Origin of the sequence: Alteromonas australica (assembly GCF_000730385.1) — a bacterium.
GTDB classification, from domain to species: Bacteria; Pseudomonadota; Gammaproteobacteria; order Enterobacterales; family Alteromonadaceae; genus Alteromonas; species Alteromonas australica.
On the sequence record NZ_CP008849.1, the window covers coordinates 749,728 to 807,398 of the forward strand.

The following is a 57,671-nucleotide window of genomic DNA, read 5'->3' on the forward strand; positions in this document are numbered from 1 at the left end:
AACATTTTTTACAGGAATCTGCTCATTCATAAGGGGACCTTAGCCGACTTCACAATGCTGCTAGGAGGCAGTATAACAGCCAAAATAATTGACCGTTTTAATGTAGATCAATGATGGCATGAATGATCGCTTTTTTACATGTTTCAGTCAATACTGAAAGTTCAGAAATATTGTGTAATAGCAGTTCAGCGCTAAAACATGCCACGCATTTATCCTCGTATTTCCTTATACCTAGGTATATTTGAAGGTAGCTTGTCTAGGCATAAATCGAGATACACTAAGGTATTCTTTTCTATTATGGGCATTTTTAATGCGACGATTCATGGTGCTTTTAGCTGAGATTGGGTTAATTATACTGATTGTTCGTTCGCCTTTCGCGCAGCATTTTCTTAACGAAGTGCAATACAATCTTGCCGATACCTTTTACGCCTTAGAAAGGTTGCCGCAACAGCGCCTATTGCAAAATCTAAGAGAGGATATTGAAAATGAAATGCCTCATTTAAAACCCTACCAACGTGAATACCTACATAGCATCACACTAGATAGTGTGCACTTATCCCATTTTTATCGTGCGTATTGTGCGCATAACGAGATTAATCCGAATTTTTTCGGCCGAGACAGGGTCACCCTGTGTACCAAGGTGGCAGGAGCGGGTTTGGTATCAGGGACTTAGCGCATTTGCCTGCAAGCCATGGTAAAGGTGAGGTTTATACTGTTAGTTTCATTTTGTGTTTATTTTGTTCATTTATCATTCAGGTTAGTTTGCTATAGTGGCAAGGAAAGGTAAATATTTGAGGAGCAACAAGATGTCAGCGACAATTCGAAATGCCGTCACTAAAATGGGACTCGTTGTTACTGCTGCAACACTTTTCGCAGGGGCTGCAACGAGTCAAGCTGCTGAGGTGAAAGTAGAGTGGGTAGAGCCTACAAAATATGTAGATGTTAAGCCAAGTAACGAGCCTCGTAAGCGGTTTAGAGAGCGCACACTGGAGCAACTCGAAACCTTTATGCTTGAGCTGGGCGAAAAACTCCCAAGTGAACAAAGCCTAACGCTGAAAGTGACCAACCTGGATCTTGCTGGGCATGTTTGGCCTGCAAGTTTCGCCGGTTTTGGTAATAGTATGACTGACGTTCGTATTATTCGAAGTTTAGATATCCCGCGGATGACAGTGTCGTATACATTGACTGAAAATGATCGCATTGTTCAGCAAGGTGAAGACATTAAAATTAAAGACATGGCGTTTATGGATTCTCGGGTACGTCCGTTGAATCGTGACACGCTAGTGTATGAGAAAGCCATGATTGAAGATTGGTTTGACGATACATTCTCTAAAAGCTTCGCCAGCAACTAATGCTTTGTACACCGAATGTGAACGTTTAAAAAAATGCCGCTTTAATAAGCGGCATTTTGCTTTTGCACTTCGCAATTATAAATAATCGAATTCGCTGGCGGCTATCGCAAGGGTACTCTCTGCGCCCGCTGAATAGGCCACTTTATGGGCGTCTCTACGTGGCAAAATGCGATCAATATAGAAATCACGAGTTTTTTGCTTAGCGGTAGCTATTACCGTGTTATCCGATTGTGCGGCTGTGTCTGCCATACTGAACCAAAGCACGCCGATAAGTGAGTAGGCCGTATAGGCTAAATAATCACAGGCGGCAGAGGCCGCGGTTGTGGCATCCATACCTAGGCAGTCTGCTGATGAAGCACGCCAGTCGTCAAGTAGACCTTGAGCAAGGGCTTTATTGTCGTTATCTGTCATGGCCTCAACCAATTCATTAAACGCCTGATAGGTCGCGTTTAGCATATCGCCGCCATCACGGGTCAGTTTACGACCAATAAGATCTAACGCTTGGATACCATTGGTTCCTTCATACAACATAGCAATGCGCACATCGCGCATTAACTGTTCCATGCCCCACTCGCGAATGAAGCCATGGCCGCCGAAAACTTGCACGCCTAAGCTGGTGGTTTCCAGTCCCATGTCTGTCATATAGGCTTTGCAAATAGGTGTTAAAAACTGAAGCACTTTATCCGCATGTACTTTCTCTTCTTCTGTACCCAGTTTTTCGATGTCCATAAATTTGGCATAAAAAAGCGAAAGCGCGCGGGCACCTTCAATTTGTGACTTCTGGGTAAGCAGCATACGAGCTACATCAGGTTGAAACACAATAGGGTCAGCTTTACCGTCAGGGTTTTGAACCCCTTGCGGCGCACGGGACTGAACACGTTCTCTGGCATACGTCAGTGCGCCTTGGTATGAGGCTTCAGCGGCACCTAAACCTTGAAGTCCAACTTGGAATCTCGCATCGTTCATCATGGTGAACATGCATGCTAACCCCTTGTTTTCCTCACCAACTAACCAGCCTGTAGCTTCGTCAAAGTTCATAACACAGGTTGGACTGGCTTTAATACCCATCTTATGTTCAATACTGCCCACCGACACCTGATTTGCTTCGCCAGGTTCATTGTTGTCATCTAATAAGAACTTCGGCACCAAGAAAAGGCTGATACCTTTTACGCCTTTTGGTGCGTCAGGTAAACGTGCCAGGACTAAATGGACAATATTGCTACTCCAATCTTGATCACCAGCGGTAATAAAAATTTTATTGCCGGTTATTTTGTAGCTACCGTCATCTTGAGGTTCGGCTTTTGTATTGAGTAAGCTTAAGTCTGTCCCTGCATGAGGTTCAGTGAGGTTCATGGTACCTGTCCATTCACCACTGATCAGCTTCGCGAGATACTTGTTTTTCAGGTCGTCACTGGCATGCTTTGTAACGGCTAACACGGCGCTTTCCGTTAGCATGGTGGTAAGACGCCAGCTTAAATTGGCGGCATTAAGCATTTCATGTACGGGCACAGCCATGGTGTAGGGGAGGTCCTGACCATCGTAATCGGCACTGCCTAGCATGGCGTTCCAGCCATTTGCTACGTATTCTTGATAGGCATCAGCAAACCCTTTTGGTGTCGTCACACTGCCGTTTTCTAAGTGACAGCCTTCTTCATCGCCCTCGCGGTTTAAAGGGGCTACAACATCGAGGGCAAACTTAGCGCCTTGGGCAATAATTTCACTTGCCAATTCACTATCAAAATCTCCAATGCCGAGTTTCTGGTAGTGGGCATCTAGACCTAGCCAATCTTTTAATAGGAATTGAAAATCAGCGGTAGGGGCATGGTACAGAGGCATGTGTGACTCCTTTTTCAAACAGGTGTTTTAATTTTGCCTCATTATAGGCATAAAAAGCATAGTCAGAGTAGTCCGTTAAAGGAAAGTTAATAAAAAAATTATTCACAGACGAGAATATAAAGCCACATTTACACCCGAGATTGCATTGGCTTTTTCTGCCATGGCTGGCATCCTATGGGGTTAAACTAGGTATTTGCCTCTAGCCTAAGAAACAGCGAGACACACTTAATGAGCGAAACAGAAAACCGAAAGCCCCTTTGTATTGTAACAGGTGGCAGTTTAGGGATTGGTTATGCGGTTTGCCAAGCGTTTATTGAAGCAGGTTACCGTGTGCTCAATCTTGACGTTAGAGATTTTCATCGGCCTTTAAATCACGCTACTTGGATGTCTTGTGATGTTAGCCAGGTTGCTCAAGTGCAAACGGCAATAGATGACGCGGTCGCTCAGTATGGACAAATACATGCGCTGGTCTGTAACGCAGGTAAGCATATTTCGGCAACCATTGAAGAAACTGACGAAACCATGTTAGACAGCATCATCAGTTTAAATATTAAAGGGGCTTACGGGGCGATTAAAGCAAGTTTACCTGCAATGAAAAAGTACAAAGAAGGCGCTATTGTCGTCATGGGTTCAGACCAGTCCTTTGTAGGAAAACGCAATTCATTCGCGTATGGATTAACAAAAGCGGCGTTGGCCTCTATCGCCAAAACCACCGCGTTAGATTATGCTGAATTCGGTATCCGAGTTAATGCCGTTTGTCCAGGCACCATTGAAACACCGCTTTTCCATCATGCCATAGATAAATATGTTGCAAAAAGTGGCGCAGACAAAGGTGAGGTTGTGGCAGAAGAGGCCGCCGCTCAACCTTTAGGTCGGTTAGGGCAGCCTGAAGAGGTGGCTAATCTTGTCTGCTTTTTATGTAGTGATAAAGCGGCCTTTATCACCGGAAGTCTCTATGCCGTAGACGGCGGGTATACCGCCCAGTAACAAACCAGTGGGTGAATATAGTGGCTTTTCAGTGTGGATTAGCATCGATGTGGGAATACGACAACCCGAGGGTAAGTGATGACATGGTTTGATCCTCACCTTCACTTTTTCGCCCTGCAACAGGGAGATTATGATTGGCTGAAGCCAGACAATCCCCCCTTTTGGCCAGATAAACCACGAATTGCCTGCAACACCACAGAGCGTCATTTAATGACCCAAAGCCAAGGCAAGGTTGAGGGGTTTGTCCATATTGAAGCCGGCTATAACAATAGGTTGCCTTGGCGGGAAATTGAATATTTGGACAGGCACTGTTCTCTTCCGTTTAAGGCCGTGGCTTGCATCGATTTAACGGATCCTCAGGCGTGCTCGACAGTGGATAATTTACTCAGGTGGCGTTCTGTTACTGGGCTTCGCCATATTCTCGGTGATGAGGCCACCACACTGTTAACCACCCCGAGAGTAAAGCACTGCTTAGCGCATATCAGTCACCGCCAATTGTCTTTTGATGCGCAGCTTGATTTAACAGACAGCACAGCTGTAACAGCACTCCTTAATGTCATATCTGCACTGCCCCAGCTGAAGGTAATGATTAATCACACGGGGGCATCATTCTTAGCAGCACGCAGTGCGAAAAAAAAGCACCTCTGGCTAAGGCATATTCAGTTACTGAGTGAATGCCCAGGGGTTGCAATGAAAATGTCTGGGTGGGAAATGGCCTCTAGAGACTGGCGTTGGCAGGAGGTCGCTCGGGTATGTGATGCCCTTTTTGAAAGGGTGCCTTACCATCAATTGATGTTCGCGAGCAACTTTCCGTTATGTGGTTGGCGGCTACCTTATTTGGCGTTGTGGCAAGGATATGAAAAGCTTGTGGCTCAGCTACCTAAAAAGGTTCAACGGGGTTTGCTGCATGAAAATGCGACACAATGGTACCGCTTGAATGGCAAATAAAAAGGGGATGTCCTAAACCATCCCCTTAATTTTCTGTCATGCTGTAAATCGCCTGTTATTTTAGTTCGGTGACTGTCATATGTGGAGAGCGGTAAACCACTTCATCATTTAAATCTATGCCAATCCCCGGCGTATCAGGCGCCTCAATAAATCCATTCACGGGTTGAGGATCTTGAAGGCATAACTCTCTGTTCCACTCCTTAATGGCATAAGTATGATGCTCGTGGATTAAAAAGTTAGGAATAGCCGTTTCTAAGTGAAGGCTGGCAGCGGTTGCCACAGGGCCACCACAAACGTGAGCCTGAATGCGTACGTCATAGATATCAGCATAATCACAGACTTTTTTCGCTTCGGTGAAGCCTCCGCACAATCCCACGTCGGGTTGAAGTACGTCAATAGATTGATCTTCTAGGTAAGGTCGCACGTCCCATCTATGATAAAGGCGTTCGCCACCGGCAATGGGAACCTTAACGTTTTTCGCCACTTTATCGTGCAGTTTGGCATTGAGATAATTCACCGGTTCTTCGTAGTAAAGGCAACCCATTTCTTCCACAATATCGCCTAGCTGAATCGCCGTAGATGCGCCAAGTAAACTATGACATTCAAAGATAATGTCGCCATCTTCACCTAAGGTGTCGCGAATGGCTTGTAAACGTGCTTTAAACAGTTTCAGCTCTGGCTTGGTAAATAGCTTGGTTCTATCGAAGTGGGTATTACCCTCTTTATCATAAACAATAGGGTCAACCTTCACGGCGTCGTAACCGTCTTTCATGGCTTTTTCGGTAGCGCGAGCATAGTCTGCAGGGGCGTTTAATTTGGTGACTTCTTTGTCCCAATCAAACTGTAATTGGCTCGCGTAACTACGAAGTTTGCCATTGGTTTTACCCCCAAGCAATTCGTAAACAGGTAAACCTAACGCTTTACCTTTAATGTCCCATAATGCCGTGTCGATGGCACTCATTGCCGCATAGATGACAGGCCCACCGCCTAATCCCCAAAAACCTTCACGGAGCATACGAGACCACAATAACTCTGTGTTTAATGGGTTGAAGCCAATGAGCATGGCTTCAGAAATTTCTTTTATCATGTGAGCTGCAGCACTATGACCCCAGTCGTAAGCGAGTCCAGCCTCGCCAACACCTGTAATACCTTCATCAGTGTAGACCCTGACAAAAACAGGGTTCCACTGCGGGCGTTTAGGGCATTCGATGTCAAAGATTTCAACTTTTGTTACTTTCATTTATCTGTTCTCAATTGGTGTAACCGATGGGGGTAAACATGCCTATTACGCTTATTCACAAAAACCAGGATCAAGCTTGTAGGCCTTTCTTAACATGGCTGGCCACGCTTTTTGGCCGCCAGTTTGACCACTGTGTACAACATTGGCCTGGGCATAGATACCGTCAATAATGGATTGGGGAATTTCAATAACATCAGCGTTAGCCTGCATAAGAGCAAGCTGTATTTCACATGCACGCTGAAGATCGTAGAACCGCATGAAGGCATCGCCAACAGTCGGCCCTAACGTTAAGCCGCCATGGTTAGGAAGTAGCATATGATGAGTGTCACCCAAATCCTCTTGAAGGCGTTTCTTTTCATTTTCATCAACTGCCAACCCTTCGTACCCGTGATAGGACAAAGAAGGCAAAGAAAACATGGAATATTGGCTCCATGGTTTGAGTCCACCTTTCACTGAGGCGACAGAAATAGTCGCTAAGGTATGAAGATGAATGACACATTGTGCATCATGGCGAACTTCATGAATGGCACTGTGAATAGTAAAGCCGGCTGGGTTGATAGAATAGGGCGTGTCGCTAAGGATATTCCCTGCCAAATCCACTTTTATCAGGTTGGAGGCGGTCACTTCGTCAAATGTAAGGCCAAACGCATTCACGAGATAATGCTCGGTGCCAGGCACTTTCGCTGAAATATGGGTATATATTAAGTCGCCCCATCGCATGTCGGCAACCAATCGGTAACACGCGGCTAAATCTACCCGAGCTTGCCACTCTTCATCTGATACCTTGCCTTTCAGGCTATTGGTTTCAAGGCTAAACACGGTATTTTCTCCTTTCTCATTAATGCCACAAAACTAACAAAGCCAAAGCAAACCTACAATGCACTTTGTGTTATGGGTTATGCGCTTTAAACTGTGTTTCGTATTGGCTATAGGCTGCGAATGCATCTCGCAGCGGAATTAAATCGTCTGCAAAGCGCAATTGTGAATGGGTAAGGCTAAAGGGCGCTACCTTTTTTAGCCCCTTTACCTCTATCTTTGCCCAGGGTGGGGCGGCGAAGTTACTGGGCAATGTGTCAATACCCGCATTGGTGTGGCAAGCATACAGCGCCAATCCGTTGGTAGTCACACTAAGCTTTGGCCCTACTAGTACGTTGAACCCCGTTTCTTCCCATGTTTCTCTATGCGCTGTACAAGGTAGAGGCTCATTTGGCTGCTGGGTGCCGCCTGGAAAGTCTAGCTTTCCTGAACCGCGATGTTCAATTAATAGTAAGCTATCTTGCACCCGAATAATGCACGCCGCCGCTTGTGGCGAAGAAGCTGCTGTATTCTCGACATTCGATACTGGATTTAAGGTACGGCAGGCGGGCGCAGAGGGCGTTGAATCTGCGCAACTAAAAAGCGTTAAAATAACGAATATTGCTGATAAGCGAATTTTGATAGGCATTAGTTTCGGTAAAATAGAGACAATAAAAATAAATAACAATCATAATGTCGCGTTAAAACTACGCCAAAAGGCGATTTAACACGTCACTGCACCAGCGTGGTACTTTACCACGGAGTGCAGCATTACCAACAGGAAAGGTTATGTCGTCACGTATATCCATCTCCCCGCTTCTTTTCGGTGTCGTGTTACTCGCTGGAGTGGTTGTTTATCTCAACTTACCTGCTGATGAGTCAAGCAAGCAAAACGGCTCACGTGCAACTCCAGTAAGAGCCACAGTAGCCAGCATGCAAACCATGCCAATCACTATTGAGGCGTTGGGCACCGCCACGGCAAATGAGTCTGTCACCATTACTGCACAAGTGACTGACACGGTGCAGGCTGTGTATTTTGACGATGGTGAAGAGGTCGAGGCTGGTAAGGTATTGGTTCAGCTCAATAATCGAGAAGAGTACGCACGAATAGCAGAGTTAAAGGCAAATATCGATGAAGCCAAGCGTCAGTATGCGCGTATTGAAGATTTAAGGCAGTCAAGTGCGGCATCGGAGCAGCTTTTAGATGAACAGCAAGCGCGGGTGAAAGGATTAGAAGCACAGTTAGACATTGCCCGAGCTCAACTTAGCGACCTGCAGATTAGTGCGCCGTTCGCCGGTGTATTAGGGGTGCGGTCGGTCAGTAAAGGGGCATTAGTCCGTCCCGCCGATGTTATCACTACGTTAGATGATATTAGCGTAATTAAAGTGGACTTCAGTATTGCAGAGAACCACTTAGCCAGTCTTGCTGTCGGTCAAACAATCTCTGCCACCACAACTGCCTATCCTAACGAATCCTTTAGCGGCACAATTAGTCATATTGATACACGACTTGACCCCATTAGCCGGGCTATTAAGGTAAGAGCCAATATCGACAATAGTGATAAGCGACTTCGCCCCGGCATGTTGATGACAATCGTGGTAGAAAAGCGGGTATTAAACACCCTAGTTCTACCAGAAAAAACCTTAGTGCCTGTGCAAGATAAACAATTTGTTTACGTGGTTGAAAACGATATTGCCATTCAAAAAGAGGTGGCAATTGGTGAACGCCGTCCTGGCAAGGTGCAAATTCTTTCAGGCATTAGCGAAGGCGATGTCGTTATCACTGAAGGTACATTGCGAGTAAGAGATCAGTCTCCGGTCAACGTGCTCAATGCTGTAGGAAAGGAGTAAACAATGCTGCTTTCTGATGTGTCGGTAAAACGTCCTGTATTCGCTACCGTTATCAATTTGCTACTGATTATTTTCGGCATCGTGGCTATTTCAATGCTGTCGTTGCGAGAATACCCTGATATAGACCCGCCTATTGTATCGGTGAGCACCAATTATACGGGGGCATCGGCAAATATTGTTGAAACACGGATTACACAATTACTAGAAGACAGAATTTCAGGCATAGAAGGCATAAAAAATATTACCTCTACGTCGCGTAATGGCCGTTCTGATATCACAATTGAATTCAAATTGTCACGGGACATAGACGCCGCAGCGAACGATGTTCGTGAGCGGGTTAGCCGCGCATTAAATAATTTACCCGATCAGGCTGATCCACCGGAAGTGTCAAAAGCCAATTCCGATGAAAGTGCCGTGGTTTGGTACAACCTGCGCAGTACCAACCTTAATACCATGGAATTAACCGATTATGCAGAGCGATTCCTCGTCGATAGGTTATCTATTGTTGATGGTGTTGCCCGTGTTCAAATTGGTGGCGGCCGCCGCTATGCAATGAAGGTATTTTTAGACAGAAATGCCATGGCCGCCCGAGGGATTACGGTGACGGATGTAGAAAACGTTATTCGGGCTGAAAACGTAGAGCTTCCCGCGGGTGAGGTGGAGTCTCTCGATCGCAATTTTGAAGTCAGGGTGGCACGCAGCTTTTTAACACCCGATGATTTCGCTGCATTAACAGTGGCCATGGGAGACGACGGTTATCTAGTTCGCCTTGGCGAAATTGCTCGCGTAGAGCTCGCCGCTGAAGATGACGAAACAGAGTTTCGTGGTGATGGCGTAAACATGATTGGTTTGGGCATCATTAAACAGTCGAAGTCCAATACATTGGAAGTTGCACGGGCCGCTAAGGCTCAAATTGCGCGTATTGAAGAAACCTTACCAGATAACATTTTTATCGTGCCTAGCTATGATTCTTCGGTATTCATCGAAGCTTCCATTGATGAAGTGTATGAAACCTTAGCAATTGCCATGTTAATGGTGGTTGTTGTGATCTATCTATTTTTAGGCAATATTCGCGCAACCTTGATTCCCGCAGTCACCGTCCCTGTTTCTCTGGTGGCCGCCTTTATTGTTATGTATGGGTTAGACTTTTCTATTAACCTACTGACCTTATTGGCCATGGTGCTTGCGATTGGCTTAGTGGTCGACGACGCCATTGTTGTATTAGAAAATATTTACCGCAGAATCGAGTTGGGTGAGCCCCCGTTATTAGCTGCCTATCGCGGTGCAAAAGAAGTAGGGTTTGCGGTTATCGCCACCACACTCGTGCTGATTTCTGTATTTGTTCCTTTAGTCTTCCTTGAGGGCAATATTGGTCGCTTGTTTACTGAGTTTGCCCTAGCCATCGCGGCTGCTGTGGCGTTTTCAAGTTTCACCGCCTTGACGCTATCGCCTATGATGGCGTCGAAACTTCTCAAGAAAAAGACCCGTTCATCTGGCTTTGGTGTTTGGATGGATAAACGCTTTGGCCAACTCGAAACTCGCTATTACCAAAGCTTGGGAAAAACCTTACATCAGCCTTTGCTCATGGTGGTGTTGTTGATTATCTCCGTGCTTGCCATTGTTCAACTTTCCGAGAAGGTGCCGAGTGAATTTGTACCTAAAGAAGACAGGGGTAATTTCTTTATTCTTATGAATGCACAAGAGGGGGCTAGCTTTGAAAGTAACGCCGCTAACCTAGCACGGATTGAAGAAGTGTTGATGCCATACCGGGAAAGCGGAAAAATTCAGCGGTTATTAGTGAGAACGCCAGGCTTTGGCGGAAACGCGGGCATGGCAATCATCGGCAGTGCCGATTGGGACGAACGGGATTTCAGTACATTTGCCTTAATGGATGAAATCAGTGAAAAGCTAACCGCGGTGCCGGATGTTCGCGCATTTGCCATTATGCGTAGCGGTATTTCTGGTGGTGGATTTGGTCGCCCGGTGCAATTCGTGTTGCAAGGAGATACCTATGAAAACCTGGTGGCATGGCGAGATACCGTTTTGACAAAAGCGGCAGACAACCCCAACTTGGTGAGAATTGATTCCGACTATAAAGAGACATCGCCGCAACTGCTGATTAACATCGACAGAGATAGAGCCGCCGATCTTGGGGTAAGTATCAGTGATATTGGTCGAACCCTGGAAGTGATGCTAGGCCAACGGACGGTGTCGACCTTTTTAGACAGAGGCGAAGAGTACGATGTCATTATTGAAGGAATAGAAGCAGACTATAGAAGCCCCAGTAGTATTGATAATCTCTATGTGCGCTCTGCGCGAACTGGCGAACTTATTCCTATGGACAATTTGCTGACGTTTACAGAGCAAGCCACTTCTGCGCAGCTGAATCGCTACAATCGTATGCGAGCAGTAACAATTTCGGCCAACCTCGCTGATGGCTACACGTTAGGCGAAGCCTTGTCTTACTTAGAAAACATTGTGGCCACAGAGTTACCAGATAAAGTCTCTATCGATTATAAAGGAGAGTCGCAACTTTATCATGAAGCGGGTAGCTCGTTTGTGTATGTTTTCATCCTTGCGCTTGCTGTGACTTATTTAATTCTTGCTGCACAATTTGAAAGCTGGATTCACCCTTTGGTTATTATGCTTACCGTGCCGTTAGCATTAGTGGGCGCTTTCATTGGGCTTTACTTCGCAGGTATGACATTGAATATTTACAGTCAAATAGGTTTAGTGATGCTGATTGGCCTTGCTGCTAAAAATGGCATTTTGATTGTAGAATTTGCGAATCAGTTAAGAGATGCAGGGCTCGCGTTTGAGGAGGCATTAAAACGTGCGGCCATGCAGCGACTACGTCCGATTGTAATGACGGGGTTTACCACTGTATTTAGTGCGCTGCCCTTGGTAATGGCCTCAGGCCCAGGGGCAGAAAGTCGAATGGTGATAGGCATGGTCATCTTCGCTGGGGTACTTGTGTCGGCATTTATGACCCTTTATGTGGTGCCTACCGCTTACAGCTGGTTGGCACGTAATACAGGGTCACCACTGCAGCGAACTCATGAAATAGCGCGATTAGACGCCAAGCTCCCTTACATAAAAGGTGAATAACAGTGTTTGCAACATGCTTGCTCTACATTGCCTACGCTTGAACTTAAACGATTTGCAAAGAATGTGTCCATATTTAGGTATATTTAAATATACTTAAATATGGATGCGAATTACTTTGTAAGCGCCATGTTAATTCGGCAAGTATCTGAATTGAATCAGTAAATTAATCAGAAAGCGCACTATCATTGTTTTTTATGAAGCGCGATAGGTATTTAAACTACTCATTAGACAATCGTATACTTGCGTTAGTTTTTTCTTCCTTTACACTCCGCGGCAAAATCAACAGCTTGTATAAGCTATTCATTTTTAAACATAATTTTTTTTCATTCAAATTGGCGAAAACAACGTTTGTAACCAATACTTACCCCGTTGTAAGCGTTTGTACGCACAAATACATGTTTGCCAGCATGCGTTTAAAGTCTCAAATGTCGTTTAAAACGACGGGCAGGCAAGTAAAAAGCGACGAGCAAGCATATCAACATACTCTAAAGGACAGATGATGAAGAAGTGGATACTCGCAGCAGGTTTATGCTGCAACGTCGCTCTTGCCGACGTAGCCGTTATCGTAAACCCCAATAATAGTGACGCGCTTGATAAAGACAGTATTAGTCGAATTTTCTTGAACAAAGCGAAAGCATTCCCTAGCGGTATAAAGGCTGAGCCAGTTGCATTGGACGAAGGCCAATCGGCCACTGATGAGTTCAACAGCAAAGTGCTAAACAAAACAGCTGCCCAACTTACCGCGTTTTGGTCAAAACTCGTATTTACGGGTAAAGGTCAGCCTCCTAAAGCATTAGCCAGTGATGCAGAAGTGATATCTGCGGTAGCGGCAAACCCGGGCGCAATAGGTTACGTTGACGCTGCCGCTGTCAATGACAGCGTACGCGTTGTTGCTACGTTTTAATCTCCCGATTTTACAAAGAATTTAAGGAACACCCATGAAAACCAAACTCGCTATCTTATCAATGGCTGGTCTACTGACTACACCTGCTTTGGCCGATATTCAAATTAACGGCTTCGCCAACCTAATTGGTGGCATGACACTCGATGACGATGAGTCGGTTTACGACTACGACAGTGATTTTAACTTTAATCCAGCCAGTGTATTTGGCCTTCAAGTGCGCGGCGATGTGAGTGATAAATTATCCGCAACAGCCCAGTTAGTGGGTCGCGGCAGTGACGACTACGACGCCGATTTTGAGTGGGCTTACATGACTTACATGTTGAACAATAACGTCAACATCAGTGCGGGTCGCTTACGTATGCCGCTTTTCAAATATTCAGCCTCTCTCGATATTGGTTATTCTTACCACTGGTTAACGCCACCGGATGCAATCTATGGTATTGACTTCAACAATATCGACGGTGTTCGCCTTGACTACTCGACTTATTCGGGAGATTGGGAGTACGGTGGGCAACTTACTGTGGGTCGTGTTGAAACCGATACGACGATTTCGGGCACACCTGCGGCGCTAGAACTTGAAAATGTAATGGCATTATCGCTAGAGGCCACCCGAGACTGGTTCAGTGCGCGTACCTTATTTGCTCGTGCCAAGGTAAGTGCATTCAATGATGATTTTGAAACCTTTGTTGACGGTTTAAATGCATTCGGCTCTTCTATTCCTTCAGCGTCTTTGGCTGCAGCTGAGTTCAGTGTAGATGAAGACACAGGCACATTTTTTGAAGTCGCTGTTGATATCGATAAATACGATTGGTTTGTAGGCGCAGAGTTTACGCAAACAGAAGTTGATGGTGCTGTCATCGCTGATAATAAAGCCTGGTATGTTACGGCTGGTATGCGCTTCGGTAAATTCACACCGCATATTACGTACGAAGTAGAAGAAGCGGATAATGGTACCCAGCTTGGCCTAGTTGCAGCTCTACCTTCAACTATTTCTACTGATGAAGCAGAAAAAGATGCCACTTGGGCGTCAATTTACCAGACCTCTGCAGGTATTGCCGCTCAACAGGAATTAGATGTATCAGCTTTAACGGTCGGCATTCGCTACGATGTTGAGCCCGGTTTTGCATTGAAAACTGATGTAACCTGGTATTCGGACGATTTAAACGATCTGAATGACGCAACGTTACTTAAAGTCGGTGTGAATTACACCTTCTAATATGTTAGCTGGCCTCACACAGTCGGGTGAGGCCAGTGTTATGTTTTACCTTGACCTCAAGCTTTCCAATAGTAGCACTTAACCGTCCTTACTTTTTCCTGCTAGCAATCTTTGTCTCGCAAACACGATGAAGTCGCTTCGAAAATACACACCCGTTTCCAACGAGATGATGGCGTTCACTTTAAGGGGACGACGAAAACTAGCGACCCAAATGCTAAACCAGTTACGTTTTAGCGCGCTCGCTATATTTCATTTAAAGTGTGATTTCTATTGGTGTAAGGTATGTTAATTAATACCTTTATATGGTTATTTATGCTTTAAGTAAAGCGGTCATTGTTTTTATCTATTTGATTTTGATTGCTTTTTATTTTTCGTATGAATTGGCATGGTACGAAAGGGGGCTTTCGATGAGTATGAAAACCTGTACCTAGATAATAAGTATAATTGTCTATCTGTCAATCTCCCTTACACTTCTAACCACATTCAGCTCAGTAAGCTTTCACAAAGAAATAACACCAATTAGGTAGTTGTTAATTGGAAATTTTTTAAACCCTAGACAATACTTTATTACGTTACCTCGTGTGAAGTGTGAGTTGGGACTTCTCGTGATTCTTTCTGTTGCACTGACAGAAAGAGTTCAAAATGAACAGTAAAACAAACAATAGTTCGTTGAATAAAACGTTTGAGGAAACACAATGAAAAAATGGTTACTAGCCGCAAGTTTGTGCAGCGGGATGGCGTTTGCAGATGTTGCCGTTATTGTTAATCCAAGCAATGGCGATGCTTTAGATAAAGACACCATTAGCCGTCTTTTTCTAAATAAAGCAAAAGCATTCTCCAATGGAACAAAGGTCGCTCCTTTTGCCTTGGCAGAAGGAAATGCTACTACCGACGAATTCAACGGAAAAGTGTTAAACAAAACTGCTTCCCAGCTCACAGCATTTTGGTCGAAGCTGGTATTTACTGGAAAAGGACAACCACCGAAAGCGTTATCTAGTGACGCTGAGGTTATTTCTGCTGTTGCAGGTAACCCCGGCGGAATCGGTTACGTAGACGCAGGCTCGGTAAACGATAGCGTTCGAGTAGTTGCAACCTTTTAATTCCACAGTATTAGATCATATTTAAGGAACACACATGAAAACCAAACTTGCTCTATTGTCATTAGCTGGACTGTTTGCAGCCCCAACTTTTGCTGAAATTCAAATCAATGGCTTTGCTAATCTGATAGGTGGAATGACGCTAGATGATGACGAAGCGGTATACGGTTACGACAGTGACTTTACCTTTAATCCAGCGAGTGTATTTGGCCTTCAAGTACGCGGCGATGTAAGTGATAAGCTATCTGCGACTGCGCAACTCGTTGGCCGTGGTAGTGAAGACTACGACGCAAGCTTTGAATGGGCTTACATGACGTACGCACTTTCAAGTAACTCTAGCATTAGCGCGGGTCGCGTGCGGTTACCTTTATTTAAGTATTCTGCATCACTAGATGTGGGTTACTCATACCACTGGCTTACACCACCAGATTCAGTGTACGGTGTTCTCATTAATAACATGGATGGTGTGCGTTACGATTACACCAATTATTACGGTGATTGGGAATACGGTTTTCAGGTATTTGGTGGCCGTGGTGAAAATGGCGACATAGATGCAGAGAAGCTTGTAGGGGTATCATTTGAAGCAACAAGAGATTGGTTCAGTGTGCGTTCAATTTATGCACACACTGAATTTACTAGTCCAAATGAAGATTTAACCACCTTAACAGATGCAATTAGTAATTTTTCTGCAGTTGTACCGACGGTGACCTCATTATCAAATAACTTTCTACTTGAAGAAGATTCAACAGGTTTCTTCGAGTTAGCGCTCGCCATTGATAAATACGACTGGTTTGTTGGCGCTGAATATACCCATATTAATCTTAAGGATGCACCTATTGCAGCTGATGACGCTTGGTATATTACGGCGGGTATGCGTTTTGGTAAATTCACTCCGCATATCACCTACGAACACAAAGAGTCAGACGCGAATGATGTGCTAGAGTATTTGGACGATGTGCCCTCTACCATTAGCACAGGTGATGCAGTGACTGATGCAACGTGGGCTACGTTGTATCAAACGTTTACTGCCATTGCTGCCGCTCAAGATGAAGACAGATCAGCGGTGACTGCAGGCCTTCGTTATGATGTTGAGCCAGGTTTCGCTGTGAAAGGTGAAGTGACTTGGTATACTGATGAAGTCAATGATGCGAACGACGCGACATTGCTGCGTGTTGGTGTAAACTATACATTCTAAGCAAAGTTAATTTACTTAGAAGACGCCCTTCGGCATTGTCGAAGGGCGGAATTTTTTCTAAAGTTTTTACGTAATTAGAAGATAAATAACATAACAAGGCTTTTCAGGTAGACTGAAAAGATCATAAACGTAGTTACGAGTGAGAATACAATGAATTTTTTGAAGAAAATGCCTATCGCCACCAAGATATTTCTTATTCCCGGCATCGCAGCATTGAGTTTCGTTTTGTATCTCCTTATTACGATTTACACCGCCCTAAACAATGGCGATGTGCTTGAAGAAGTACAACAGGTTCAATTTCCAGCACTTCAACTGTCTGCGTCAACGTTAGTTGAGATGCAAAAGGTCAGGGATACACTAAGCAGTGCAGCGACTACCGGCGATCAAGACACGCTAGATGCGGCGACATCCATCGCCTCTGAAGCGAAGGCCGGTTTAGATCGCATTGCCAATATTAGTCCTGAATTTCGTAGTGATATTTCTCGCATTTCCGATGGCTTTGATGACTACTTCGAAGTGGCATTCGGCGTGTCTCAATCTATGGTGAACGGCACCGCCGACTTTAGCCGATTAGGCGAGCTGTCTGCTCAGATGAATGGGTCTTATGATTCCGTTATTGCGTCAATGACGCGATTTAAAGACCAGCAGCAAGCTGACTTTGAAAACGCATTTGCAACAATTGATTCGGCAAACACGTCACTGATTAGCACCGGCGTTGTGATGACCATAGTGGTTAGCTTATTGTTGTTCGCCACCGCCATCCCCATTGTACGTGGTATAAAATCAAGTATTGATGATGTTGTTCGCTCACTGAAAGATATCGCGCAAGAAAATGGTGATTTAACGGTTCGCATTAATACTCAGAGCGAAGATGAAATTGGCGAGTTAGTGTACTGGTTCAATCAATTCATGGATAAGCTTCAAGGTGTGGTGAAGGATGTGGTTGAAGCCAGCTTACCGTTGTCAAATTTAGCGCAGAATCTGCGTGGACTCACCGAAGAAACACAACGCACCATTGATGTTCAGCAGCGCTCTGCTCAAGATGCGAAGCATGCTGTGGATACCATGAGTGGCTCAGTGGAAGGCGTGGCACATAGTGCAGCTCAAGCGGCAAGTGATGCTAATGAAGCAACGGAAGCGGCAGGAGAAGGACGTCAAATTGTACAGCAAACGGTCTCGAGCATTCAGCAGCTAGCGGACAACGTGAGAGAAACCGCGGATGTGATAGGAAGGTTGGAGTCTGACTCTAATAAAGTTGGCTCGGTGCTAGACGTTATTAAAGGTATTGCCGAGCAAACAAACTTGTTGGCACTTAACGCTGCTATTGAAGCGGCTCGTGCGGGTGAACAAGGGCGTGGGTTCGCTGTTGTGGCTGATGAGGTGCGTACCCTAGCATCACGTACACAGCAATCGACTGAAGAAATTCAAAGCACGATAGAGCAGTTGCAAAGTGCGGCACACTCTGCCGTTGAAGTGATGTCTCGCGGTACTGAACAAGCCACAACGAGTGTGGATACTGCGAATAAAGCGGGCAGTAGCCTTGAAACCATCACAAGTACTATTGGCCGTATTAATAACATGAATGAGCAAATTGCTCACAATACCGAAGACCAGCGTATGGTGGCGGTAGATATTGTGAAGCACGTAGATGAAATTCATGAGCGTACAGAAAAAACAGCGCAAAGTTCTGGCCAGTTAGGCACTATGTGTAATGAGCTGGCTGACCTAGCTCAGCACTTAGAATCTATTGCTAAGCAATTTAGGGTGTAGCCTGCTTTACGTTTCCCATGGGGAACGTGCTGCGCAAATCGAAAAAGCCTTGTCGCCCGACAAGGCTTTTTTCGTTGTATAGCCATTCGCTGATAGCAGCTCAGGCATTATGAATGCAATGAGAAGTAACCTGACTGTAAGGCTTTTAAGATAAAAAAAATCCCCAGTTAAACCGGGGATTTTTTAATAGCCTTTACAATGAAATTGCCAGTGGCTATTGCGGCAACGTACAGCTCTCAGGAAAGGCTGAAAGCTGTGTATTGCGCTCTTTGTTTGCTATTCATCCAAGAAGCTACGAAGCTGCTCAGAGCGGCTAGGGTGACGAAGTTTGCGAAGCGCTTTAGCTTCAATCTGACGAATACGCTCACGGGTAACGTCAAACTGCTTGCCAACTTCCTCTAGCGTGTGGTCAGTATTCATATCAATACCAAAACGCATGCGTAGTACTTTCGCTTCACGAGCGGTAAGGCCTGCTAATACTTCTTGCGTGGCGTCTTTCAAGCTGCCGCCTGTGGCCGAATCGAGGGGCTGTATAATAGTGCTGTCCTCAATAAAGTCCCCAAGATGCGAATCTTCATCGTCGCCAATAGGCGTTTCCATGGAGATAGGCTCTTTAGCAATCTTCAACACTTTGCGGATTTTATCTTCAGGCATAAGCATGCGTTCCGACAATTCCTCTGGTGTTGGCTCGCGACCCATTTCTTGCAGCATTTGACGAGAAATACGATTAAGTTTGTTAATCGTTTCTATCATGTGCACAGGAATACGTATTGTACGTGCTTGGTCGGCAATAGAGCGGGTAATCGCTTGACGAATCCACCATGTCGCATACGTTGAAAACTTATAACCACGACGATATTCAAACTTATCTACCGCCTTCATCAGGCCGATGTTACCTTCCTGAATAAGGTCAAGGAACTGCAAACCACGGTTAGTGTATTTCTTAGCAATTGAAATAACCAAACGTAGGTTGGCTTCAACCATCTCTTTTTTCGCTCGGCGAGCTTTCGCTTCACCAATCGACATGCGACGGTTAATGTCTTTGATATCAGCAATCACTAAACCCGTTTCTTGTTCAACCTGGTTCATTTTGCTAATACAGCGTTCAATCTCTTCTTGGTTGTAGGCAAGTGCGTCAGCATAAGGCGCACCAGACTTCACGGCTTCGTGTAACCACGCTGATGATGTTTCGTTTCCAGCAAACGCTTTAATAAAGTCCTTTTTAGGCATTTTTGCGTTAACAACGCAAAATTTCATTACCAAACGTTCTTGAATTCTAACCTTGTCCATCATGGCACGCATGTTTTTAACCATGCGGTCAAATTGCTTAGGTACTAATCGGAATTCTTTAAAAATATCGCTTAGTGCTGCAATTTGTTCACGTGCGGCAGGATGAGAACGGCCTTTCTTTTCAATAACATCACGGGCTTTAATATACTGTTCACGCAATTCGTCAAACCTAGCGCGAGCAAGTTCAGGATCTACACCTGTGTCTTCTTCTTCATCGTCATCATCATCGTCGTCGTCTTCATCTTCCAATTCTTCTTCAGATAATTCTGACCCGATGTGGGTGGCCGTGGGCGCTAGATCTTGATCATCGTCAGGATCAACAAAACCAGAAATAATATCGCTTAGACGAATTTCCTCTGCTTCATAAAGATCCCATTGATCAAGTAGGTAGGTGATAGCCTCGGGATATTCCGCCACTGAACACTGAACTTGGTTGATACCATCTTCAATACGCTTGGCAATTTCAATTTCGCCTTCACGGGTCAACAGTTCAACGGTGCCCATTTCACGCATGTACATGCGCACAGGGTCGGTAGTTCGGCCTATTTCACTTTCAACGGTAGCTAGCGCTTGGGCTGCTGCTTCTGCAGCATCTTCATCGGCGGTAGCTTCTTGCATGAGTAACTCGTCAGAATCTGGAGCAGATTCTGATACCTGAATACCCATGTCATTGATCATACGGATAATATCTTCGATTTGATCAGAATCGACGATATCTTGCGGCAGGTGGTCGTTAACTTCTGCAAAGGTTAAGTAACCTTGCTCTTTACCTTTTGCAATCAGGAGCTTAATCTGAGACTGCTTGCTTTGCGCCATATAACCTACACTTCTCACATTCAATTAGTTTGCAATAGAAAAGACAACACACATGATTGTATGTTCCCTTTATGCTGTCGTACTGCTAGTTGTTTACTGCCGCTTCCGCTCGATGTCACGTTAAGCTTAACGGTGCACATCTGCTCGGGTTTGGTTCTGCCCGTTATATTCGGCGATATATTTGCTACTTACGTTGCTGCATTTTTGTTCACATTTGTGATTGTAAGTATGCCTGCAGCGAATTAGCCAGTATAGCAGAATAACAGGTGGTTTTACCAGATTGGCGGCTGGTTTTTTAGCCAGTTTTTCAAGCTAACCATTAAGTCAGCTTTTCTGACGTTCCTTCATTAACAGGTTTAATTCCTCTTTCTCCGCCTTTGACAGCGGTTGAACCCGTGAACGGGAGATTAAAGTTTCAATGCGGCTATCGAAATGCCAATCAAGAAGACGAGCAAAGCTGTCGGTGTATACACGTTCAGCATCTTCGTCTTTTACGAGATGTTCTTGTAACAATAATTTCGCGATAGTAGGAGAATGGGGATGGTCACGGAAGTTTTCAACCAGTTGCGCTGTTGTAGCATGTGGATGCTGCGTACAATACTGATGAACCGCAAGTAACAAATCCATGCCTGCAGCTTGGCTACCGGCAAATACCCCAGGCTGAACTTCCTGGCATCTCGTGGCCAAAGAAGGCATGTCTAACAATAATCGAATAAGCATGCGTAAAGGCGATAAACGGGTTTTGCCCACTTGGTTAAGGTTGGGAGAGTAGCCAGGTTTACGGCCAGCATTATTCGCTTTTGAGATATCTTGCTGTAATTTAAATCTGTCGTATTCACCGGTGTGTTTCGCCAGTTCTTCTAGCAGCATTTGTTTTTGATCATCCCCTAATACGCCCTCAATAAGCGGCAGGGCCGCATTTTTTAATGCACGTTTTCCCTCGGGGGTACCCACATTGTGGGTTTTTAATAGGTTTTCGAAGAAGAACCGAGATAAGGGCATAGCGGAATCAAGCATGGTCATAAATGCCTCTTTACCGACTTGTCGCACCATGGTGTCTGGATCTTCTCCGTCAGGAAGAAACAAAAAGGATAGCCTTACGCCATCTTTTAACGCTGGAAGCGCATTTTCAAGTGCGCGCCATGCGGCTTCTCGCCCGGCTCTATCACCGTCGTAGCAGCACACAATATGTGATGTCGCGCGCACCAACATTTGGATATGCTCTGGTGTGGTGGCAGTCCCTAAGGCGGCAGTGGCAATATTAATATCAAATTGACTTAAGGCGACGACGTCCATGTATCCTTCAACAATCACCACGGTGTCGAGCTGACGATTTTGCTGACGAGCGTGGTAAAAACCAAACAGCTCGCTGCCTTTGTGGAAAATACGGGTTTCTGGCGAGTTTAAGTATTTAGGGCCGCCGTCATCTAAAACTCGACCACCAAAGCCCACCACGCGACCACGTTTATCGCGAATAGGAAACATGATTCTGTCGCGGAAAAAGTCGTATCGGCGTCCCTGATCGTTTTGATTAACCAGTTTCAGATCGATCAGTTGCTTTACTTTATCCGGACTTTTACCGAAGGTATTAAGCAGTGCGTCCCAGCTGTCTGGCGCGTAGCCAATTTCCCATTGCTTCACGATGTCGCCGCTTAATCCCCGTTGTTTCAGGTAATTAATGGCTTTTTCACTGTTACTATTCTGGCGTAACTGTTGTTGAAAAAAGCGTGCAACTTGATCCATCAAGCTATAATCATCTAATTGCTGCTGCTTTTTCTCTTCGCTCATGGCAGGACGACTGCCTTTTTCTCTGGGAACTTCCAGACCATGAAAACGGGCTAATTCTTCTATCGCTTCAACAAACTCTAGGCGGTCAAATTCCATCATGAAGGAAATGGCGTTGCCATGAGCACCACAGCCAAAGCAATGATAAAACTGCTTTTCTTGGCTTACGGTAAAAGAGGGGCTTTTCTCATTGTGGAAAGGGCAGCAGGCTTGGTAGTTCTTTCCCGCCTTCTTTAATTTAACGCGACTGTCGACAATATCGACAACATCTGTGCGTGAAAGGAGATCATCAATAAAATCGCGAGGTATTTTTCCGGCCATGAGAAGACATAAATGCTTAAAACGATAAGTACTGTACAGGGAAGTACTTTAACAGGGAAGGAGATAAATGAGAATGACAGTATAGGGTTGCCATACTGTCACCTTTTTATCACAACGGAGCGTTAGGCGTTTAAACGCGCCTTAATTTTGCCGCTTAATGCGCCCATGTCGGCTCGGCCTTGTACTTGAGGTTTAAGCACACCCATCACCTTACCCATGTCTTGCATGCCTGAAGCCCCGGTAGACGCCATTGCATCGTCGATTAAGCTATTTAATTCGTCTTCGCTTAGCGGCTTAGGTAAAAACGCTTCGATAACCACAATTTCTTCTCGCTCTTTACTGGCGAGATCGTCTCTGTTGGCGGCATCAAATTGGCTTGCTGCATCAACACGTTGTTTCACCATTTTTGTGAGAACCGCCAAAATAGCCGTATCATCTAAGGTGATTTGTTCATCAATTTCTTTTTGTTTTATTGCTGCTAGCGCCATACGAATTGTGCCAAGACGAACTTTGTCTTTTGCACGCATTGCGTCTTTTTGCGCATTTTTTAACTCGTCAATCAAAGCCATGATGCTCTCCAAAAATAGCGGGAAATAAAAATAGAGGCCCAGAAACGCGAAAGGTGCTGCAAATGCAACACCTTTCAAGCTCGTAACTTAACCCTGTTTTAGTAGAGTTTTACGCGACGTGCGTTTTCACGAGCCAACTTCTTAAGATGACGCTTTTTAGCAGCGGCTTTCTTACGCTTGCGTTCCCAAGTAGGCTTTTCGAAGAACTCACGACGACGAACTTCAGATAGTACGCCTGCTTTTTCACAAGAACGCTTAAAACGACGCAGCGCTACATCAAACGGCTCGTTTTCTCTAACTTTAACGATAGGCATTAAACACTCACCTCAAAACTTTTGCTGTGTAATTCCGGGTAAATTGTGCGCTAAAAAGGCCACCCGGGTTAAAAATGGTGCGAAATTCTAATCATTTCTACGCAGAATGTAAAGCACGAATTGCTAAAAAATAGCCAATACTGCGTATTTCTGTTTGTTACCATTTCATGAATTTGCGAATAAAGGTAAACTCTGCGCCAATTAAGCCTTTAAAAAGGGCGATGGCAGCGACAATCGGTATTGATCCTTCCCGCGAAGGCGCGGATCCTACACAAAATCGAAGAAAAGCGCGAGCATTCTACGTCGTAAGTTTTTTGTTTATTTAACGTGGTTGGCAACGGTCATCATTATGTTGCTGTTTACGCATGTTTTATTGTGAGTTATTAGGGTATTGGCACTATGCGAATTTTAGGAATTGAAACATCTTGTGATGAAACAGGTATCGCCGTATATGACGATGCGCAAGGGCTACTTTCCCATGAGTTATACAGCCAAGTAAAATTACATGCAGACTATGGCGGCGTAGTGCCAGAACTCGCCTCTCGGGATCACGTTAGAAAGATTGTCCCTTTAATTGAAAAAGCAATGGCTGATGCAAACACATCACCACAAGACCTTGATGGTGTGGCGTTTACACAAGGGCCAGGCCTGGTTGGCGCTTTGCTTGTTGGTTCATCAGTAGGGCGCTCGTTAGCCTACGCATGGAATGTACCTGCCGTAGGTGTTCATCATATGGAAGGGCATTTACTCGCCCCCATGTTAGAAACACAAGCGCCAGGCTTTCCTTTTGTTGCATTGCTTGTATCAGGCGGCCACTCTATGTTGGTGAAGGTAGAGGGTATAGGTCAGTACGAATTGTTGGGCGAATCAATTGATGATGCCGCCGGCGAAGCCTTTGACAAAACCGCAAAGCTGCTGGGGTTAGATTACCCTGGCGGGCCTTTATTGGCGAAGTTGGCTGAAAAAGGGGAGCCTGGTCATTATAAGTTTCCTCGTCCCATGACAGACAGACCAGGCTTAGATTTTAGCTTTAGTGGTTTGAAAACCTTTGCGGCCAACACGATTCGCGATAGTGACGGTAGTGAGCAGAGCCAGGCAAATATTGCCTTTGCTTTCCAAGAAGCGGTGATTGATACACTGATTATAAAATGTAAGCGCGCCCTTAAACAAACGGGAATGAAAACCTTAGTTATTGCCGGAGGGGTAAGTGCAAACACCATGTTGAGAGAGAAAATGACATCGCTCATGCAAGACATGGGCGGTGAGGTGTTCTATCCTAGCCTCGCATATTGTACCGATAATGGGGCAATGATTGCTTATGCGGGTATGCAGCGACTAAAAGCCGGTGAGACCCTACCGCTGTCATCTAAAGCCAAACCTCGTTGGCCGCTAGATGAGTTGACGGCCATTTAGTGCGTAGGTGAAACGTGATGGCAGGGTTTATTCTTTAATTTTACCCTTGTCCCAAATTTTGCTTTCGGTGCCTTGAAGGAGCCTTGTTATATTTTGCTTGTGTCGCAAAATAATAAGGAGAGAGAGCATGGCCACAGGTACTGTATACAAAGGTTTTATTAACCAAGTGAAAATGGGGGCTAACGACACGGCGACAATGGCACCTAACGAGGAATAGCCGACTAAAAACACGGTCACTATCCAACTCAATACCAGCAAACCTGCCAAGTCGAGGCCAATAGGTAGCATAGCGCCAAATGCAGTAGCCACGGCTTTCCCGCCAATGAAACCAAAGTACAGGGGAAATATGTGCCCTAGACAGGCTGCAATCGCAATTAAGCCCAAGTAAACCGGTTCTATGGCCATAAAGTAGCTGGCATACACTGGAATGGTGCCTTTCAAAATGTCCATCACTAACACCAGTAAAGCAGGTACTCGGCCACCTATACGGTACACGTTTGTTGCCCCAGGATTTTGAGAACCTGCTGTGCGAGGGTCTGGTAAGCCATACAACCTGCAAATTAAAACCGCACTAGAGAGTGAGCCAAATAAGTAGGCTACCCCCATCATCAAAAGCGTTAGCGACAGCATCATAAGCGTTAAAAATCTCTCCACGTTGGCCATTGACGGGCAGTTGCCATTTATCTTTTGCGATTACACTTATCCGTGTTGCCCCCATCGACACTACAACGGTATAGTGACCTACTCAAGTAGTCAGTAAACGCTTGTGAAGCGTAAAACTACTTTATTCTAAGTTGTTAATCTAGTTCACTTGGCGCGAACAGCAACGAATGTGTGCTAGTAAGACCAGTGCGTAATGTTGAAAAGGGTTATGGGAAAAATATTTATTGAAGGGTTATCCGTTGATACGCTCATTGGTGTATACGATTGGGAACGAGAGCGTTTAACAGAATTAAGCATAGATATTGAGCTTGAGGCAGAATTAGAAAAAGCCATGGCGTCAGATGATGTTATGGATACCATCGATTATGCCAAAGTGGCCGACTGTGTGGTTCAGGTGGGAAAAGAAAGTCAATTTGAATTACTTGAAGCCTTTGGCGCTAAAGTCATGGATACCGTGCTTCAGCAATTTCCTGTACAAGGGATTAGCATTAAAATCGTTAAGCCTGGCATTTTGCCAAATGCCCGTCGTGTGGCGGTGGCGCTTTCTCGGGCAAGAACGTGAATGGCTCTCCATCAAATATTAATTAGTGTAGGGTCGAATATCGATAGAGCGCATTATACTCGCGCTTCATTGGTTGCCATGAAAGCGTATTTCTTTAATATTAAGTGTTCGTCGGTGTATGAAAGTGAATCTGTAGGTTTTGACGGCAGCCCTTTTTATAACGCGGTCGTCAGCGCAGATACCGAACGTTCAATAGAAGATGTGTGTCATGTTCTTAAGCAAATAGAGCGAGATCATGGCCGAAAACATCAAGAAAAAAAGTTTTGTTCTCGCACCCTCGATCTCGATTTATTGACATATGATGATGTTGTCATAGATACCCCGGTGCGTTTACCGCGGGAAGAAATCCTCTACAACGCATTTGTACTGTGGCCTTTGGCTGAGTTGGTGCCAGAAGGCATTCACCCCACCACAGGCAAAAGCTATGCGCAGTTGTGGCGTGCATTTGATAAACAGAAACAGCGATTACAACCTATCAATTTTACTTGGAGCTAAGCAAAGGAATGACACTCTTTGAAATTATAATACTTGCGTTAATTCAGGGAATTACGGAGTTTTTGCCCATCAGTAGCTCGGGTCACTTATTGCTGCCAGCAGAATTATTTGGTTGGGTGAGTCAAGGCTTAGCATTTGATGTGGCCGTACACGTAGGTAGCTTGTTGGCTGTCATGATTTATTTTAGGCAAGAAATAAGTCAGATGACCGTGGCTTGGTTAACCAAGGGGTTTAGCCGAAATCAGACCACCGACAGTAAGCTGGCGTGGTATGTGATTGTGGCGACCATACCGGCGGTGATTATTGGTTTTTTAACCAAGAGCTGGATAGAAGAAAATGCGCGAACGGCACTTGTTATTGCAGCCACAACGATTTTATTTGGACTGTTACTTTGGTATGCCGACAGCAAAGCAAAACACACACGCCAATTAGACTCGCTAACATTAAAACAATCACTCGTTATTGGGTGTTTTCAAGTCTTGGCGCTAATTCCAGGCACGTCTCGCTCAGGTATTACCATGACGGCTGGATTACTCATGGGGCTAGATCGGGAAAGCTGTGCCAGGTTTTCGTTTTTATTATCTATTCCCGTCATCTTGGGAGCGGGCTTGTTGGCAACATGGGATTTACTGCAAGCGAAAGAGGCCGTTGATTGGGCTGCACTTTTCTATGGTGCTGCTTTCTCGTTTGTTAGTGCTTACTTATGTATTTACCTTTTCCTAAGCTGGATTTCCCGCATCGGTATGCTGCCTTTTGTCATTTACCGGCTATTGCTGGGCGCCCTGCTTTTATGGTTCGTTTTTGTGTAGGGAAAACCCTACGAGAGTACTTGAAGGAATAAAACGTGTCAGAGACTATTTTTACCAAAATTATAAATAAAGACATTCCCGCCGACATTTTATATGAAGATGCGTTATCGCTTGCGTTTAAAGACATTAATCCACAAGCACCGGTTCATTTTCTTGTTATCCCTAAAAAGCCTATTGCTACCATTAATGATATTGCAGAAGAAGACCGAGAAATAGTGGGGCATCTGTCGTACGTAGCTGCCAAGGTGGCGGCAGAACTCGGTGTTGCTGAACAGGGCTATCGTACGGTAATGAACTGTAACGAGTTTGGCGGCCAAACGGTTTACCATATACATTTGCATGTTTTAGCTGGGCGTCTTATGGGGTGGCCTCCTTACACCGACAAAGCGAAGCCGCTGGAGTAAGTTAAACATTGTCGCCGCCTAAGTCGTTAGGAAGTAGGAAGCGTCTTGAAATGACACAGGCTCGCCACTGGCGAGCCTGTTGGCAAAATGGATAGGTAGCATGGTCTCTAGTTTAAACCAAGCACGTCCTTTCCTTGAATAAAGTGAATATCCACAGGGATATTCGCGGCTTCAAGTTTTGCTAAATCACTAGCAAGTTGCGGTTTTATCACGCCCATCGTATCGACAAGTTCAGATACGCCGTCATAATTTCCATCACCTTGAAGGGTAAGAATAAGCTCAGACAGTGCTTCTACTGCTGCGCCCATGTTCACCATATTGACGCGATAAAACCCGTCTGGTGTTTTTTCGAAAGCGCCTTGCTGGGCAAAAAAGTTGAATCTGATCATATTGGCTTTTCCATGGGCACTTGATGCACCAAAGCGAACTGAACGGAAAATCCCTGCCATAAACGTCACATAGTAATCTTCTAATGTGCCTTCGGTGATCTCGCCCTTTTTAAGTAAGCTCTGCACCATATATAACCCTAAAATATCGGCTTTTCCTTCCTCAAGCGCAGACGCGTGCTCTTTTAAGGCCTGTCTGACTGTACCGCTGCCATTCAGCGTGTTTTTTATTCCCAAACCATGAGCGACCTCATGAAACATAGTATTGGCGAAAAAGGCGTTGAAGGTAATGTGCTGCCGCTGCTCGGGCACAATCAGAGTTTGCGCGATAGGCATTAGAATATGGTCAAACTTTGCCTGCATCGCATTTTTAAGTTGCAAGCGGCGAGTGCCTTTTTCTAGCTGAACGCGTTCGTCGTTGGGTAAGTTTATTGCAATGGTTTTGCTGCCCGCATTTGAATGCCCCGCGTAATAAACCACATCGTAGGCATTTAAGTCGGCGTCAGAACCGGGCATTTGCGCTTTATACTCTTCTGCCACGGGCAAACCCTGCTGTAGCTCTGGAAGGAAGGCTGCGTATTTTGCTAGCTTCTCACTCCATGCGAGATCTTTAATTAGGACATAAGCTTCAAAGGCAGCTTTGTATCCGAACAATTGATCTTCATAGGTTTCTATTGGGCCTAAAACCAATTCAATAGGATTGGTTTTCATGTCCATCCACGCCATGTCAGACTCAAAATATTCATCTGTCACCAGCGCTTCGGCACGCAAAGTTAAATATTCAGCAAAAGCCTGATTGTCAGCGAATGTCGCTGCTTTGCGTAGAATATCCGCTGCTCTTGAAAGCGATTGCTTGTAGGCAACCGAATAAGGCACTGAAACAAGCTTACCTGCTTCGTTTTCTTTGATAAGCGTATACAGGCTGGTTTTATCGCTAATATTTGCGCTGGCGAGTGTGGCTTTATCGACAGTGTGGGGGTAAAACTCCGCGCCGTGAGATTTAGCATCATAGCCAGACAAGAAAGGTGCATCACCGTTTAACCTGTCCCAAGGACCATAGTTTATAGCGGCAAAATGACGGATGTTTTCATTGTTAAAGCTGTTTAAAAAAGTGGCTTTATCACCAAAGAAAGCTTGCTTCCAAAATAAGTCATCCATGATTTCCGCTGCATCAATCAGCAAGCTCACCATGGTCTTTTGATTATCACTTAAATGTGAAAGGTCACTTTTTAATTCAACAGGATGATAAATATTGAGCCTAGAAGGGTCTACCAGCAGTCTAGCGGCTTCCTGTTGGGCACTATCATTACTCGACTCTGTCACTTGACTAGGCGTCTTACCACAACCGCTAGTGGCTAGAGCTACTGCTAAAGCGAGAGATAAAGGGGCATATGCTTTCATCGTTTTCTTAAATATCATCATTTATTCTATCGTTAGTTAATGCTAAAAAAATTACCGTAAATTATTCGGCAAACCCGGCCTGGTTGTCTAAGCTTAGTCTTATGTTTAATAACAATAATTATACAACTGGCATTATCATAATTGAGCAGGGGTATTCCTGCTATCATAAAAACAGTGCTTTTCTTTTTGGACGCGTCGAGTGGAAAAAAGTAAGCTTATAATAGTCACGGAAATTTGATCACCTTAAACGAGTCGATCGATATTTAACAGCAGGCAGCAGTCGTATACTGTCCGATGAGGCGGTACGGCACACTTAAAAAGGTAGGTTTATGTCTACACAGAACGCGCTTTCAACTATATTAGTTGAGAAAATCAACAATGACACATTAGTACTTCCCACGCTTCCCGCTATTGCACTGAAAGTGCGAAAGGCGGCAGATAACCCAGATATTAACCTAAACAGCATGGGTGAAGTCATTGGCCAAGACCCATCCTTAAGCGCAAGAATGATAAAAATTGCCAATAGCGCTTATATGGGCCGCAGTGTCAAAGTTGCTTCTATTAGCCAAGCCGTCACCCGTATAGGGCTTAGACAAATAAAGAACATTTCTACAGCCTTAGCCATGGAACAACTGTTTGTTTCAAAAAATGACGTGGTCGCGCGCTATCTACAAGAAGAATGGAAAAACACCGTCAATGTTGTTGCTAATTCCATGGCCGTTTTACAGCTTTATATCGCCCGAACGAAAAACCGAGAGATGAGCATGGACGCCATGACGCTAGCGGCTCTTGTACACAATATCGGTGTGCTGCCCATCTTAACGGAAGCGGAAAGGCACCCTGAGGTATTTGCTAACCCCACTTTTTTAGAAGTGGCGATTGATAAGTTATCTGGCCGAATTGGCGCAAGTATCATGCGTGAATGGGCGTTTGGTGATGTCTTTGTGGATGTTGCGAAGCACTGTAAAGATCTGAGTTTTATACCAGAAAACGTGTCTTACGTTGATTTTGTAAGAGTGGGAGCGGCTCTGGCTGGCTCCATGGAAAGTCAAAAAGATGCGGTGTTAAACCTTGCCGTTCAGCGGGATGTAGTAGACGATATTGCGATCCTGCATTCAGACGAATTTGCAGAGCTTTCTGCGGCGGCCAGACAGATTTTTGCCTAGCTTTCCGTCGTTATGGTGGCAAGGATAACCCAGGTTATTTTTGCCGCCTTTCTACAAACAACAAAATAAGTCCGAGTAAAAGCCCCCATACCGCGGAGGAAATGGTCAAGAACGTAAAGCCAGATGCTGTGCATAAAAAGGTGACAAGTGCCGCATGACGGTGTTGCTCATCGCGTAAACTCTGTGCCAGAGATGTTTTTAGTGTGGCTAACAACGCTAACCCCGCCAATAAATGCACGACCACCACAGGCATTGCCACAAACAGAACCACCACCAAAGACGCTAACGCCCCCATCAGTAAATACCCGCAGCCAGCCATTATTGCGGCTTTATAGCGCTGATTCTTATCCGGGTCTGCGTCCTTGCCCATGCATAACGCGGCGGTAATGGCAGCTAAATTGAAAGTAAAACCACCAAAGGGGGCTAACACTAATTGTATCAGTGCAATTCCGCTTAAAATCGGCTTATGCTGGGGCGTATACCCGTGAGCATGATGAATAGCGATCCCGGGTAAATTTTGCGACAGGGTAGTAATGATAAAAAGAGGAATAGCTAACCCAATCGTCGCAGAAAGAGAAAATGTAGGTGTTACCCACACTGGAATAGGAGGGGTGAAGTGGATATCTATGACGCCTTGCAATGAATAACTGACGACAATGGACAGTGCCAAAAGCATCAGCATGAGGTATCTGGCGAAAAATAAGCTACCCAAAATGTAGGCCGCAAGATAGAGAAAAACAATAAAAGGGTGGTTGCCTACGTCAACAAACACAGCTAAGCATATGGGCAACAGTATGCCTGCCAGCAATGCTGATGAAATCGAAGAAGGAATTCGCTTTATGGCGTTAAGTAACAGTGTACTTTGTGCGGTGGCCAGTGAGAGTAACGCACACACAACAAACGCACCTATGCTCTCTGCTAAAGTATAATCTCCTACATTACCGATTAAAAAGGCGGCTCCTGGGGTAGACCAGGCCGTGACCACAGGCATTTTGGTCAGCCAGGAGAAAATGATACAAGAAACTCCCATCCCCAAGCCCAGTGCTAACAGCCAGCTAATGATCATATCGTCGTTAGCGCCGGCCTTTCGGGCTAAATCAATCACAATGACAATAGCGCTGCTATACCCAACCACCACCGCGGTAAACCCAGCTGTGACATGACGAAGTGAAAAAGACGGAATCATTCTGGGGCTGTCCCTTTTTTATTGAGTTATATCGTTGTGCGTTATAACGTACAAGATTGCTACTATATCACTTGTGCGCTATAACGCACAAGTGATGGGTGGCACCTTAGCCTTAGCGGCGTTCGAATACAGGTAAAACGGTGGGCTAAGAGTGACTAATCTAATGCAATTTATTGGCAGGTAGAATGAAGAATAAAAAAGATGAAGTGTTTGCTTACTGTATTTCAGAGCGGCTAAAAGCAATAAGACAAGAAAGGGGATTGTCGTTAGACAAAACTGCGGCGCTCACCGGGGTATCTAAAGCCATGCTCGGGCAAATTGAGCGGTGTGAATCTAGCCCCACAATAGCCAAGTTATGGAAAATAGCCACGGGGTTACAGGTTTCTTTTTCTTCCTTTTTAACAGCAGAATCATGCCATTCAATTGCAGAAGGTGAAGGCTCGATTTACGACCCTAACATGCATGTAAAAACGCTGTTTTCTTACGATAAATCAAAACAATTTGAAGCCTTCGACATTACACTTACCGCCCTACACCAACAGCAGTCTACCGCGCATCAGAAAGGTGTGAGTGAACATATTCATGTGTTGGAAGGTAGACTGGGAATATTCACCAAGGGGCAATGGCATATTATAGAGGCTGGTCAGCAATGGGTGTTTGACGCAGACCAACCTCATAGGTACGAAGACAAAGTAGGGAAAACCCGTTTTCTCACTATCATCCATTACCCAAATGCATCGAAAAATGAGAACTAAAGGTTATCTTCGTTAAGGTTTAATGCCGTGCGCAAAAATCCCATTAGGGTACATACTTCTGCAGACATTAACGCAAACTCGGCGTCAAGCCTTGCTTCTACTTGGTCCTTAGGCACATCATCGGTTTCTTCTTTCAACCTATCGGTAAATTTCACTCGCTTGAGGGACCCATCTTCTGCAATCACAGCGGTAAGGGACTCTTGGTATTCAAACGCGACTTTTTGAACCAACTTGCCAGCATCAAGGTGAATGCTAATCTCGTCACTGTCTAATGGTTGATTCTTACAGCGGATAATACTGCCTGAGTCATCCGTTGATTTAAACTCTGCTTCTTCTAATAACCCAATACCGTCTGGCGCATTGTCAGTTAGCCAATGGGTAAGCTCTGACTGTAAGCTATGGCGAGCAAAAGGAACAACCGGAAGGGAGCCAATCGCTTTGCGAACAAGGGCCAGAAAGGCTTCGGCTTTTCCGTCTGCTGAGGCGTCGACAACCACCAGGTTATCGGCAAGGGAAATAAAGCCATGGGTGTAGCTGTTTTTAGTAAAGGCTTGTGGCAGTAATCGGGTTTGTATTTCTTGTTTGAGATCGGCCTTGGCTTTTTTACCTACCGGCGCACCCGTTTCCATTTCGATTTTCGCCACCATCTCGTCAAGTTCTGCATTGACCACAGCCGCAGGGAGGATTTTTTCTTGTTTTTTAACGGTTATCCAGTAGCGCTGCTGCACACAGTGAAACATCGCACCCTGCTTTCCGGCTTGTGAAAATGGTGACGCAAAGCCCATAGTAGCAACATCCTGACTACCGCAAGGGCGAAAGGCTTGAGCCTGTAATGCGCTTTCTAAGTCTTCATCGTTCAGCGAGAGAGGCTGGGTAATTTGATAAGCTTTTATGTTTTTGAACCACATGATAGGGATGTCTCTTTTCAAAACGGGGCGCAAGCGTACCAATCAAGCCGCTGCTTCGCAACGCAAAATGCGCCCCAGATAGTGAATGTTAGGCGCCAAGGCCGGTGGGGAAATGAATGCTATACGTTAGCCCTTGGTAAGGTTCGCTGCGCGCCTCAATATGCCCTGACAAAGACTGGGTCACTAAATTGTATATGATGTGCGTACCCAGGCCGCTTCCGCCATCTTCGCGCTTAGTCGTGAAAAAAGCATCGAACAATTTTTCTAGGTGCGACTCAGATAGCCCTTTGCCATTGTCTTGGTAAAGCATGGCAACTTCGTTATTTGCCTGGGTGACTTCAAGTGAAATGACCCCTTCATTGGTGCTCTCAAAACCGTGCACTAATGAATTCATCACCATATTTGTGACTATTTGTGCAATCGCTCCCGGAGCGCAGCGTATGACCAAATCAGGGGGGCAATTTACCTTAATAACATGGTGGGTTTGTTTGAAGCTCGGTTTAAGGGATTGCACAATTTCAGCCAAATAGTCATTTAAATTAAACTCACGTACAGCGTCACTTGTTTGGTCTACCGCAACTTGTTTAAAGCTGGCAATCAGCTCTGATGCTCGGTTTAGGTTGGTCAGCAGTAGATGGGTGGTTTGCTCAGCTTCATCAATAAAATTTGCCATGTTTTTTGTGGTTAAACTTTTATCTTCAAAGTTTGATTTCACATTATTTAAGCGTTCTTGTAAAAAGCTGGCTGCGGTAACACTTACGCCCAATGGTGTATTGACATCGTGAGCTATACCTGCCACTAACCCGCCTAAAGAGGCCATTCTTTCCGAATCGACTAATTGATCTTTCGCTAATTGCAAATGCTCCATAGAGCTGGCGATCTCATCATTACGTTTGCGAAGTTCATCCTCAATATAGCGGCGATTTTCTATTTCCTGCCTCAACTCTCTTTGGTTGGCAATTAATTCATCTTTTTGTTGTTCTAAATCCAACATAATTTGCGAAAGTGACGCGGTTTTCTTAGCGACTTCTTGCTCTAAAATTAGGTTTTGGTCATCGAGTTTTTTATTCGCATGTCGAAGTTGTTCCTGGGTGCCCTTAAGTTTCGAATGCGAGGCAATTAAGTCGTCGATAACCTGATTGTATGATTCCTTTAGCTGTAATATTTCACACTCATCGACTTTTCGTATGACGAGTTTGCTGTCTTCAGGATGCTGAGGATCGAAGCTTTCCATTTGCTGCGTAATTTCGCCTAATGGCTCAGAAAGCATATTTCTAAAGGCGGTCATGAATAAAAAAACCAAAAAGGTGGTTTTTAAAATCGCATTGCCAATGAGAAAGAAAATGCCCACTTCGATTCTGCCAAAAATAGTATCGAAACTTGAATATAAAGTGACGTCGCCAACGGTAGATTCTCGGCCAGCAAATTTGAAAATAAGCGGAAAGGTATAACTAAATAACCCCCCTGAATGGTCTTCAATGACCGCTTCTTGTACCGTGTTACTCGTTCGTTGTGCTTTAATGCCAAACTCTGCGACAAAATTGCCGTTTTCCCCTCTTACTTGCACGCCCTCTACAATGGGCAGTTCAAGAAGGCCCTCGGCGATAGAGCGGGCTTGTTCGGTATTCAATTCCCACAGTGCACGAGTTAGGCTAGATGAGAAGGTGTTTTTTAAGGTTTGTAATTCACCTTCAACATGATTTTTGGTACTTAAATATTCGGTAAATATTTGGCCTACAGTAACGATGACAGTAAGAATGAAGTAAACAGAAAGCACTCTGGTTAATAATTTTTTCGATAACCCAGTTTTAATGGCCTTCATTGATAAAACTGCTCCGATGTTAAAATATCCGTTTACGCTATAGCCAAGAATATGCATAAAAGAATGAATAAACAAGCAGGTGAATTTAAACTTTAGCTTATGTACCAATAAACAAGTTGACACATAAATGTAATCGTTTTAATAAAAGTGTCATAGAGCACATGAATAATAGCGGCGATTTGTGATGAGCAGGAAAACAACAATGTCTCGAACAGTTTTGGTGGTTGAGGACGAAGCGCCCATCCGTGAAATGCTTAAATTTGTGCTTGAGCAATCTGGCTTCAATATTATTGAAGCTGAAGATTTCGATATTGCACAAGAAAAAATTTGTGAGCCTTACCCAGATTTAATTCTACTCGATTGGATGCTACCTGGCGGCAGCGGTGTGCAATTGGCAAAGGGCCTAAAGCAACATGAGTTTACTCGTGATATCCCCGTTATTATGCTTACCGCACGAGGTGAGGAAGAAGATAAAATTCGTGGATTAGATGCAGGGGCTGATGATTACGTTACCAAGCCGTTTTCACCTAAAGAACTCATTGCGCGAATTAAAGCCGTGATGCGTCGTGTTACGCCTACGTCTAACGAAGAACCAATCGAATTTAACGGGCTCAAGTTAGAACCTGTTTCTCATCGTGTAATGGCTAACGATGAACCTCTAGATATGGGGCCCACGGAATTTAAGCTGTTACATTTCTTTATGACGCACCCAGAACGTGTATATAGCCGTGAGTTGTTGCTCGATAATGTTTGGGGAACAAATGTGTATGTTGAAGATCGAACCGTTGACGTACATATCAGACGCCTACGCAAAGCTATCTCTCGTCATGGTCATGATGCTATGATTCAGACAGTGCGTGGAGCCGGTTATCGGTTTTCTACCAAATTATAGTCGGTTAGGTTTTGTTATTTTGGTTTAGGGGCGCAGGCGCCTAAACCCGCAATTGTTTTCTCCTCTTTAGGCCTATTTTTATTATGTATTACCCATTCTCCTGGTTGAGAAGCTCTCTTCGATTAGTTTTATACCTGTTGGTATTCGCGCTAATCGGGTGGTACATCGATGATATGCTTTTAGCCATCGCAATAGGCGCGACACTACTACTGCTGTTTAATTATTGGCACTTATATAAATTAAATCGTTGGCTGTGGCACAGTCGAAAAATGTCTCCGCCTATGGTGAAAGGGGTGTGGGAGCATATTTATGAAGGTATTTATTATCTTCAACGCCGAAACAGAAATAAACGTAAAGAACTCGGGGAACTGGTAAAGCGCTTTAGAGAAGGGTCGGAAGCCCTGCCTGATGCTGCAGTTGTGGTGGATTCTAAAGCTTGCATTATTTGGTGCAACCGTTTGGCACGTCTCGACCTAGGCTTAAAGTGGCCGCAAGACGCAGGCAGGCGATTAGATAACTTGCTACGTCACCCTGAGTTTATCCAGTATTTTCATGCTGGTAACTTTAAATATCCAATAGAAGTGCCGTCACCCACCAATCCGAACAAAACCTTTGAATACCGCATAATGCCCTATGGCGAAGAACACTTATTGTTAATTGCCAGGGATATCACTCGGGTGTCGCAGCTCGAAGAAATGCGTAAAGACTTCGTGGCCAATGTGTCTCACGAATTACGTACACCGCTTACTGTGATAAACGGTTATTTAGAAATAATACCGATGGACGAAGACGCTGATCCTTTTATGCAAAAAGCCATGAAAGAGATGACTGCGCAAACCCACCGTATGCAAAACCTTATTGAGGATTTGCTTGTACTTTCTCGTATTGAAGCAAGCTCTGAACGTATTTATGAAAATGTAGTGAACATGCCTGCGGTGTTAAAGCAGATAGAGCTAGAAGCCAACACCCTCAATAAAGAAAAGCAGCATACTATCCGGTTTCATGTTGCACCAGATTTACAAGTTTATGGCGTTGAAACCGAGATACGCAGTGCCTGTTCAAACCTGGTATTCAATGCGGTACATTATACGCCTGCAAAAGGCGAAATAAACGTACATTGGCAAAGTACGCCGCAAGGTGCTCGTTTCTCCGTAGTTGATAACGGCGAAGGCATTGAGCCTGGGCATCTCAACCGACTAACAGAACGTTTTTACCGCGTCGATAAGGCAAGATCGCGAAAAACCGGCGGTTCAGGTTTGGGGCTTTCTATTGTAAAACATGTATTAAGCCATCATAATTCTCGTCTAGAAATTACCAGTACGGTGGGCGAGGGCAGTCAGTTTTCCTTCGTATTAGATAAAGAGCTCATTGCGGAGCAAGAGTAAATGTGGTCAAGGCGTGTTTCATCTTTATTGTGTTTTTTTTCGTTCTTCTGTGTCTCTCATATCGCGTTATCCGCCCCTGAAAATAGGCCTATTGATGTCCCTGAGTATGAACGCCAACCCGGGGTCGCTGGAAAAATCACCTCTGTAGGTTCAGATACTCTCGCCAACTTAATGACGTTTTGGTCTCAAGAGTTTAAAGCGCTTTATCCGCAAGTTGGATTTCAAATTCAAGCATCCGGTTCGTCTACTGCTCCCCCAGCCCTAATTGAGGGGACGGCGACCATTGGCCCAATGAGCCGTGAATTAAAACCCAGTGAAGTAAGAGATTTTGTGCGTAAACATGGGTATCCGCCAGTGGTGCTGAAAGTGGCTATGGATGCCATAGCGATTTTTGTAGAGAGACGAAATCCGCTGGAAGGGCTAACATTAAAGCAAGTTGATGCGATTTTTTCTGAAACCCAATACTGTGGTGGGAATGGCAATATCGAGCGTTGGTCACAATTGGGCTTAACTGACCCAGAATTTCAGGGCCCTATACGCTTATATGGTCGTAATTCCGTATCTGGAACCTATGGGTTATTCAAAGTTATCGCCTTGTGTGATGGCGACTTCAGCAACACGGTTAACGAACAACCCGGTTCTGCGTCAGTTGTGCTCTCTGTTGCATCTGGTGAAGGTGCCATGGGATACGCTGCTTATGGATATAAAACAGCGGGCGTAAGGGCCTTGCCCTTGGGGGAAACCATGGATACGCTCACGCCCTTAAGTATCGATACAGTGAGAAGCGAGTCATACCCTTTTGCTCGCTTCCTTTATCTGGTAGTGAATAAAAAGCCGGGTGAACCTCTGCCCACGTTAGAGCGGGAATTTCTGCGCTATGTATTGTCTAGACAAGGGCAGCAGCAGGTGGTGAGAGATGGCTATTTTCCTATTCGTGAAGATGTCCTTGTGCGTCAGCGACGAATTTTAGAGTGACATCAGGTTATGAGTAACGTCGCGCCAGAATGGAAAAGTTGGGTGGTTAAGTGCTTACTTAGCGGTCAAAACACCGTGTCTATTGCGCAAACACTTTACGAAAATGGTTTTGTTCCTTCCGTTATTCGCACACTTTTAGGTAGTAACCTACCCCCGAATATTGCCTTTTCACACGAGAGTGAATTTTATCGCGCCCTTGCAAACGCAGCAATAATCAACAACACAAACGCTGAAAAATTGGTTTCTGACGATAGAATACAGTTATATGCCATTGACGGCTTTTTAACGAAAGAGGAATGTGAGGGTGTTATTCAGCTATCAAAAGACAAGCTAGCGCCGTCAAAACTCGCAGGCGCTGCGTCTTCCGACAATATTCGTACCTCGTCTACCTGTGAACTCGCATTTTTGAATAACCCTTTAGTGGAGGCAATTAATACTAAGATTGTTGACGCCCTGCAGTTAGGGGTAGGTGAGAAAGAGGTTATTCAAGCGCAGCATTATAACGTGGGGGAATATTACAAACCACATTATGACTTTTTCCCCCCAGGCACGCCGCAGTATAAAGCCCATTGTGCTGCACGAGGGCAAAGAAGTTGGACCTGTATGATTTACCTGAACGAAGATTGTGACGGGGGGCATACTCGATTTACTAAGTTGAAACTCGCAATCAAACCCAAAATCGGCAAGGCACTATTTTGGAATAACCTCTTGTACGATGGGCAACCAAATCTTAATAGTATTCATTTCGCTGAGCCTGTCACAGACGGTAATAAAACTGTCATAACCAAGTGGTTTCGTACAAAAAACTAACGGCGAGGGACATGCTTTTTCAATAAGATACTGAAGTTGATTGAGAAAATCTTTCTCGATCATCGGGTTAGCTTAAATTCCAAAAAGTTCCAATAAAATTCCAAAGATTTTCCTTTTGTAACAAAAATGTCACCCATGTCATTTACTCTCTACGAAACCTAAAAATCCATACTACTAGAACCTTGGAGAATTTAATGGAATTTCGTAATGTATTTAAGGTAAGTGCAATCACGACTGCACTTATTCTTGCAGGCTGCGGCGGCGATATCGTTATTAACGAAGGTGATGAAGTTGTAACAACTCCAACTACACCAACAACTCCCACTACACCAACTACGCCTACCACCCCTGACGTGGATACTCCTTTCTCACTAGGGTTTGCAACAGATGCTTCTAGTGAATTCTCTGCTATTACAGATAAGCCAGTTTATCGCCTAGATAGCGACCTTGTTATTACTCAGGAAATGACACTGACCAATGATGCACACTGGATCATTAAAGGCCGTACCGCGGTAGGTAACGATAACTCAGATTCCACAGTACTTTATATTGAAGAAGGTACTACGGTTATCGGTGAAGACGGTGACGATTTCTTAGTGGTTCGTCGTGGTTCTCAAATTGAAGCAACCGGTACGGCTTCAGACCCCATCGTTATGACCTCTATCCAAGACGTAACTGGTGAAGAAACCTCTATTGGACAATGGGGTGGTGTGGTTCTTTTAGGTAATGCACCTACCAACTTATGTAACACAGGTGATGACGCTGAAACGTCAGACGACGAACTAGCTAACTGTGGTGTGTCTGCAGAAGGTGATGCAGGCCTTTACGGCGGTAACGACCCAGAAGACAATTCAGGTATTCTTGAATATGTTGTGGTTAAACACGCTGGTAAAGCACTGGCTTCTGGCGACGAGCTAAACGGTATTTCATTCGCAGGTATCGGTTCAGGGACAACGGTAAACTACATTCAAGTTCACCAAAACCTTGATGACGGTATCGAATTCTTCGGCGGTACGGTAAGCGTAAGTAACGTTGTACTTACTGATATCGGTGATGACTCTTTAGATTGGTCATTCGGTTGGACAGGTAGCGCAACAAACGTCTATATCCAGCAATCAGCAGACGGCGGTGACAACGCGATTGAAGCAGATAACAATGAAGATAACCCTTCTTGGTTACCGCTTACTAAGCCGACTGTTTCAAACGTTACTATCGTCAGTGCTGATGGCACAAACGGTGTTCGTCTGCGTAACGGTACTGCGGGCGTGCTATCAAATGTATTAGTGACGGGTTCTGCAACCGCGTCAAATTGCTTGCGTGTTAATGGCGATGAGTCTATCGCTAATGCTGAGTCTGGCGAACTAACCATTACTGATTCCATTGTGGCTTGTGAAACGCCGGCCAACAACTTTGGCTCAGACACAATCGACGGTGGCACTACCCAAGCGTGGTTTGAAGGCCAAGAAGGCAACAGCGTATTAACGCCTGCTGATTTAATGCTTGAAGACAACGGTTACTTCCCAACGTCTTCATCGCCTGTTGCGCTTAGCGGTAGCGGCTATATCGGTGCATTCGACCCTAATGGTGAGGACTGGACTTCTGGCTGGACTGTGGGTGTAAACGGCGGTTTCCCTAGTGATGTTCAAAATGCATTTGAACAAGGCTTAGCAACTGACGTATCTAGCGACTTCCCAGAGCTAACAGATAAGCCGGTATACGCACTTGGTGATGACACAACGTTCACTTCTGACGTAACCCTTACAAACGACGCTTACTGGCTAATCAAAGGTCGTACTGCGGTGGGTGAAGATAACGACAGCAGTGCAACGCTTTACATTGAACAGGGCACAACAGTATTCGGTGAAGAGGGTGATGACTTCTTAGTGGTTCGTCGTGGCTCAATGATTGAAGCAAGCGGTACGGCTTCTGCGCCAATTACTTTCACTTCAGTTCAAGACCTAACGGGTGATGAAACCTCGATTGGTCAATGGGGTGGTATTGTTCTTCTTGGTAATGCGCCTACTAACCTGTGTAACACAGGTGATGACGCTGACACATCAGATGCTGAGCTAGCAAGCTGTGGTGTTGCTGCTGAAGGTGATGCAGGTCTCTATGGCGGTGCCGATGCAGAAGATAACTCAGGTACGCTTCGCTATGTTGTCGTTAAGCACGCAGGTCGCGCATTAGCGGCTGGTGACGAACTTAACGGTATCTCATTTGCGGGTATCGGTTCAGGCACTAAAGTGGAATATATCCAAGTTCACCAAAACCTGGACGATGGTGTTGAGTTCTTCGGTGGTACGGTAAGCGTACGTAACATTGTACTAACTGACATTGGTGATGACTCTCTAGATTGGTCTTTCGGTTGGACAGGTAATGCACAAAACGTGTACATCCAACAGTCTGCCGCGGGTGGCGATAACGCTATCGAAGCCGACAACAATGAAGACAACCCAGCATGGACGCCGTTGACGACGCCTATTATTTCTAACGTGACTATCGTGGGCGCAGACGGCACAAATGGTGTTCGTTTACGTAACGGAACGGCAGGCGCACTTTACAATGTGGTAGTGACGGCTGGTGAAGGTTACTCTAACTGCTTACGTGTAAACGGTGACGAGTCAATTGCAAACGCTGAAGCAGGTACGCTTACCGTTGAAAATTCAATTGTTGCTTGTGAAGACGATGCAAACTTCGGTTCTGACACCATTAACGGTGGCACTACGCAAGCATGGTTTGAAGGTCAAGATGGCAACAGCGTATTAACAGCTGATGCACTAATGCTTTCAACTGACGGTTTCACACCACGCTCTGGTTCACCACTACTGGGTGCTGGCGCGGATGCCTCTGAAGTGAATGACTTCTTCGCTGCAACAGATTACATAGGTGCATTCGATGGCGACAACAACTGGATGGACGGATGGACTGTCGCGGTTAATGATTCTATTCCTTCAGATGTAACAAGTGCATTTGAGCAAGGTCTTGCAACAGACGTATCTGCTAACTTTGCGTCTATTACTGATAAGCCAGTTTACCAACTCGCTGCTGACACAGTATTTACTACTGATGTATCGTTAACCAACGACGCACACTGGGTACTTAAAGGCCGCACTGCAGTCGGTGAAGACAACGCAGATAGCGCAACCCTTTATATACAACGTGGTACTACCGTATTCGGTGAAGACGGTGACGATTTCTTAGTGGTTCGTCGCGGCTCTAAAATTGAAGCTTCAGGTACAGCGACACTACCTATTGTTTTCACTTCGTCTGAAGATATGACGGGTGGCGAAACCGATATCGGTCAGTGGGGTGGTTTGGTTATTTTAGGTAATGCACCGACTAACCTATGTAACACAGGTGATGACGCAGATACGTCAGATGCTGAGCTAGCCAGCTGTGGTGTGGCCGCTGAAGGTGACGCAGGCCTCTATGGCGGTGCTGATTCTGAAGACAGTTCAGGTACTCTTCGTTATGTCGTGGTTAAGCACGCTGGTAAAGCGCTTGCGGCAGGTGATGAACTAAACGGTATTTCATTCGCAGGTGTAGGTAGCGGTACTGAAGTTGACTTTATCCAAGTTCATCAAAACCTAGATGACGGTGTTGAGTTCTTCGGTGGCACAGTGAGCGTAAGCCACTTGGTACTGACTGCCATTGGTGATGACTCACTAGATTGGTCTTTTGGTTGGACGGGTAACGCACAGTACGTGGTTATCAAGCAATCAGCTGACGGTGGCGACAATGCCTTCGAAGCAGATAACAACGAAGACAACCCATCTTGGACACCACTGACTACACCAACAGTATCGAACGTGACTATCATCGGTGCTGATGGCACAAACGGCGTACGTCTACGTAACGGTACAGCAGGTACAATTAAAAACTTGGTGGTTACTGGTGGCGCAGATTACAGCAACTGTCTACGTGTGAACGGTGACGAATCAATTGCCAATGCTGATGCAGGTGAACTGACTGTGACACATTCAACGGTTGCATGTAGCTCTGACAGCGCATTTGGTTCTGATACCATCGGCACTGACACTACTGAAGCATGGTTCTTAGCCCAGGACGGTAACAGTGTATTAGCTGACACCGCAGCGCTAAGCCTAGATTCAACAGGCTATGTGCCTGGTAGCGATTCAGCACTATTAGGCTCAGGTTTCGATGCATCAACATTGGATAGCTTCTTTGATAGCACTGATTTCCAAGGCGCATTCGATGGTGAGTCTGACTGGACACTGGGTTGGGTAACAGTTGGTCTTGAAGACTAATTTGCCTTAACGAGTAACGTGGAAGCTAAGACGTGAATGCGTCTTAGCTTTTGTGTTGAAAGTGGCATACCCGATTACAGTTCCTCAGGAGTTTCCAAAATGAAAAATAAACAAACGTCAGCGTTTAAAGTCGGTGGACTGTCGTTGGCAATCGCGTCCATTCTTGGCGCAAGCGCACTTCCATTTTCGGCAATAGCACAAGAATCTGAAGATGAAGTTATCGAAGAAGTTGTTGCCACAGGAACGCGACTAAAAGGCACAGCAACAGCCGTTCTTCAGGAGCGACAAAACCAAGCCTTCGTTGCAGATATTCTAGGTGCGGAACAAATTTCTCGTACTGGTGATAGCGATGCAGCCGCTGCGCTTCGTCGTGTGACTGGTTTGACGTTAGTCGATGGTAAATTCATCTACGTACGTGGTTTGGGTGAGCGTTATTCAAGCACACAGCTAAACGGTATGACCGTTCCTAGTCCAGATCCTACGCGCTCAGTTGTTCCGCTGGATTTATTCCCATCCAGCATCATTGAAAGCTTAAATGTACAAAAGTCATTTTCACCGAATATGCCTGGCCACTTCGGTGGTGGTAACGTGAATATCCGGACTAAAACTATTCCATCAGAATTTACCTTCCAGTTATCTGGTGGTACAGGGTGGAATACGGAAAATAGTAATGATGGCTATTTCTACTCAGGCGGTGGTGATGATTGGACCGGTCGTGATGACGGTACACGGGGCTTGCCTTCTATCATTTCTTCTGCCTTAGCAGAGAGTGGTTCTGAAGGATTTGAAGGGGACTCTTCACGTACGCTAGCAGAAACCCAAGATATCCTAAACGCGTTTAACTGGGATATTGGCCCAGATGAAAAGTCTGTAGATCCAGACTTCAACATAGGCGCGACATTAGGTAATAACTACGTTTTTGACAACGAGAGCGTACTGGGTTTCCTAGCAACAATTGCCTATAGTAACCAATGGCGTGTGACGGAAGAGCAATTGGGCAACGATATTGGTGGTGGTCAGGAAAACCCGAGATTCACTAAATATCGTGACATGACCTCAACAGAACAAACCGTGACGTGGAGCGGAATGTTCAATATGGGTTACGAGTACAACAGTAACCACAAAATCGAATTGGTCAATATGATCCTCCATGACATGCGTGATCGTTTGCGTGATGGTTCATATTATGATGACAGTGAAACGGTAGATGGCGTTGAAGAATTCCGTCGTTTAGACATTATCTTCGAAGAACGTGAAATGGTGTCGTCACAGTTAAAGGGAACGCACAACTTTCTCCAGTTAGGAAACGGTGTGTTTTTTGATTGGTACGCAGGCACGAGCCGTGCATCACGTCAAGCGCCAGACATCTTAGAAGTGACATTCCAACAGTTTTACGATGACAGTGGCGCTTTAGAGCTAGAGCGTTTAGATGATACGCCAGGGACCAACATTAACCGTCAATACCAGATGCTAGACGATGCCTCTGATACTTACGGCTTCAACGTGTCAACGCCATTTTTTGGTAAAGGTTACGACATTGAAGTAAAAGCGGGTTTCGATTATTTCGAAAAGATCCGTGACGGAAACAACATCGATTTAGCCATCAGAAACTTTGCCATTGACGATGACTTGAAAGCAGGTTCGCGCATTGATGAGATCTTCACTGAAGACAACATCTACAATCCGGATTTCTATGTAAGCTCTACAGGTAGTTCACTGTTCCAGGACAATACTGGTGAAGGTGATAAGTATTCTGCAGCGAGCAAGCTTACAGCGGGATATTTCATGGTTGATGCCTTCTTTAATCAGAAGTTCCGCGTGAGTGGTGGTGCTCGTTGGGAAGAATTCCAGCAAGTGTCTATTCCTTACGTAGAACATTCAAACGAGTTTGCAGATACTATTGAAGAGATTGCGGACACGATTTACGCTGAAGACGATATTCTTCCATCGTTGGCATTCACCTATATTCCTAGCGAAGAAATACAGTATCGCTTGAATATAAGCCAGACCGTAATTCGTCCTGATTTACGTGATATTAGCTCAACATTCTTTATCGACCCATTAACGGAATTCTTAGTTCGTGGTTCACCCTCTTTGGTTGAAACTGAACTAACTAATGTGGATTTTCGTTGGGAATGGTACATGTCTCAAGGCAACAATATCTCTGTAGCGCTATTCTATAAAGATATGGAAAATCCTATTGAGATGGTGCAATTCGATGGCGGTGAAGGTGTTCCTCAGCTGCTTACCGCGAATGGTGAAGAAGGCGAGCTATACGGTATCGAGTTTGAATTCTTGCATGATTTAAGCTTTGTGGATGATTCACTGTCTAACTTCTTTATCTCAGGCAACATGACGTTATCTGATTCAGAAGTGACCATTGGCAGCGACGACCAAGATTCGTTGTTCTCACAACAAGCTCGAGAGGCGTACGGCGGTACGATTACTGCGACAATCACTAACGATCAACGTCGATTAGTGGGCCACTCTGAATGGGTAGCAAATATTCAAATGGGTTGGGACTCTTCTAATGGCGAGCACTCAGCATCATTAGTTTATAACGCCTTTGGTGAGCGCATTATCGCGCCGGGTGTGCGTGGATTTGAAGACGGTATCGAGAATCCATTCCACTCATTGGATGTGGTATATACCTACTATCCAGATTTCAACACCACAGTAAAATTCAAGTTCCAGAACTTACTGGGTGAAGATAAAGAGATAGAGCAAGAGGGATTACTGCTTCGTCGAGAAACCGTTGGCACTACAATCAGTGCTAGCGTGCAGTACGACTTTTAATTCATCTTCAAGCCCAGCTATTTAGCTGGGCTTTTTCGTTAGTAACGCTTTATGACAGTTTCGTAATAAAACTGTCACAGAAAAACCCTATCCTACGCGCAGAAATTTATAGTCGGTTTAAATCGATTTCTTTTAACTTTAAAGGTTTGAATGTATGAAGCTTATCAATGCTTTGCTTGTTGCAGGTACGCTAGCGGCGGCACCAGCACTGGCACAAGACGATGAAGTCTTAAAACCCGTTGTCGATGAGGCAGCGAAAATAAACGAATCAGCGGCGAAGTCGCAAGAGAAGATCAATAGCATCACTGATCAAATCGATAGCAAACTTCAGCAGTTCAAAACATTGATGAAAGAAATCGAAGGCCTTGAGGTTTATAACACTCAGCTTCGTAAGCAGATCAATAGCCAAGAACAAGAAATGGCAGATCTGAACGCTGCAATTGATGAAGTGTCCGTTGTTGAGCGTCAAATTACGCCGTTAATGATTCGTATGATTGACGGTCTAGAACAGTTTATTGCGCTAGACGTACCTTTCTTACCTGAAGAGCGTGCCAATCGTGTTGCTGACCTTAAGGCTATGATGGACCGCGCAGATGTGGCCGCGTCTGAAAAGTTCCGCCGCGTTATGGAAGCGTATCAAGTTGAAATGGACTACGGTCGCACAATGGAAGCATACAGCGGTATTCACTCCATCGACGGCAAAGAACGTGATGTTGAATTTTTACGCCTTGGTCGTACAGCGCTTATCTATCAAACCCGTGATGCAAGTTCTCAAGGTGTGTGGAACAAGCAAACTCGTCAGTGGGAAGAACTAGACAGTGGCTACCGTACACAAATAACGAAAGGTCTGCGCATGGCGAAGAAGCAACTTGCCCCAGACTTACTAATGCTGCCAGTTGCAATTACAGACTAAGAGGTTGATGAGAATGTTTAATACAGTAAAACGTATCGCTGTTGGTCTAGCAGCCCTTAGTATCAGCGTAGGTGCTTTTGCCCAAAGTGACCGTGCCATGGACTTAGACGCGCTTCTTAAGCAGTTAGAAGAAGGTCAATTTGCCCAGTCACAGCAAAATAAACAACGTGAGCAAGATTTTATTGCCCAACGCGCTGAGCAAGACCGTATTTTGCGTGAAACACGCGCTCAACGTGACCAAATGCTTAAGCAATCTGAGCAGCTTGAAACTCAGTTTGAAGAAAATGAATTTAAGCTGGCTGATTTGAACGGTGCTCTTGATACTCGTTTAGGTTCATTGAAAGAACTGTTCGGTGTACTACAGCAAATTGCTGGCGACACCAAAAATAAATTTTATAACTCTGTTGTTTCAGCGCAAATCCCAGGTCGCGCAGACTTCTTAGATCAAATGGCACAAGACATGGGGTCAAGCTCGAAGCTTGCGTCTATTGAAGAAATTGAGCGCGTGTGGTTTGAAATGCAGCGTGAAATGACTGAATCAGGCAAGGTGACTAAATTCACAACTGACGTAGTTGAAGCCGGTGGTGAGAAGGTGAACAAAGAAGTGGTTCGCGTAGGTCCTTTTGCTCTGGTTTCTGACGGTAAATACCTAGAATATAATGGAGTAACAGGTACAGTCTCTGAGCTTATTCGTCAGCCTGCTGACCGTTATAACGACTCAGCTGCAGAACTTCAGGCATCGAGTGGCGACCTAGTGCAATTTGGTATCGATCCAACAGGTGGTTCAATCCTTGGCCTTCTTGTTCAGGCACCTAACTTACAAGAGCGTGTAGAGCAAGGTGGTGTGGTTGGTTACATCATTCTTATCGTTGGTGCGTTTGGTTTACTGCTTGCCCTAGAACGCTTAGTGACGCTTTCTATTACACGAATGAAAGTTAACAGCCAGCTTAAGAGCACTGAAGTAAAAACAAATAACCCACTAGGTCGAGTGCTTAAAGTACGTGATGAGCATCCCAATGCCGACGTTGAAGCATTAGAACTTCACTTAACCGAAGCAATTCTAGGTGAAGTACCTAAGCTTAGCCGAAACCTCACTATCATTAAGATTATCTCAGTGGTCGCACCGCTGATGGGTCTACTTGGTACGGTAACCGGTATGATTAACACCTTCCAAGCCATCACCTTGTTCGGTACAGGCGACCCGAAACTAATGGCTGGTGGTATTTCAACGGCACTTGTCACAACAGTACTCGGTCTTGTTGTAGCGATTCCAATGACACTGCTATATGCAATGCTTAACACACGTTCAAAGAACATTGTGTACATCCTACAAGAACAAGCGTCTGGCGTTATTGCAGAGCGCGCTGAGCGAGGCTAATCATGATCGAGTTTCTAGAAGCAATTCGCGATTTCACAGAAACAGGTGGCCAGGTTCTCCTGGTCATCGGTCTGCTGATATTCGTTATGTGGCTTTTAATCCTCGAGCGTGCCATGTATCTGATGGTTTGGCATAAAAAAGCAAAAAGTGAAGCGGTGGCAAGCTGGACAGCACGTTCAGACCGCTCTTCATGGTTTGCTAAGCAAGTCCGTCAGAAAACGATTTCACAGCTAACTATGCGTTTAAATGGAAGTATACCGATTATTCAGTCTTTGGTTGCACTTTGCCCTCTCCTTGGTTTGATGGGCACGGTAACCGGCATGATTGAAGTATTTGATGTAATGGCAATTGCGGGTTCAGGAAACGCGCGTTCTATGGCATCAGGTGTATCGAAAGCCACCATCCCCACTATGGCTGGAATGGTCGGCGCACTGTCAGGCGTATTTGCGGCCACATGGTTGAACCGTACAGTGAAGTCAGAACGCACGCATCTTGAGGATGCATTGGTTATTCAACGTTAATGCCACTGGGCATTAAGGTAAGGTATTTATTATGAAGCAGCACTTTCAAAACTTAGTCGATGAGGAAGAAGCAAACATCGACATGACGCCCATGCTGGACGTTGTATTTATCATGTTGATCTTCTTTATCGTGACTGCATCGTTTGTAAAAGAGGCGGGTATTGATGTTAACCGCCCAGAAGCGGCCACGGCTGTGAAGAAGGATCGCGCTAATATCCTTATCGCCATTTCAGACAAAGGTGAGATTTGGATCAACAAGCGTCGCATTGATGTTCGTGCAGTACAAGCGAACATTGAACGTCTTCACGCTGAAAACCCGCAAGGCACTGTTGTTATCCAGGCTGATAAAAAAGCCACAACAGAAACCCTTATTAAGGTAATGGATGCATCGCGCGCAGCCGGTGTTTACGATGTTTCGATTGCAGCTCAAGAGCCATAAATCATGCCACGATATATAATCGCATTTGTTATATCCCTTGCGATAACGTTGGGCCTGTTCTTCTTGATGCAGTCGCTGATCAAGATGGGTGGCAGCGCCTTAACGGAACCGCCAAAGGGAAGCGTGCTTGACTTTGTAAGGGTTAAGCAGGATGAGCAAGTAGAGAAAAAAGATCGCAAACCGAAAAAGCCACCTAAGCCTGAGCAGCCGCCACCTCAAATGCAGCAGCCACAGATGGACTCTCCAACGCCAAATGCGGAAGGTACGTCAATGGATTTTGGCGCTGACGTGGGCGACGATATTTCGTTAGAAGGCGGGTTAGCGCTTGAGTCGGGAGATGGCGAGTATCTACCTATTGTTAAAGTTGCCCCCGTGTATCCACGTCGTGCACTACAACGCGGTATTGAGGGCTTTGTTATTGTTGAGTTTACGGTAACTAAGCAAGGCGCGGTGAGAGACCCTATAGTGGTAGAGGCCAACCCTCAAGGTATATTTGAGCAAGCGGCGATTGATGCTGCAATGAAGTTCAAATATAAGCCTCGCGTGGTAAACGGGGAAGCCACAGAAGTATCGGGTGTGCAAAACCGTATTACCTTCCAAATTGACGGGTAACAGAAGATGATGAAGAAACAGACGAATACGTTGCTTAGTGCACTGGCGTTTGCAATCGCATCAGCCACAGTTTCTGTGCCGAGTATGCTCATTGCCACCGATGTGCTAGCGCAAGAACAAAAAGCGAGTGAGAAAAAGACACGTCGCGTTCCTACGCTTCGTGGAAAGGTTTACGAGCAGTTAGCACGCGCGCAATCAGCAGCTGATGATGCTGGCAACGTTGAAGAAGCTATCGCTATATTAAACGAGGTAGAAGAAAAATCTGACTCGATGAATAGCTACGAAAAAGCCATGATGTATAACTTTTTCGGCTTCATTTACTACAACAACGAAGATTATGATAATGCCTTATCGTCATTCGCCAAAGTGGTAGAGCAGCAGCCTATTCCTGAAAAGTTTGAAATGACCACGCTTTTCAGTTTAGCGCAGCTTAACCTTATGCAAGGGAATTACGACGATACCATTAAGTATATCGAACGTTGGGAAGCGCTTAACCAAGGGCCTGTACCACCGAAAAATAAAGTCATCAAAGCACAAGCATACTATCAAAATAAGAAGTATGACTTAGCCGCTGACTGGATTACGCAGGCTATCGAAGATCACGAAGCTGAGGGTATGATCCCCGACGAAGGCTGGCTTATTCTTCAGCGCGCTGTTTTCTACGAACTCAAACAGCCTAAAAAGGTGAAAGACGTTCTTGTGAAAATGGTGAAACTGTTTGATGAGCCTAAATATTGGATCCAACTTGCCGGTATGTACGGCGAGTTAGGTGAAGAACGCAAACAGCTTGCCATCATGGAAACCGCTTATCAGCGTGGTTTTGTTGAGACGGCATCGGATATTTTTAATTTAGCTCAGCTTTACTACTACCATCGTGCGCCTTACAAAGGGGCGAAGTTAATGGAGCAAGCCATGAATGATGGCATGCTTGAAAAGAACCTTCGTAACCTTAAATTCTTGGGGCAAAGTTGGTCTCTTGCAAAAGAACAGGACAAAGCGATTCCTGTTATGATGCAAGCGGCTGAGTTGTCTGAAGATGGCGAATTAGACGCTCAACTTGCGCAAATTCTTTTGAATGAAGCCCGCTTTGATGACGCCATTGCGGCGGCAGACAGAGCAGTAGAGAAAGGCGACTTGCGTAACCCAGGTTTGGTTTACTTGATTAAGGGCATGGCGCTGTATAATCAAAAGCAATATGCCTTAGCGCTTAATCAGTTGGCGGAAGCAGAAAAGCATCAGAAGAGCCGAGCCATGGCACAGCAGTGGAAGCAGTTTGTGCAAGGCGAGAAAGTGCAAGCTGAACGTATAGAAGCAGAACTTGGCGCAAGCTAGCGAATAAGCTTGAAAATAAATAGATGGAAAACCGCACTAGCTTGGCTATTGCGGTTTTTTTATTTGGCTAATTTTAAAGTCGCTGGCTAAAAGAAAGTGATAGAAAATCCAGTCCAGGGTTTGGCTTTTTGAAGCCCGCGTTTGAATAATGTAGGTACCTTAGTGATACTCGATACTCGTTGCTTTTCCCGAAGGTAGTAGAAAAGCCAATACGATCTTCAAATTGGTAATGTGTCGATACATCTTTACCGGCGAATTGTGTATCGTCTAAAAGTGAAACGCCTATGCCTAATTCCAATTCTATTGGTTTATTGAAAGCGGTGCCAATAGGTAATCTGACAATAGGCGAGAGCGCGATCACCACGTTAGAATCGTATTTATTTTCTTCCCCGTATTCCCAGAAATTCGCACTGGTTTCCATGGTTAATGTTAGGGGCCATGAAATATCTAAGGGTTGGTCAATATTGTACTGATACGCCAATTTAACCCCGTTAACTGACCCTTCACCTCGAATGAAGTCAATGGCGTAGCCATGGTTTGCGTATGCGGGTATGAGCGCGCTGATCAAAAGTAAAGTGATTAAAAGTGTGTTTTTCATGTGTGTTCCTCCACGGCCTATATAGGGGGGAGTCACAAATAACCCAATTCTAAATAGTGAATAGGATTATTCGAAAATTACGAAAAATTATATTCTACTATCTTATGCGTTTTCGCGGTTAGAGGGGGGAGCAGAGGTGTGGAGAAATTCATCGATACTGGGCATCTCTTTCTTTTTCTCTAGCGCGTTCCAATATGCCTTTGTGTCGAGTATTTGCGCCTTAATGGACAAAAAACACGCCACTAGACTAGGGTCGAAGTGCTTCCCTGATTCACTTTCAATAAAGTTAAATGCGTCTTCATCTGACCACGCTTTTTTATAGGGGCGATTCATGGTGAGCGCATCGAAAACATCAGCAATAGCGACAATTCTTGCACTCTCTGGGATATCGGTTTCTTTTAGCCCTTGAGGGTAGCCAGTGCCGTTCCACTTTTCATGGTGGCAATGTGAAATTTCCGAAGCAAGCCTAAAGAGTGGGGTATCGGATTGCGATAATATTTGATGACCAATGACAGCGTGGGTGCGCATTATCGACATTTCTTTTTCATCTAATCGTCGAGGTGCTTTCAATATGCTATCAGGTATACCTATCTTGCCGGTATCGTGCATAGGGGCCGCTTGCGCAAGCAATAACGCCTGTTCGACAGACCACCCGAAAGCCATGGCCAATTTCAATGAATACGCCGCCATTCGCCAAATATGGTGGCCTGTATCAGTATCGTTGTAGTGTCCAGCTGCGGCTAACATGCTAATTGCACTTTGCTGGCTTTTTTGTAATTCTGCGGTGCGCTTTTTCACCTCTAACTCGGTCATTTTCATTTGATGAGCGAGGGTAATATGTGTTTTAACTCGTGCGAGTACCAGCGGTGGGGAAATGGGCTTGGTAATATAATCAACCGCGCCTAATTCAAACCCTTTTTCTTCGTCCTCTCCTTGCCCCAATGCGGTAACGAAAATAACCGGAATATTATTTAAAGCGGGATTAGATTTTAATGCTTTGATGACGTCAAACCCGCTGAGTCCGGGCATCATAATGTCGAGTAGAATAAGGTCGGGCACATATTGTTGTGCAATTTTTAGTGCCAACGCACCAGAAGGTGCTACCTTTACTTTATAGTGCGGTGACAGTACGCCCAAAAGTATATCGATATTGGCTGGCTCATCGTCAACCACAAGGATATTAAAGGCGCTTGATTTATTGATTAACTCACTCGTCATTGGTTAGCGATTCCTTCAAGCTGACTAGTTCTTGCACTGCGCTATCATAGTCGTAGGTGCTGGCGGTTTGGCGAGCACGGTCTAATCGATGTAAATATTCTCTCGGGGCTGCGCGATAAAGATTGTCTAATAATGCCAATGCTTCTGCATCATACGCGGTTAAGCTATCGATGGCCTTTATCAATTGGTTTAAGGGAAACTTGGTATGTGTTGAGTTCTCTGGCTTGAAGGCAAGATTGATAGTATGGGCAATCAGTTTGAGGGTAATATCTATGGCAAATGAAACATCAGATATCCCTTTGATATCGCCAGCTTTTACAGCATTCAGCTTGGTTAGGCTGTGGCAAAGTGTGGTGGCGCCTATCGCCGATGCATCTGTTTCTAGTTGACGCAATTTAGTACTAATATCTGCACTATTGCTAATGGCATTAATCAGTTGCGTGAGGGTGTTCGCATTACTATAGCGAACGTAAAACTGGTGTAGCGATTGAAGAAAAGTGTCATCGGTTGGCACCACGTTTAATGTTTTGTAACCGCGATGAATATGAATATCTATTGTGTGTAGTATTTCTTCAGCGCTGGCGGGTTTTAGTAAGTGAGCACACATCCCCGCGCTAATGGCTCTTTTAATGTTAACTTGAGTTGCATCTGCGCTAATACCAATAATAGGTGTTTGCCATGCTAATTCACTGGTCAGTTTTTCTGCCACATCGAAGCCGCTTATTCCGGGTAGTAAGCAATCTAACAATAGCGCGTCGAATGGTTGCTTTTTGCAGGCGGCCAGTGCTTGTTCTCCATCCGCCACTGTGGTGACTTCAATGCCTGAGTCCAATAAAATCTGTTGGGCAATTTCAAGGCTGATACTGTCGTCATCCACCAGTAAAATGTGTTTATTGCGCAAGCGTTTATGACGCCATTTTTTACTCTCTAGGCCGGTAACTTGCGTTTTCGCTGTTGTGTTTGCGTTAGGCACTAGCGCAGCCAGTAAGGTATGCTCAGTAATGGGCAGTTCGATAATATGCAGTTTATCGCATGAGGCTTCTCCAATTCGGTGTACAGCCTCCTCGGTGTTTAAAGGCGTAACAATAGCTGCGAGGTTAAGGGAGTTGAATGCACCTGCATGTAGTTGCTCGTAAAACGTATCCCAGTCAGAAGGGTTATCTGATAGGGCTATCAGTGTTTTTGCGGAAAATGTGGGTAGGGGTGCTTCCTTCCACTTATGATGGGTGAAACCTATATTTAGGCGTGAAAAAGTATGGCCCAATGCATCACAAACACTGTGCATGTCTTCGTTTAGCGAGACACATAAAAGTGGATCAGACGTAATAGACACTGCCTCTTTAGGCCGTCCTTCAGGCTGAATCAGTGCCGGTAGCGTAAATGAAAAGGCGCTTCCCTCGCCACTGCTGCTAACGAGGTTTAGCTTTCCATTCATTCTTTCTACAAGTCTCTTACAGATAGATAATCCTAGCCCCGTTCCCCCATACTTTCGGGAAATAGATGGGTCAGCTTGCACAAACGCATTAAACAGTTTTTCTTTGTGTTCATCGCTAATGCCAATACCCGTGTCAGACACACAAAAGGTTATCCCGTTGTCTTTTTCTTTTACAAAGAGTTTAACAAACCCCTTGTCTGTAAATTTAAGTGCATTGCCTATAAGGTTGACCAATACCTGATAAATTTTGTTTTTATCGCCGATGCAAGGCGTTGCAAGACTAAGGCGAATATCAAAAATAAGCTTTAGTCGTTTTTGTCTGGCTTTGTGTTGAAAAATCTGCGCTAGCTTTTCGATAATTTGGTGAAGTGTGAAGGGCTCATGGGTGAGGGTGATTTCTTCATTTTCTACCTTGGAAAAGTCTAAAATATTGTTGATTAAGCCCAACAAGGATGTGGCACTTCCCTGAACTTTTTCTAAATAATTTTGTTTCTGCTCCTGGGACTCTGTTTCTAGTGCCAAGTGGCTTAGGCCAATAATGGCGTTCATCGGCGTTCTAATTTCATGGCTCATGGTGGCGAGAAAGTCGCTTTTTGCATTGCTCACCTTTTTAGCGTCTTCATACACTCGCTTTAAGCGATTTTCCGCGCGCTTTCTATCGCTAATGTCTTTAAATACCCCCACATGTCCCTCAATGTCACCGTGATTATTTTTCAGTGGCACCGCGACAATTGAAATAGGGAATAGACGCCCCTGTTTATCGGTAAAATAATCGCCATCAGAGCTGTAAGGTTGCCCCTGTCGAATAGAGAGGTTGACGGGGCATGCCTCTCGTTTAAGTAGTGAGCCATCTTCTTTTTGGTAATGCACAGCATCGTGAAAGCGGTGAGAGGCCAGTTCGTCGAGAGACCAGCCTAATAGACGAGAAGCTTCTGGATTTAAAAACTGGGTTTTCCCGTTGGCATCAACCGCGTAAACTCCTTCACCGATACTGTTAGTAATACTTTGATAAAACCGTTTCTTCGCAGCAGACTTTTGTTCAAGTCGCTTTTGTTCTGTTATGTCTGTGCAAATAAAAACAATTTTGTTTACCCGCCCCGCGGGGCTAAAAATGGGCACAGAGGTAGAAGAGACATACCACGCCTCCCCCGCTTTTGAGCGACTGTGTAATTCACCGTGCCAAACCTCCCCCGAAAAAGCGCCTTTCAATATTTCCTTTTGGCGTTCCTTTGTAATATTCCAAACATTGAAAATCTTAATATGGTTTCCAATGAGTTCTTCTCGGCTATAGCCTGAGAGAGCGCAGCATTTATCGTTGACCGTAAGAATAGTGCCGTCGACATTTACCGTTACCACAATGCCATGGTTGTCCATTGCTTCGCGTTGTACCAGCATTTCATTTTCAGTCCGTTCTCTATCAAGCACTAACTCAAGCACCCGATTCGAGAGTTCGTGGATATTGCTGATTTTTTCTTCAAGTACTGGCTTGCCTTGTTGCAAAAGAAGTCGGTTGATGGCGTTGCGTAGGGCTTCACTCACCTCTTGCTGATGCTCTAGCTGCTGTTTAATTTTTTGATTGGCATCGATTAACTCATCGGCACTTAAATTCAGGCTTCGTTCTCTGAGCTTTATTTCTGTTTCATGGCGGTGATAGGCGTCTTCAATATCGTCTACTAGGTGAAGCAGCCCGTGAATTAAGCGTTCATTTACTTGCGTTAGGTTTTCTTTCGTTTTTAGAAGATCGTATAACCACGCTTTGGGGTCTTGTTCACTCGATAGCGAAAACGCATTGCGGAACTGACTTTCTAAACGTTGTTTCACAAGTTGAGCTCTCTTAACAAGGTTAAATCTCGGTGCTGTCGCCATCGGTAATACTGGCGTATACGAAGGTTTCGTCTACATTATTGAAAATAGCGCAGATTATAAAAAGAAAGGCATACATTAGTTATAGTGCGGAAAGTGAATTGGAGCAAAAAAATCAGGTTATTCTTTGGTAGAAATAACCTGATTTAAAGTGGCGGTATGCTCTTGAGGTAGAGTGTACTACGCCGACCTCAGTTCTCTGCGAAGTATTTTGCCTACCGTCGATTTAGGGAGCTCCTCAAGTACGGTGATACGCTTAGGTATTTTGTAATTCGTTAAGTGAGTTTTACAATAGGCAATAACATCATCGTTATCGACCGGTGTACTTACCGTGATAAAGGCACACACTTTTTCCCCGGTTTTGTCATCAGGTTGCCCCACGACGGCCGCTTCCATAATATCCGGGTGAGAAGTCAGTACATCTTCAATTTCATTGGGGTACACGTTAAAGCCTGACACAATGATCATATCTTTGAGACGATCGACAATTTTTATGGCTCCAGAAGCTAAGCGAACACCGATGTCACCCGTTTTGAAATAGCCGTTTGGCGTCATCACTTTGGCTGTTTCGTCGTCTCTGTTCCAGTACCCCAGCATCACCTGTGGGCCTTTTACCGCGATTTGCCCCGACTCGCCTTCCTTTACAGGGTCATCATTCACATCCAGTAACGCCACATCCGTGTCTTGTAATGGCATACCGACGGTACCAATCTCTTCCTCGCCCGGTATATTAAATGACACAACGGGGGCGGTTTCCGACAAACCGTACCCTTCGGTTATCATATTGCCAGTCACGTCTTTCCAAATATTGACGGCGCCCTGTGTGAGTGCGGTGCCCCCGGACATAGTGAGGTGTAGGCGAGAAAAGTCTA

At 45.0% G+C, this 57,671-nt stretch carries 48 protein-coding genes (2 of these 48 only partly in view); 30 read left to right on the forward strand and 18 right to left on the reverse strand.

From position 1 onward, the window contains the following. Positions 1-30: the start of a cytochrome c oxidase accessory protein CcoG gene (gene ccoG, locus EP13_RS03265; protein ID WP_044056010.1), read on the reverse strand. Its footprint begins 1,404 nt before the window's first position; 30 of the gene's 1,434 nt are visible here — the first part of the coding sequence; the start codon lies at positions 28-30; its stop codon lies beyond the left edge, outside the window. A gap of 280 nt (positions 31-310) precedes the next feature. Between ccoG and EP13_RS03270 the strand changes: the two genes are divergently transcribed. Next, positions 311-673 (forward strand): hypothetical protein, encoded by a 363-nt coding sequence (locus tag EP13_RS03270; RefSeq protein ID WP_156026722.1) that lies wholly within the window; start codon positions 311-313, stop codon positions 671-673. 133 nt (positions 674-806) lie between these two features. After that, positions 807-1,352 (forward strand): DUF3016 domain-containing protein, encoded by a 546-nt coding sequence (locus tag EP13_RS03275; RefSeq protein ID WP_052364262.1) that lies wholly within the window; start codon positions 807-809, stop codon positions 1,350-1,352. A gap of 75 nt (positions 1,353-1,427) precedes the next feature. On the opposite strand, the gene EP13_RS03280 is transcribed toward EP13_RS03275, so the two are convergent. Beyond that, a complete protein-coding gene (locus EP13_RS03280; RefSeq protein WP_044056012.1) occupies positions 1,428-3,188 on the reverse strand; it encodes an acyl-CoA dehydrogenase family protein in 1,761 nt (586 codons plus the stop codon). Between the two features lie 228 nt (positions 3,189-3,416). On the opposite strand from EP13_RS03280, the gene EP13_RS03285 reads away from it, so the two are divergent. Next, entirely contained in the window at positions 3,417-4,175 is a 759-nt protein-coding gene (locus tag EP13_RS03285; RefSeq protein WP_044056013.1) for an SDR family NAD(P)-dependent oxidoreductase, read from the forward strand. Positions 4,176-4,253: 78 nt separating this feature from the next. Then, a complete protein-coding gene (locus tag EP13_RS03290) occupies positions 4,254-5,123 on the forward strand; it encodes an amidohydrolase family protein (protein ID WP_044056014.1) in 870 nt (289 codons plus the stop codon). Positions 5,124-5,178: 55 nt separating this feature from the next. Here the strand turns inward: EP13_RS03290 and EP13_RS03295 are convergent, their stop codons facing one another. The 3 genes from EP13_RS03295 to EP13_RS03305 all read right to left on the reverse strand — a co-directional run bounded on the left by EP13_RS03295 (position 5,179) and on the right by EP13_RS03305 (position 7,807). Next, positions 5,179-6,363 carry a mandelate racemase/muconate lactonizing enzyme family protein gene (locus tag EP13_RS03295; RefSeq protein WP_044056015.1) on the reverse strand — a complete coding sequence of 395 codons (1,185 nt, stop codon included), beginning with the start codon at positions 6,361-6,363 and terminating at the stop codon, positions 5,179-5,181. Between the two features lie 51 nt (positions 6,364-6,414). Further along, a complete protein-coding gene (locus tag EP13_RS03300; protein WP_044056016.1) occupies positions 6,415-7,182 on the reverse strand; it encodes a class II aldolase/adducin family protein in 768 nt (255 codons plus the stop codon). 70 nt (positions 7,183-7,252) lie between these two features. Further along, the gene (locus EP13_RS03305) at positions 7,253-7,807 is read right to left on the reverse strand and encodes an NUDIX hydrolase (protein ID WP_044058707.1); all 555 of its coding nucleotides are present in this window, start codon (positions 7,805-7,807) and stop codon (positions 7,253-7,255) included. A 140-nt stretch (positions 7,808-7,947) separates the two neighbouring features. Between EP13_RS03305 and EP13_RS03310 the strand changes: the two genes are divergently transcribed. The 7 genes from EP13_RS03310 to EP13_RS03345 all read left to right on the forward strand — a co-directional run bounded on the left by EP13_RS03310 (position 7,948) and on the right by EP13_RS03345 (position 18,299). Then, complete coding sequence (locus EP13_RS03310; RefSeq protein ID WP_044056017.1) at positions 7,948-9,009, forward strand: efflux RND transporter periplasmic adaptor subunit; 1,062 nt, start codon at positions 7,948-7,950, stop codon at positions 9,007-9,009. Positions 9,010-9,012: 3 nt separating this feature from the next. Next, positions 9,013-12,117: an efflux RND transporter permease subunit gene (locus EP13_RS03315; protein WP_044056018.1), complete on the forward strand. Its 3,105-nt coding sequence runs from the start codon at positions 9,013-9,015 to the stop codon at positions 12,115-12,117. A 499-nt stretch (positions 12,118-12,616) separates the two neighbouring features. Beyond that, positions 12,617-13,021 carry a type 2 periplasmic-binding domain-containing protein gene (locus EP13_RS03325; protein ID WP_044056020.1) on the forward strand — a complete coding sequence of 135 codons (405 nt, stop codon included), beginning with the start codon at positions 12,617-12,619 and terminating at the stop codon, positions 13,019-13,021. Positions 13,022-13,055: 34 nt separating this feature from the next. Beyond that, positions 13,056-14,237 (forward strand): hypothetical protein, encoded by a 1,182-nt coding sequence (locus tag EP13_RS03330; protein ID WP_044056021.1) that lies wholly within the window; start codon positions 13,056-13,058, stop codon positions 14,235-14,237. Between the two features lie 695 nt (positions 14,238-14,932). Beyond that, entirely contained in the window at positions 14,933-15,337 is a 405-nt protein-coding gene (locus EP13_RS03335) for a type 2 periplasmic-binding domain-containing protein (RefSeq protein ID WP_044056022.1), read from the forward strand. A 34-nt stretch (positions 15,338-15,371) separates the two neighbouring features. After that, the gene (locus EP13_RS03340; protein WP_044056023.1) at positions 15,372-16,529 is read left to right on the forward strand and encodes a hypothetical protein; all 1,158 of its coding nucleotides are present in this window, start codon (positions 15,372-15,374) and stop codon (positions 16,527-16,529) included. A 150-nt stretch (positions 16,530-16,679) separates the two neighbouring features. Next, complete coding sequence (locus EP13_RS03345) at positions 16,680-18,299, forward strand: methyl-accepting chemotaxis protein (protein WP_044056024.1); 1,620 nt, start codon at positions 16,680-16,682, stop codon at positions 18,297-18,299. A gap of 276 nt (positions 18,300-18,575) precedes the next feature. Here the strand turns inward: EP13_RS03345 and rpoD are convergent, their stop codons facing one another. The 4 genes from rpoD to rpsU form a co-directional block, all read right to left on the reverse strand. Beyond that, positions 18,576-20,405 carry an RNA polymerase sigma factor RpoD gene (rpoD, locus tag EP13_RS03350; RefSeq protein WP_044056025.1) on the reverse strand — a complete coding sequence of 610 codons (1,830 nt, stop codon included), beginning with the start codon at positions 20,403-20,405 and terminating at the stop codon, positions 18,576-18,578. A 324-nt stretch (positions 20,406-20,729) separates the two neighbouring features. Then, complete coding sequence (dnaG, locus tag EP13_RS03355; protein ID WP_044056026.1) at positions 20,730-22,511, reverse strand: DNA primase; 1,782 nt, start codon at positions 22,509-22,511, stop codon at positions 20,730-20,732. Positions 22,512-22,633: 122 nt separating this feature from the next. Continuing rightward, a complete protein-coding gene (locus EP13_RS03360; RefSeq protein WP_044056027.1) occupies positions 22,634-23,080 on the reverse strand; it encodes a GatB/YqeY domain-containing protein in 447 nt (148 codons plus the stop codon). Positions 23,081-23,178: 98 nt separating this feature from the next. Next, a complete protein-coding gene (gene rpsU, locus EP13_RS03365) occupies positions 23,179-23,394 on the reverse strand; it encodes a 30S ribosomal protein S21 (protein ID WP_012517258.1) in 216 nt (71 codons plus the stop codon). Positions 23,395-23,793: 399 nt separating this feature from the next. On the opposite strand from rpsU, the gene tsaD reads away from it, so the two are divergent. Next, positions 23,794-24,807 (forward strand): tRNA (adenosine(37)-N6)-threonylcarbamoyltransferase complex transferase subunit TsaD, encoded by a 1,014-nt coding sequence (tsaD, locus tag EP13_RS03370; protein WP_044056028.1) that lies wholly within the window; start codon positions 23,794-23,796, stop codon positions 24,805-24,807. A 27-nt stretch (positions 24,808-24,834) separates the two neighbouring features. On the opposite strand, the gene plsY is transcribed toward tsaD, so the two are convergent. Then, positions 24,835-25,437: a glycerol-3-phosphate 1-O-acyltransferase PlsY gene (gene plsY / locus EP13_RS03375; RefSeq protein ID WP_044058708.1), complete on the reverse strand. Its 603-nt coding sequence runs from the start codon at positions 25,435-25,437 to the stop codon at positions 24,835-24,837. A gap of 241 nt (positions 25,438-25,678) precedes the next feature. Between plsY and folB the strand changes: the two genes are divergently transcribed. The 4 genes from folB to EP13_RS03395 are packed head-to-tail and all read left to right on the forward strand — an operon-like array spanning position 25,679 to position 27,740. Continuing rightward, positions 25,679-26,032: a dihydroneopterin aldolase gene (gene folB / locus EP13_RS03380; protein WP_044056029.1), complete on the forward strand. Its 354-nt coding sequence runs from the start codon at positions 25,679-25,681 to the stop codon at positions 26,030-26,032. Next, positions 26,033-26,527: a 2-amino-4-hydroxy-6-hydroxymethyldihydropteridine diphosphokinase gene (gene folK, locus EP13_RS03385; protein ID WP_044056030.1), complete on the forward strand. Its 495-nt coding sequence runs from the start codon at positions 26,033-26,035 to the stop codon at positions 26,525-26,527. An 8-nt stretch (positions 26,528-26,535) separates the two neighbouring features. After that, positions 26,536-27,336 carry an undecaprenyl-diphosphate phosphatase gene (locus tag EP13_RS03390; protein ID WP_044056031.1) on the forward strand — a complete coding sequence of 267 codons (801 nt, stop codon included), beginning with the start codon at positions 26,536-26,538 and terminating at the stop codon, positions 27,334-27,336. A gap of 35 nt (positions 27,337-27,371) precedes the next feature. Further along, entirely contained in the window at positions 27,372-27,740 is a 369-nt protein-coding gene (locus tag EP13_RS03395; RefSeq protein WP_044056032.1) for a histidine triad nucleotide-binding protein, read from the forward strand. Between the two features lie 107 nt (positions 27,741-27,847). On the opposite strand, the gene EP13_RS03400 is transcribed toward EP13_RS03395, so the two are convergent. After that, positions 27,848-29,545 carry a dipeptidyl-peptidase 3 family protein gene (locus EP13_RS03400; RefSeq protein ID WP_408605303.1) on the reverse strand — a complete coding sequence of 566 codons (1,698 nt, stop codon included), beginning with the start codon at positions 29,543-29,545 and terminating at the stop codon, positions 27,848-27,850. Between the two features lie 311 nt (positions 29,546-29,856). Here EP13_RS03400 and EP13_RS03405 point away from each other — a divergent pair, with 311 nt between their 5' ends. Further along, the gene (locus tag EP13_RS03405; protein ID WP_044056033.1) at positions 29,857-30,693 is read left to right on the forward strand and encodes an HDOD domain-containing protein; all 837 of its coding nucleotides are present in this window, start codon (positions 29,857-29,859) and stop codon (positions 30,691-30,693) included. 34 nt (positions 30,694-30,727) lie between these two features. Here EP13_RS03405 and EP13_RS03410 read toward each other — a convergent pair whose 3' ends face one another. Further along, positions 30,728-31,879 carry a benzoate/H(+) symporter BenE family transporter gene (locus EP13_RS03410; protein WP_044056034.1) on the reverse strand — a complete coding sequence of 384 codons (1,152 nt, stop codon included), beginning with the start codon at positions 31,877-31,879 and terminating at the stop codon, positions 30,728-30,730. Between the two features lie 185 nt (positions 31,880-32,064). On the opposite strand from EP13_RS03410, the gene EP13_RS03415 reads away from it, so the two are divergent. Next, a complete protein-coding gene (locus EP13_RS03415; protein WP_044056035.1) occupies positions 32,065-32,634 on the forward strand; it encodes a helix-turn-helix domain-containing protein in 570 nt (189 codons plus the stop codon). Here EP13_RS03415 and rdgC read toward each other — a convergent pair. Together rdgC and EP13_RS03425 are read right to left on the reverse strand one after the other, a co-directional pair. After that, a complete protein-coding gene (rdgC, locus tag EP13_RS03420) occupies positions 32,631-33,542 on the reverse strand; it encodes a recombination-associated protein RdgC (protein WP_044056036.1) in 912 nt (303 codons plus the stop codon). The genes EP13_RS03415 and rdgC overlap by 4 nt on opposite strands. An 88-nt stretch (positions 33,543-33,630) precedes the next feature. Continuing rightward, complete coding sequence (locus EP13_RS03425; protein WP_044056037.1) at positions 33,631-35,364, reverse strand: sensor histidine kinase; 1,734 nt, start codon at positions 35,362-35,364, stop codon at positions 33,631-33,633. A 202-nt stretch (positions 35,365-35,566) separates the two neighbouring features. Here EP13_RS03425 and phoB point away from each other — a divergent pair, with 202 nt between their 5' ends. From phoB to EP13_RS03485, 12 genes are all read left to right on the forward strand, one after another. After that, the gene (phoB, locus tag EP13_RS03430) at positions 35,567-36,256 is read left to right on the forward strand and encodes a phosphate regulon transcriptional regulator PhoB (protein ID WP_044056038.1); all 690 of its coding nucleotides are present in this window, start codon (positions 35,567-35,569) and stop codon (positions 36,254-36,256) included. A gap of 83 nt (positions 36,257-36,339) precedes the next feature. Then, positions 36,340-37,641 carry a phosphate regulon sensor histidine kinase PhoR gene (gene phoR, locus EP13_RS03435; RefSeq protein ID WP_044056039.1) on the forward strand — a complete coding sequence of 434 codons (1,302 nt, stop codon included), beginning with the start codon at positions 36,340-36,342 and terminating at the stop codon, positions 37,639-37,641. Next, positions 37,642-38,616 (forward strand): PstS family phosphate ABC transporter substrate-binding protein, encoded by a 975-nt coding sequence (locus tag EP13_RS03440; RefSeq protein ID WP_044056040.1) that lies wholly within the window; start codon positions 37,642-37,644, stop codon positions 38,614-38,616. It begins immediately after the preceding gene. A gap of 9 nt (positions 38,617-38,625) precedes the next feature. Further along, a complete protein-coding gene (locus EP13_RS03445) occupies positions 38,626-39,426 on the forward strand; it encodes a prolyl hydroxylase family protein (protein WP_044056041.1) in 801 nt (266 codons plus the stop codon). Positions 39,427-39,620: 194 nt separating this feature from the next. Continuing rightward, complete coding sequence (locus tag EP13_RS03450; protein ID WP_044056042.1) at positions 39,621-43,694, forward strand: hypothetical protein; 4,074 nt, start codon at positions 39,621-39,623, stop codon at positions 43,692-43,694. Positions 43,695-43,793: 99 nt separating this feature from the next. Further along, positions 43,794-46,490, forward strand: coding sequence for a TonB-dependent receptor domain-containing protein (locus EP13_RS03455; RefSeq protein ID WP_044056043.1), 2,697 nt, complete (start codon positions 43,794-43,796; stop codon positions 46,488-46,490). 154 nt (positions 46,491-46,644) lie between these two features. Continuing rightward, positions 46,645-47,403 carry a DUF3450 domain-containing protein gene (locus EP13_RS03460; RefSeq protein WP_044056044.1) on the forward strand — a complete coding sequence of 253 codons (759 nt, stop codon included), beginning with the start codon at positions 46,645-46,647 and terminating at the stop codon, positions 47,401-47,403. 13 nt (positions 47,404-47,416) lie between these two features. Then, positions 47,417-48,781 carry a MotA/TolQ/ExbB proton channel family protein gene (locus EP13_RS03465; protein ID WP_044056045.1) on the forward strand — a complete coding sequence of 455 codons (1,365 nt, stop codon included), beginning with the start codon at positions 47,417-47,419 and terminating at the stop codon, positions 48,779-48,781. A 2-nt stretch (positions 48,782-48,783) separates the two neighbouring features. Next, complete coding sequence (locus EP13_RS03470; RefSeq protein ID WP_044056046.1) at positions 48,784-49,302, forward strand: MotA/TolQ/ExbB proton channel family protein; 519 nt, start codon at positions 48,784-48,786, stop codon at positions 49,300-49,302. Between the two features lie 31 nt (positions 49,303-49,333). Next, positions 49,334-49,741, forward strand: a complete 408-nt coding sequence (locus EP13_RS03475; RefSeq protein WP_015066235.1) for an ExbD/TolR family protein — start codon at positions 49,334-49,336, stop codon at positions 49,739-49,741. A gap of 3 nt (positions 49,742-49,744) precedes the next feature. After that, positions 49,745-50,353, forward strand: a complete 609-nt coding sequence (locus EP13_RS03480) for an energy transducer TonB (protein WP_044056047.1) — start codon at positions 49,745-49,747, stop codon at positions 50,351-50,353. 6 nt (positions 50,354-50,359) lie between these two features. Continuing rightward, positions 50,360-51,685, forward strand: coding sequence for a tetratricopeptide repeat protein (locus EP13_RS03485; RefSeq protein ID WP_044056048.1), 1,326 nt, complete (start codon positions 50,360-50,362; stop codon positions 51,683-51,685). Between the two features lie 73 nt (positions 51,686-51,758). Here the strand turns inward: EP13_RS03485 and EP13_RS03490 are convergent, their stop codons facing one another. From EP13_RS03490 to EP13_RS03505, 4 genes are all read right to left on the reverse strand, one after another. Continuing rightward, positions 51,759-52,283, reverse strand: coding sequence for an acyloxyacyl hydrolase (locus EP13_RS03490; RefSeq protein ID WP_044056049.1), 525 nt, complete (start codon positions 52,281-52,283; stop codon positions 51,759-51,761). Between the two features lie 102 nt (positions 52,284-52,385). Beyond that, a complete protein-coding gene (locus EP13_RS03495) occupies positions 52,386-53,501 on the reverse strand; it encodes an HD-GYP domain-containing protein (protein ID WP_052364263.1) in 1,116 nt (371 codons plus the stop codon). After that, positions 53,491-56,757, reverse strand: a complete 3,267-nt coding sequence (locus EP13_RS03500; protein ID WP_044056050.1) for a PAS domain-containing hybrid sensor histidine kinase/response regulator — start codon at positions 56,755-56,757, stop codon at positions 53,491-53,493. Before EP13_RS03500 ends, EP13_RS03495 begins: the two co-directional genes overlap by 11 nt. Before the next feature lie 222 nt (positions 56,758-56,979). After that, positions 56,980-57,671 carry the 3' end of an AMP-binding protein gene (locus EP13_RS03505; protein WP_081869430.1) on the reverse strand. The gene runs 877 nt beyond the window's last position, so only the last 692 of its 1,569 coding nucleotides appear in the window; the start codon falls outside the window, past its right edge; its stop codon occupies positions 56,980-56,982.

Bases quoted from the DNA above. Each gene is read 5' to 3' on its own strand.
- EP13_RS03465 (WP_044056045.1), top strand. From the start codon at position 47,417: ATGTTTAATACAGTAAAACGTATCGCTGTTGGTCTAGCAGCCCTTAGT.
- EP13_RS03400 (WP_408605303.1), bottom strand. From the start codon at position 29,545: ATGATATTTAAGAAAACGATGAAAGCATATGCCCCTTTATCTCTCGCT.
- EP13_RS03405 (WP_044056033.1), top strand. From the start codon at position 29,857: ATGTCTACACAGAACGCGCTTTCAACTATATTAGTTGAGAAAATCAAC.
- plsY (WP_044058708.1), bottom strand. From the start codon at position 25,437: ATGCTGTCGCTAACGCTTTTGATGATGGGGGTAGCCTACTTATTTGGC.
- EP13_RS03345 (WP_044056024.1), top strand. From the start codon at position 16,680: ATGAATTTTTTGAAGAAAATGCCTATCGCCACCAAGATATTTCTTATT.
- EP13_RS03485 (WP_044056048.1), top strand. From the start codon at position 50,360: ATGATGAAGAAACAGACGAATACGTTGCTTAGTGCACTGGCGTTTGCA.
- EP13_RS03475 (WP_015066235.1), top strand. From the start codon at position 49,334: ATGAAGCAGCACTTTCAAAACTTAGTCGATGAGGAAGAAGCAAACATC.
- EP13_RS03440 (WP_044056040.1), top strand. From the start codon at position 37,642: ATGTGGTCAAGGCGTGTTTCATCTTTATTGTGTTTTTTTTCGTTCTTC.
- phoB (WP_044056038.1), top strand. From the start codon at position 35,567: ATGTCTCGAACAGTTTTGGTGGTTGAGGACGAAGCGCCCATCCGTGAA.
- EP13_RS03455 (WP_044056043.1), top strand. From the start codon at position 43,794: ATGAAAAATAAACAAACGTCAGCGTTTAAAGTCGGTGGACTGTCGTTG.
- EP13_RS03305 (WP_044058707.1), bottom strand. From the start codon at position 7,807: ATGCCTATCAAAATTCGCTTATCAGCAATATTCGTTATTTTAACGCTT.
- EP13_RS03315 (WP_044056018.1), top strand. From the start codon at position 9,013: ATGCTGCTTTCTGATGTGTCGGTAAAACGTCCTGTATTCGCTACCGTT.
- EP13_RS03460 (WP_044056044.1), top strand. From the start codon at position 46,645: ATGAAGCTTATCAATGCTTTGCTTGTTGCAGGTACGCTAGCGGCGGCA.
- rpoD (WP_044056025.1), bottom strand. From the start codon at position 20,405: ATGGCGCAAAGCAAGCAGTCTCAGATTAAGCTCCTGATTGCAAAAGGT.
- EP13_RS03490 (WP_044056049.1), bottom strand. From the start codon at position 52,283: ATGAAAAACACACTTTTAATCACTTTACTTTTGATCAGCGCGCTCATA.
- EP13_RS03495 (WP_052364263.1), bottom strand. From the start codon at position 53,501: ATGACGAGTGAGTTAATCAATAAATCAAGCGCCTTTAATATCCTTGTG.
- EP13_RS03275 (WP_052364262.1), top strand. From the start codon at position 807: ATGTCAGCGACAATTCGAAATGCCGTCACTAAAATGGGACTCGTTGTT.
- EP13_RS03310 (WP_044056017.1), top strand. From the start codon at position 7,948: ATGTCGTCACGTATATCCATCTCCCCGCTTCTTTTCGGTGTCGTGTTA.
- EP13_RS03415 (WP_044056035.1), top strand. From the start codon at position 32,065: ATGAAGAATAAAAAAGATGAAGTGTTTGCTTACTGTATTTCAGAGCGG.
- EP13_RS03470 (WP_044056046.1), top strand. From the start codon at position 48,784: ATGATCGAGTTTCTAGAAGCAATTCGCGATTTCACAGAAACAGGTGGC.
- EP13_RS03445 (WP_044056041.1), top strand. From the start codon at position 38,626: ATGAGTAACGTCGCGCCAGAATGGAAAAGTTGGGTGGTTAAGTGCTTA.
- folB (WP_044056029.1), top strand. From the start codon at position 25,679: ATGGGAAAAATATTTATTGAAGGGTTATCCGTTGATACGCTCATTGGT.
- dnaG (WP_044056026.1), bottom strand. From the start codon at position 22,511: ATGGCCGGAAAAATACCTCGCGATTTTATTGATGATCTCCTTTCACGC.
- folK (WP_044056030.1), top strand. From the start codon at position 26,033: ATGGCTCTCCATCAAATATTAATTAGTGTAGGGTCGAATATCGATAGA.
- EP13_RS03285 (WP_044056013.1), top strand. From the start codon at position 3,417: ATGAGCGAAACAGAAAACCGAAAGCCCCTTTGTATTGTAACAGGTGGC.
- EP13_RS03450 (WP_044056042.1), top strand. From the start codon at position 39,621: ATGGAATTTCGTAATGTATTTAAGGTAAGTGCAATCACGACTGCACTT.
- phoR (WP_044056039.1), top strand. From the start codon at position 36,340: ATGTATTACCCATTCTCCTGGTTGAGAAGCTCTCTTCGATTAGTTTTA.
- rdgC (WP_044056036.1), bottom strand. From the start codon at position 33,542: ATGTGGTTCAAAAACATAAAAGCTTATCAAATTACCCAGCCTCTCTCG.
- EP13_RS03360 (WP_044056027.1), bottom strand. From the start codon at position 23,080: ATGGCTTTGATTGACGAGTTAAAAAATGCGCAAAAAGACGCAATGCGT.
- EP13_RS03330 (WP_044056021.1), top strand. From the start codon at position 13,056: ATGAAAACCAAACTCGCTATCTTATCAATGGCTGGTCTACTGACTACA.
- EP13_RS03335 (WP_044056022.1), top strand. From the start codon at position 14,933: ATGAAAAAATGGTTACTAGCCGCAAGTTTGTGCAGCGGGATGGCGTTT.
- EP13_RS03325 (WP_044056020.1), top strand. From the start codon at position 12,617: ATGAAGAAGTGGATACTCGCAGCAGGTTTATGCTGCAACGTCGCTCTT.
- EP13_RS03295 (WP_044056015.1), bottom strand. From the start codon at position 6,363: ATGAAAGTAACAAAAGTTGAAATCTTTGACATCGAATGCCCTAAACGC.
- EP13_RS03410 (WP_044056034.1), bottom strand. From the start codon at position 31,879: ATGATTCCGTCTTTTTCACTTCGTCATGTCACAGCTGGGTTTACCGCG.
- rpsU (WP_012517258.1), bottom strand. From the start codon at position 23,394: ATGCCTATCGTTAAAGTTAGAGAAAACGAGCCGTTTGATGTAGCGCTG.
- EP13_RS03270 (WP_156026722.1), top strand. From the start codon at position 311: ATGCGACGATTCATGGTGCTTTTAGCTGAGATTGGGTTAATTATACTG.
- EP13_RS03390 (WP_044056031.1), top strand. From the start codon at position 26,536: ATGACACTCTTTGAAATTATAATACTTGCGTTAATTCAGGGAATTACG.
- EP13_RS03480 (WP_044056047.1), top strand. From the start codon at position 49,745: ATGCCACGATATATAATCGCATTTGTTATATCCCTTGCGATAACGTTG.
- tsaD (WP_044056028.1), top strand. From the start codon at position 23,794: ATGCGAATTTTAGGAATTGAAACATCTTGTGATGAAACAGGTATCGCC.
- EP13_RS03340 (WP_044056023.1), top strand. From the start codon at position 15,372: ATGAAAACCAAACTTGCTCTATTGTCATTAGCTGGACTGTTTGCAGCC.
- EP13_RS03290 (WP_044056014.1), top strand. From the start codon at position 4,254: ATGACATGGTTTGATCCTCACCTTCACTTTTTCGCCCTGCAACAGGGA.
- EP13_RS03280 (WP_044056012.1), bottom strand. From the start codon at position 3,188: ATGCCTCTGTACCATGCCCCTACCGCTGATTTTCAATTCCTATTAAAA.
- EP13_RS03425 (WP_044056037.1), bottom strand. From the start codon at position 35,364: ATGAAGGCCATTAAAACTGGGTTATCGAAAAAATTATTAACCAGAGTG.